At 72.4% G+C, this 55,701-nt stretch carries 50 protein-coding genes and 3 pseudogenes (1 of these 53 only partly in view); 19 read left to right on the plus strand and 34 right to left on the minus strand.

What is annotated here, in order from left to right; all coding sequences use genetic code 11:
* Positions 1–8 precede the first annotated feature (8 nt).
* The gene (locus tag ACH41F_RS18555) at positions 9–1,517 is read left to right on the plus strand and encodes an AMP-binding protein (RefSeq protein ID WP_391234204.1); all 1,509 of its coding nucleotides are present in this window, start codon (positions 9–11) and stop codon (positions 1,515–1,517) included.
* On the opposite strand, the gene ACH41F_RS18560 is transcribed toward ACH41F_RS18555, so the two are convergent.
* Together ACH41F_RS18560 and ACH41F_RS18565 are read right to left on the minus strand one after the other, a co-directional pair.
* Positions 1,496–2,008 carry an EF-hand domain-containing protein gene (locus ACH41F_RS18560; protein ID WP_391234203.1) on the minus strand — a complete coding sequence of 171 codons (513 nt, stop codon included), beginning with the start codon at positions 2,006–2,008 and terminating at the stop codon, positions 1,496–1,498. The two genes, ACH41F_RS18555 and ACH41F_RS18560, sit on opposite strands and share 22 nt — an antisense overlap.
* Before the next feature lie 154 nt (positions 2,009–2,162).
* Positions 2,163–2,579 carry an STAS domain-containing protein gene (locus ACH41F_RS18565; protein ID WP_391234202.1) on the minus strand — a complete coding sequence of 139 codons (417 nt, stop codon included), beginning with the start codon at positions 2,577–2,579 and terminating at the stop codon, positions 2,163–2,165.
* A 330-nt stretch (positions 2,580–2,909) separates the two neighbouring features.
* Here ACH41F_RS18565 and ACH41F_RS18570 point away from each other — a divergent pair, with 330 nt between their 5' ends.
* Positions 2,910–3,491: a sigma-70 family RNA polymerase sigma factor gene (locus ACH41F_RS18570; RefSeq protein ID WP_398836598.1), complete on the plus strand. Its 582-nt coding sequence runs from the start codon at positions 2,910–2,912 to the stop codon at positions 3,489–3,491.
* On the plus strand, positions 3,488–4,888 hold the full coding sequence (locus tag ACH41F_RS18575; RefSeq protein ID WP_398836600.1) for a zf-HC2 domain-containing protein: 1,401 nt from the start codon (positions 3,488–3,490) through the stop codon (positions 4,886–4,888). The genes ACH41F_RS18570 and ACH41F_RS18575 overlap by 4 nt, the downstream gene beginning before the upstream one ends.
* Before the next feature lie 170 nt (positions 4,889–5,058).
* Here ACH41F_RS18575 and purU read toward each other — a convergent pair whose 3' ends face one another.
* On the minus strand, positions 5,059–5,928 hold the full coding sequence (purU, locus tag ACH41F_RS18580; protein ID WP_391234199.1) for a formyltetrahydrofolate deformylase: 870 nt from the start codon (positions 5,926–5,928) through the stop codon (positions 5,059–5,061).
* A gap of 46 nt (positions 5,929–5,974) precedes the next feature.
* Positions 5,975–6,475, minus strand: coding sequence for a hypothetical protein (locus ACH41F_RS18585; protein ID WP_391234198.1), 501 nt, complete (start codon positions 6,473–6,475; stop codon positions 5,975–5,977).
* 117 nt (positions 6,476–6,592) lie between these two features.
* On the opposite strand from ACH41F_RS18585, the gene ACH41F_RS18590 reads away from it, so the two are divergent.
* On the plus strand, positions 6,593–7,900 hold the full coding sequence (locus ACH41F_RS18590) for an ABC transporter substrate-binding protein (RefSeq protein ID WP_391234197.1): 1,308 nt from the start codon (positions 6,593–6,595) through the stop codon (positions 7,898–7,900).
* A 26-nt stretch (positions 7,901–7,926) separates the two neighbouring features.
* On the opposite strand, the gene ACH41F_RS18595 is transcribed toward ACH41F_RS18590, so the two are convergent.
* A complete protein-coding gene (locus ACH41F_RS18595) occupies positions 7,927–9,627 on the minus strand; it encodes a hypothetical protein (RefSeq protein WP_398836603.1) in 1,701 nt (566 codons plus the stop codon).
* Positions 9,628–9,829: 202 nt separating this feature from the next.
* Complete coding sequence (locus tag ACH41F_RS18600) at positions 9,830–11,215, minus strand: transcriptional regulator (RefSeq protein ID WP_398836605.1); 1,386 nt, start codon at positions 11,213–11,215, stop codon at positions 9,830–9,832.
* A 268-nt stretch (positions 11,216–11,483) separates the two neighbouring features.
* On the opposite strand from ACH41F_RS18600, the gene ACH41F_RS18605 reads away from it, so the two are divergent.
* From ACH41F_RS18605 to ACH41F_RS18615, 3 genes are read left to right on the plus strand one after another with little or no spacing between them, the layout of a single operon-like run.
* The gene (locus ACH41F_RS18605) at positions 11,484–12,146 is read left to right on the plus strand and encodes a bifunctional DNA primase/polymerase (RefSeq protein WP_391234194.1); all 663 of its coding nucleotides are present in this window, start codon (positions 11,484–11,486) and stop codon (positions 12,144–12,146) included.
* 27 nt (positions 12,147–12,173) lie between these two features.
* Positions 12,174–12,947, plus strand: coding sequence for an ATP-binding cassette domain-containing protein (locus ACH41F_RS18610; protein ID WP_391234193.1), 774 nt, complete (start codon positions 12,174–12,176; stop codon positions 12,945–12,947).
* Complete coding sequence (locus ACH41F_RS18615; protein WP_398836606.1) at positions 12,944–14,536, plus strand: transporter; 1,593 nt, start codon at positions 12,944–12,946, stop codon at positions 14,534–14,536. The genes ACH41F_RS18610 and ACH41F_RS18615 overlap by 4 nt, the downstream gene beginning before the upstream one ends.
* 124 nt (positions 14,537–14,660) lie before the next feature.
* Here the strand turns inward: ACH41F_RS18615 and ACH41F_RS18620 are convergent, their stop codons facing one another.
* Positions 14,661–15,602 (minus strand): alpha/beta fold hydrolase, encoded by a 942-nt coding sequence (locus tag ACH41F_RS18620; protein WP_391234191.1) that lies wholly within the window; start codon positions 15,600–15,602, stop codon positions 14,661–14,663.
* A 537-nt stretch (positions 15,603–16,139) separates the two neighbouring features.
* Entirely contained in the window at positions 16,140–16,832 is a 693-nt protein-coding gene (locus ACH41F_RS18625; protein ID WP_391234190.1) for an iron dependent repressor, metal binding and dimerization domain protein, read from the minus strand.
* A 249-nt stretch (positions 16,833–17,081) separates the two neighbouring features.
* Between ACH41F_RS18625 and ACH41F_RS18630 the strand changes: the two genes are divergently transcribed.
* A complete protein-coding gene (locus ACH41F_RS18630) occupies positions 17,082–17,837 on the plus strand; it encodes a sugar isomerase domain-containing protein (protein WP_391234189.1) in 756 nt (251 codons plus the stop codon).
* A 49-nt stretch (positions 17,838–17,886) separates the two neighbouring features.
* Here ACH41F_RS18630 and ACH41F_RS18635 read toward each other — a convergent pair whose 3' ends face one another.
* From ACH41F_RS18635 to ACH41F_RS18650, 4 genes and pseudogenes are all read right to left on the minus strand, one after another.
* Positions 17,887–19,269, minus strand: a complete 1,383-nt coding sequence (locus ACH41F_RS18635; protein WP_391234188.1) for a PAS domain-containing protein — start codon at positions 19,267–19,269, stop codon at positions 17,887–17,889.
* A gap of 132 nt (positions 19,270–19,401) precedes the next feature.
* A complete protein-coding gene (locus ACH41F_RS18640) occupies positions 19,402–19,806 on the minus strand; it encodes a GNAT family N-acetyltransferase (protein WP_391234421.1) in 405 nt (134 codons plus the stop codon).
* Positions 19,807–19,867: 61 nt separating this feature from the next.
* Positions 19,868–19,963 (minus strand): annotated as a pseudogene (locus ACH41F_RS18645) (RidA family protein); the annotation flags it as partial.
* 318 nt (positions 19,964–20,281) lie between these two features.
* The gene (locus tag ACH41F_RS18650) at positions 20,282–21,394 is read right to left on the minus strand and encodes a citrate synthase (RefSeq protein ID WP_391234187.1); all 1,113 of its coding nucleotides are present in this window, start codon (positions 21,392–21,394) and stop codon (positions 20,282–20,284) included.
* A 327-nt stretch (positions 21,395–21,721) separates the two neighbouring features.
* Here ACH41F_RS18650 and pdxH point away from each other — a divergent pair, with 327 nt between their 5' ends.
* Positions 21,722–22,351, plus strand: coding sequence for a pyridoxamine 5'-phosphate oxidase (gene pdxH, locus ACH41F_RS18655; protein WP_391234419.1), 630 nt, complete (start codon positions 21,722–21,724; stop codon positions 22,349–22,351).
* Between the two features lie 67 nt (positions 22,352–22,418).
* On the opposite strand, the gene ACH41F_RS18660 is transcribed toward pdxH, so the two are convergent.
* From ACH41F_RS18660 to ACH41F_RS18710, 11 genes are all read right to left on the minus strand, one after another.
* Complete coding sequence (locus ACH41F_RS18660; RefSeq protein WP_391234186.1) at positions 22,419–23,033, minus strand: TetR family transcriptional regulator; 615 nt, start codon at positions 23,031–23,033, stop codon at positions 22,419–22,421.
* Positions 23,021–23,755, minus strand: a complete 735-nt coding sequence (locus ACH41F_RS18665; protein ID WP_391234185.1) for an enoyl-CoA hydratase family protein — start codon at positions 23,753–23,755, stop codon at positions 23,021–23,023. The genes ACH41F_RS18660 and ACH41F_RS18665 overlap by 13 nt, the downstream gene beginning before the upstream one ends.
* Positions 23,752–25,320 (minus strand): AMP-binding protein, encoded by a 1,569-nt coding sequence (locus ACH41F_RS18670; protein WP_391234184.1) that lies wholly within the window; start codon positions 25,318–25,320, stop codon positions 23,752–23,754. The genes ACH41F_RS18665 and ACH41F_RS18670 overlap by 4 nt, the downstream gene beginning before the upstream one ends.
* A 24-nt stretch (positions 25,321–25,344) precedes the next feature.
* Positions 25,345–26,484, minus strand: a complete 1,140-nt coding sequence (locus ACH41F_RS18675) for an acyl-CoA dehydrogenase family protein (RefSeq protein ID WP_391234183.1) — start codon at positions 26,482–26,484, stop codon at positions 25,345–25,347.
* Between the two features lie 55 nt (positions 26,485–26,539).
* Positions 26,540–28,381, minus strand: coding sequence for a biotin carboxylase N-terminal domain-containing protein (locus ACH41F_RS18680; protein ID WP_398836609.1), 1,842 nt, complete (start codon positions 28,379–28,381; stop codon positions 26,540–26,542).
* A 14-nt stretch (positions 28,382–28,395) separates the two neighbouring features.
* On the minus strand, positions 28,396–29,994 hold the full coding sequence (locus tag ACH41F_RS18685; RefSeq protein ID WP_398836611.1) for an acyl-CoA carboxylase subunit beta: 1,599 nt from the start codon (positions 29,992–29,994) through the stop codon (positions 28,396–28,398).
* Positions 29,991–31,661, minus strand: a complete 1,671-nt coding sequence (locus ACH41F_RS18690) for an acyclic terpene utilization AtuA family protein (protein WP_398836613.1) — start codon at positions 31,659–31,661, stop codon at positions 29,991–29,993. Before ACH41F_RS18690 ends, ACH41F_RS18685 begins: the two co-directional genes overlap by 4 nt.
* Complete coding sequence (locus ACH41F_RS18695) at positions 31,658–32,452, minus strand: TIGR03084 family metal-binding protein (RefSeq protein WP_398836614.1); 795 nt, start codon at positions 32,450–32,452, stop codon at positions 31,658–31,660. Before ACH41F_RS18695 ends, ACH41F_RS18690 begins: the two co-directional genes overlap by 4 nt.
* Positions 32,453–32,533: 81 nt before the next feature.
* Positions 32,534–34,966: a hypothetical protein gene (locus ACH41F_RS18700; protein ID WP_391234178.1), complete on the minus strand. Its 2,433-nt coding sequence runs from the start codon at positions 34,964–34,966 to the stop codon at positions 32,534–32,536.
* Between the two features lie 85 nt (positions 34,967–35,051).
* Positions 35,052–35,996 carry an EamA family transporter gene (locus tag ACH41F_RS18705; protein WP_398836616.1) on the minus strand — a complete coding sequence of 315 codons (945 nt, stop codon included), beginning with the start codon at positions 35,994–35,996 and terminating at the stop codon, positions 35,052–35,054.
* Between the two features lie 93 nt (positions 35,997–36,089).
* A complete protein-coding gene (locus tag ACH41F_RS18710) occupies positions 36,090–39,005 on the minus strand; it encodes an FAD-binding and (Fe-S)-binding domain-containing protein (protein WP_398836618.1) in 2,916 nt (971 codons plus the stop codon).
* Between the two features lie 80 nt (positions 39,006–39,085).
* Here ACH41F_RS18710 and serC point away from each other — a divergent pair, with 80 nt between their 5' ends.
* Entirely contained in the window at positions 39,086–40,204 is a 1,119-nt protein-coding gene (gene serC / locus ACH41F_RS18715) for a phosphoserine transaminase (protein ID WP_391234175.1), read from the plus strand.
* A gap of 63 nt (positions 40,205–40,267) precedes the next feature.
* Here serC and ACH41F_RS18720 read toward each other — a convergent pair whose 3' ends face one another.
* Positions 40,268–41,203 (minus strand): NADP-dependent oxidoreductase, encoded by a 936-nt coding sequence (locus tag ACH41F_RS18720; RefSeq protein ID WP_398836619.1) that lies wholly within the window; start codon positions 41,201–41,203, stop codon positions 40,268–40,270.
* A 66-nt stretch (positions 41,204–41,269) separates the two neighbouring features.
* Here ACH41F_RS18720 and ACH41F_RS18725 point away from each other — a divergent pair, with 66 nt between their 5' ends.
* Positions 41,270–41,686, plus strand: coding sequence for a winged helix-turn-helix transcriptional regulator (locus ACH41F_RS18725; RefSeq protein WP_391234173.1), 417 nt, complete (start codon positions 41,270–41,272; stop codon positions 41,684–41,686).
* Positions 41,687–41,767: 81 nt separating this feature from the next.
* On the opposite strand, the gene ACH41F_RS18730 is transcribed toward ACH41F_RS18725, so the two are convergent.
* Entirely contained in the window at positions 41,768–42,577 is an 810-nt protein-coding gene (locus ACH41F_RS18730; RefSeq protein ID WP_398836621.1) for an ABC transporter permease, read from the minus strand.
* Entirely contained in the window at positions 42,574–43,536 is a 963-nt protein-coding gene (locus ACH41F_RS18735; protein ID WP_391234171.1) for an ATP-binding cassette domain-containing protein, read from the minus strand. The genes ACH41F_RS18730 and ACH41F_RS18735 overlap by 4 nt, the downstream gene beginning before the upstream one ends.
* 90 nt (positions 43,537–43,626) lie before the next feature.
* On the opposite strand from ACH41F_RS18735, the gene ACH41F_RS18740 reads away from it, so the two are divergent.
* Complete coding sequence (locus ACH41F_RS18740; RefSeq protein WP_391234170.1) at positions 43,627–44,388, plus strand: TetR/AcrR family transcriptional regulator C-terminal domain-containing protein; 762 nt, start codon at positions 43,627–43,629, stop codon at positions 44,386–44,388.
* Between the two features lie 16 nt (positions 44,389–44,404).
* Here ACH41F_RS18740 and ACH41F_RS18745 read toward each other — a convergent pair whose 3' ends face one another.
* A complete protein-coding gene (locus ACH41F_RS18745; RefSeq protein WP_391234169.1) occupies positions 44,405–45,385 on the minus strand; it encodes a WD40 repeat domain-containing protein in 981 nt (326 codons plus the stop codon).
* A gap of 84 nt (positions 45,386–45,469) precedes the next feature.
* Here ACH41F_RS18745 and ACH41F_RS18750 point away from each other — a divergent pair, with 84 nt between their 5' ends.
* Positions 45,470–46,186 carry a GDSL-type esterase/lipase family protein gene (locus tag ACH41F_RS18750; protein WP_391234168.1) on the plus strand — a complete coding sequence of 239 codons (717 nt, stop codon included), beginning with the start codon at positions 45,470–45,472 and terminating at the stop codon, positions 46,184–46,186.
* Between the two features lie 29 nt (positions 46,187–46,215).
* Here the strand turns inward: ACH41F_RS18750 and ACH41F_RS18755 are convergent, their stop codons facing one another.
* Positions 46,216–46,635, minus strand: coding sequence for a hypothetical protein (locus ACH41F_RS18755; protein WP_391234167.1), 420 nt, complete (start codon positions 46,633–46,635; stop codon positions 46,216–46,218).
* Positions 46,636–46,718: 83 nt separating this feature from the next.
* Here ACH41F_RS18755 and ACH41F_RS18760 point away from each other — a divergent pair, with 83 nt between their 5' ends.
* Together ACH41F_RS18760 and ACH41F_RS18765 are read left to right on the plus strand one after the other, a co-directional pair.
* Positions 46,719–47,531, plus strand: coding sequence for a helix-turn-helix domain-containing protein (locus tag ACH41F_RS18760; protein WP_398836623.1), 813 nt, complete (start codon positions 46,719–46,721; stop codon positions 47,529–47,531).
* The gene (locus ACH41F_RS18765; protein WP_398836624.1) at positions 47,528–47,710 is read left to right on the plus strand and encodes a DUF397 domain-containing protein; all 183 of its coding nucleotides are present in this window, start codon (positions 47,528–47,530) and stop codon (positions 47,708–47,710) included. Before ACH41F_RS18760 ends, ACH41F_RS18765 begins: the two co-directional genes overlap by 4 nt.
* Before the next feature lie 203 nt (positions 47,711–47,913).
* On the opposite strand, the gene ACH41F_RS18770 is transcribed toward ACH41F_RS18765, so the two are convergent.
* Positions 47,914–48,903, minus strand: coding sequence for an aldo/keto reductase (locus ACH41F_RS18770; RefSeq protein WP_391234164.1), 990 nt, complete (start codon positions 48,901–48,903; stop codon positions 47,914–47,916).
* Positions 48,904–49,017: 114 nt separating this feature from the next.
* A pseudogene (locus ACH41F_RS18775) lies at positions 49,018–50,061 on the minus strand (recombinase family protein); the annotation flags it as partial.
* Positions 50,062–50,090: 29 nt separating this feature from the next.
* Between ACH41F_RS18775 and ACH41F_RS18780 the strand changes: the two are divergent.
* Positions 50,091–50,312: pseudogene (locus ACH41F_RS18780) on the plus strand (aldo/keto reductase); the annotation flags it as partial.
* 136 nt (positions 50,313–50,448) lie between these two features.
* Here ACH41F_RS18780 and thpR read toward each other — a convergent pair.
* Genes thpR through ACH41F_RS18795 form a run of 3 tightly spaced genes read right to left on the minus strand, consistent with a single transcriptional unit; the run spans position 50,449 to position 52,864 of the window.
* A complete protein-coding gene (thpR, locus tag ACH41F_RS18785; RefSeq protein ID WP_398836626.1) occupies positions 50,449–51,021 on the minus strand; it encodes an RNA 2',3'-cyclic phosphodiesterase in 573 nt (190 codons plus the stop codon).
* Positions 51,022–51,052: 31 nt separating this feature from the next.
* Positions 51,053–52,399, minus strand: a complete 1,347-nt coding sequence (locus ACH41F_RS18790) for an MFS transporter (RefSeq protein WP_398836628.1) — start codon at positions 52,397–52,399, stop codon at positions 51,053–51,055.
* Positions 52,400–52,426: 27 nt separating this feature from the next.
* Positions 52,427–52,864, minus strand: coding sequence for a MarR family transcriptional regulator (locus ACH41F_RS18795; protein ID WP_391234161.1), 438 nt, complete (start codon positions 52,862–52,864; stop codon positions 52,427–52,429).
* A 145-nt stretch (positions 52,865–53,009) separates the two neighbouring features.
* Here ACH41F_RS18795 and ACH41F_RS18800 point away from each other — a divergent pair, with 145 nt between their 5' ends.
* Positions 53,010–53,198, plus strand: coding sequence for a ribbon-helix-helix protein, CopG family (locus tag ACH41F_RS18800; RefSeq protein ID WP_391234160.1), 189 nt, complete (start codon positions 53,010–53,012; stop codon positions 53,196–53,198).
* A 10-nt stretch (positions 53,199–53,208) separates the two neighbouring features.
* Here the strand turns inward: ACH41F_RS18800 and ACH41F_RS18805 are convergent, their stop codons facing one another.
* Entirely contained in the window at positions 53,209–54,660 is a 1,452-nt protein-coding gene (locus ACH41F_RS18805; protein ID WP_391234159.1) for a solute carrier family 23 protein, read from the minus strand.
* 113 nt (positions 54,661–54,773) lie between these two features.
* Here ACH41F_RS18805 and ACH41F_RS18810 point away from each other — a divergent pair, with 113 nt between their 5' ends.
* Both ACH41F_RS18810 and ACH41F_RS18815 read left to right on the plus strand, forming a co-directional pair.
* Positions 54,774–55,034: a DUF2530 domain-containing protein gene (locus tag ACH41F_RS18810; RefSeq protein ID WP_391234158.1), complete on the plus strand. Its 261-nt coding sequence runs from the start codon at positions 54,774–54,776 to the stop codon at positions 55,032–55,034.
* A gap of 96 nt (positions 55,035–55,130) precedes the next feature.
* Positions 55,131–55,701, plus strand: partial view of an HAD-IC family P-type ATPase gene (locus ACH41F_RS18815; protein ID WP_391234157.1) — the beginning only. Its footprint extends 1,826 nt past the window's final position; only the first 571 of its 2,397 coding nucleotides appear in the window; its start codon is at positions 55,131–55,133; the stop codon falls past the right edge of the window.

Raw genomic sequence — 55,701 nt, forward strand, 5'->3', positions numbered from 1 at the left:
GGCCACCCGTGAACGAGACCCCGCACTCCCTGAGTTCCGCCCGCACCCTGTGGGACCTGCTCGCCCGCCGCGCCGACCTCACCCCCGACCGCCCGGTCCTGCTCCAGGACGACCGCCGCGTGAGCTTCGGTGAACTGCGCGCGCGTGCCGAGCGGGTGGCGGCGGGCCTGTACGACAAGGGCGTACGCCCCGGCACGGTGGTGGCCTGGCAGCTGCCGACGCGCATCGAGACCGCGGTGCTGACCTTCGCTCTGGCCCGGCTGGGCGCCGTGCAGTCACCGGTCATCCCCTTCTACCGGGACCGCGAAGTCGGCTTCGCGCTACGGGAGTCGAAGGCCGAGTACTTCGCCGTACCCGGCCGCTGGCGGGGTTTCGACCACACGGCGATGGCGCGGCGCCTGGGCGCCAAGGGCGTCTTCGAGGCGTACGACCGCCTGCCCGACGGCGATCCGTCCGCGCTCCCCGCCCCACCCGCCTCCGGCACCTCGGTCCGCTGGATCTACTGGACCTCGGGCACCACCTCGGACCCCAAGGGCGTCCTGCACACGGACCGCTCCCTCATCGCGGGCGGCTCCTGCCTCGCCCACGCCCTGCGCCTGTCTCCGGACGACGTGGGCTCGATGGCCTTCCCCTACGCGCACATCGCGGGCCCCGACTACACGGTCATGTTGCTGCTCTACGGCTTCCCCGCGGTGATGTTCGAGCACTTCGCGCTGCCCGACGCGCTGGAGCAGTACCGCCGGCACGGGGTGACGGTGGCGGGCGGGTCCACGGCGTTCTACTCGATGTTCCTCGCGGAGCAGCGCAAGCGGCCGCGGGAGAAGGTGATACCCACCCTGCGCCTGCTGGCCGGTGGCGGCGCGCCCAAGCCGCCGGAGCTGTACCACGCCGTCGTACGGGAGATGGGGGTGCAGCTCACCCACGGCTACGGCATGACCGAGGTGCCGATGATCACCATGGGCTCACCGGACGACACCGTGGAGAACCTCGCGACGACCGAGGGACGGCCGCCGGAGGGGATGGAGATACGGATCGTGGACGGGGAGGTGCGGCTGCGCGGGGAGGCCGTGTGCCAGGGCTACCTGGACGCGGGACAGACCGCGGAGGCCTTCGACGAGCAGGGGTTCCTGCGCACGGGGGACCTCGGACACCTGACGGACTCCGGGCACCTCGTCCTCACCGGGCGCCGCAAGGACGTCATCATCCGCAAGGGCGAGAACATCTCGGCGAAGGAGATCGAGGACCTGCTGGCCGCGCACCCGGCGATCGGGGACGTGGCGGTGATAGGCCTGCCGGACGCGGAACGCGGCGAGCGGGTGTGCGCGGTGGTGGAACAGCCGCGCGGCGCCCCGGAGCTGACCCTGGAGGCGCTGGTGGCGTACCTGCGCGCGGAAGGGCTGTCCGTGCACAAACTGCCGGAGCAGCTGGAGGTCGTGGACGCCCTTCCGCGCAACGAGACCTTGCGGAAGGTGCTCAAGTACCAGCTGCGCGAGCGCTATTCGGGGACGGTGAAGTAGCGGGCGAAGGCGGCGACGACCTCCTCCTCGCCGATCCGGCCGTCCCCGTCGGTGTCGAGCGCGCCCGCGGCGGAGCCCGCGACGTCCGGTGCCACGCCGAGGATCCGCAGCACACGCGCGGTGTCCTCGACGGTGGCCGTCCCGTCCCCGTCCGGGTCGGCGACGGCGAGGGCCGCGTGCAGGAAGGGCCGGGCGATCTCCGCGAACCGCTCGGGGTTGTCGCGCAGCCGCTTCAGGGCGCCGTTGACGAACTCGGCCCGGGTGATCCGCTGGTCCCCGTCCCGGTCCGCCATCCCCGCCATGCCCTGCCAGAACGCCTCCGCGCCGATGTACAGGGCCTGCCCCTTGTCGGACCGCGCCGCCGTACCGAACTCCGCGAGCAGCGCCTTGGCCGCCACGTTGAAGTCCTCCCGGTCGATATAGCCGTTGCCGTCCTGGTCGAAGGTGGCGAACCGGCCGGCGATCCTGCGCTCGTACTCGCTGCTGACCATGTCTTCTCGGGCCGCCTTACATCACGTGGGGTGCATCTGGATCGGAGCGTACGACGCCGGGCCCGGGCGGGGAGCGGGAAAGCGACGGTTGTGCCGGGACCGGGGGAATTTCGGGACAACGGTGTGGCGAGGCGGTGATGTGGGCCACACTCCCTCACGCCGAGAGCGGGTCCGCGTCCTGCGAGACCGCCGCGTCCAGGTCCGCGTGGACGTCGAAGAGACGCCGTACGCCCAGCGCGCCCAGCACCCGGTTGACGTGGGCGCCTCCCCCCAGCTCGGATCCGCCGGACCGGGAGGTGCCCCCGTCGGCGCCCTGGGCCGGGAGGATCAGGCGCAGCCGGCCCTGGCAGGAGCGGATGAGACGGCGGACGGCTATGAGGACGCCGACCCCGCTGGAGTCGCAGAAGAAGACCTCGGACAGGTCCAGCACGAGGCCGTGGCGCCCGTCGGCGACCACGTCGTGCACCCGCTGACGCAGCACCGGCGAGGTCACCAGGTCCAGTTCTCCGGACACCCGCAGCACGGTCCAGCCGCCGCGCTCGCATTCGGTCACGTTGAACGCCACCACCACGCCTTTCGCTCGCCGGGACTTGCCGGAACGACCAACGAACGGAAGGCGTTCCTACGTTTCCTTGCAGCGTGGCTGCCCAGCGGCCGTGCCCCGAAACGCGCCACGGGAAACGGGAAGCGATCAGAAGAGGCTTGTTCTAGTCGCCTTCGATCCTGTTCGATCGAGGAGGGGAGCACAGTGGAGGGGAGGCGATGTCCACTATCACCGCCGGCTCCCCCGGGGGCGCACAATGCGACAAAGGGGCGTGCGCTGTCGGACGTGCCGACTACATTCGAGGAGACGGTGGGCTCAGGCTTGACGGGCACACAAGAACAGGGCTGAGGGGGCCGCATGGCGAAGAAGGACGCACCGCCCCGCTGGGACCGCAAGATGCAGCAGCGGCTCGCACGCGGTGAGGCGGCGGCCCTCGGCGAGCTCTACGACCGCTTCGCCTCACTCGTGCACGGCCTCGCCCACCGCGTCCTCGGCGACGAACGCGCCGCCGACGGCATCACCCGCGAGGTCTTCGCCCACGTCTGGCAGCACCCCGACACCTACGACCCCCGGCAGGGCCCCCTGCGCTCCTGGGTCGCCGGTCTGACCCACCGTCTCGCCGTGCAGCGCCTGCGCGCCACCGAGACCGCCGCCCTGGAGCAGGCGGGCCGCGGCTGCGCCGAGGACCTGGAGCGCAAGGTCCGCCGCGCCTCCGTCGCCGCCCGCGCCGACTACATCGTGCAGTCCATGCCGTCCCCGCTGCGCGCCGCCCTGGAGCTGGCCTACTTCCAGCGCCGCGACTACCGCCAGACCGCCGCCGACCTCGGCGTCACCGAGGACGAGGCCCGCCGCCGCCTCCGCCTCGGACTCCAGCTCCTCGCCACGGCCCACGACGCCGGCGCCCCCGGAGCACCACCCGGCTACGGAGGTGCCGCGTGAACGAGGCGAACCGCTTCGAGGCGTACGACGAACACGAGAGCAAGAAGGGCAGCGAGGGCAGCGAGGGCGACGACCAAGAGGGCCGAGGCCAGGAGGACGGGTCCTCCGGCGCCGCGCCCGAGCAGGGCGACCCGCTGCACACCGGCGGCGACGGCGGCGGCGGCGCCCCCACCCCCGACCACCGCGACCACCCCGACGAGCCGCCCCGCATACCGCTCCCCCGGGCCTCCGTCGAGGACACCGGCCACCCCCTGCCGCCGCTGGAGACCCCGCCGCCCGCCCCTCTCGTCCTGGAGCACGCCGTCCTGAAGTCGCTGCTCGGTGCCTGGGCCCTCGCCGCCTGCTCCCCGGAGGAGACCGCGGCCGTCGAGGAGCACCTCGGTGACTGCGGCTCCTGCGCGGACGAGGCGCTGCGGCTGCGCGGCGCGGTCGGCCTCCTGCACCCGCCGGAGAGCCTGGACCTGGACCCGGGGCTGCGCACCCGCGTGCTGGAGAGCTGCCTGGACCGCCGCCCGCCGCGCATCCCCGTGCCGGAGTGGGCGAGGCCGTACGACGCCGAGACCGCCCGCCTGGACGCGCTGCTGCGGGACATGGGCGACGCCGAGTGGCACGCGCCCGTGCGGCTGCGCTGGTTCGAGGCCGACGAGCCGACGAGCCGTCGTACGACGGTCGCCGGTGTCATCGCGCACCTGCTCTCCGTCGACGGTCTGATCGCCCTCGCCCTGGGCCTGGACGACCCCCTCGGACAGGCCCCCGCGAACGCGCCGACCCCGGCGGGGCGCACCGAGGCGTTCTGGCGCGGCTCGCACTTCCCGCCGACCCGCTCGGTCCGGGGTCCCTGGCGCGAGCAGAGCCACGACCTGGTCCGCACGGTCTCCTTCACCGGCGGCGGCGCCGGCAAGCTCCCGGTGTCGTACGGCGACTTCGAACTCCCCCTGCGCGACGCCATGCTGGACCGCGCCTTCGAGTGCTGGGTCCACGCGGACGACATCGCCGAGGCGGTCGACTACCCGTACGCCCCGCCGTCCCCCCGCCACCTCAACCGCATGATCGACCTCGCCGCCCGCATGCTCCCCGCGGCCCTGGCCGCACGCCGGCAGAACGGGCTGGCCGCCCCCGGCCACGGACGTCATCTCAGCGTCGCCGGCGAGCCGGGGCGCAGTCTGCGGCTGGAGATCGAGGGCCTGGGCGGCGGCGAGTGGCTGATCCCCCTGGACTCCCCGGCGGCGGTGGGCTCCGCGGAGCACGAGGTCGCGCATGTGGCCCTGGACGGCGTGGAGTTCTGTCAGCTGGCCGCCGGCCATGTGCCTCCGGCGGACGCGGCGGCGGGCCAGGTCGGTGACCGCGAGGCGATCAAGGACGTACTGTTCGCGGTCGCGTCGTTGAGCCGGATCTAGGGGCGGGTTGCGCCATCGTCGGCGGCTGCGGGCGAGTGGGGGTTGTTCGCGCAGTTCCCCGCGCCCCTGAAAGAAGGCCGGTTCACTGGACGCACCTTCAGGGGCGCGGGGAACTGCGCGACCAGGCACAACCAGCCCGCAGCCGCCCGACGACACCAGGCCCCGAGCTCCTAGGCGAACACCACCGTCCGGCGCCCGTTCAGCAGGATCCGCCGCTCCGCGTGCCACTTCACGGCCCGCGCCAGCGCCTGGCACTCCACGTCCCGCCCGATCGCGACCAGCTGGTCCGGCGTCACGTCGTGCCCGACCCGCTCGACCTCCTGCTCGATGATCGGCCCCTCGTCGAGGTCGGCGGTGACGTAGTGCGCCGTCGCCCCGATCAGCTTCACGCCCCGCGCGTGCGCCTGGTGATACGGCTTGGCGCCCTTGAAGCTCGGCAGGAAGGAGTGGTGGATGTTGATGATCCGCCCGCTGAGCTGCTTGCACAGGTCGTCGGAGAGGACCTGCATGTACCGGGCGAGGACGACGAGTTCGACGCCCTCCTCGCGCACCAGCTCCAGCAGCCGCGCCTCGGCGTCCGCCTTGGTCTCCTTCGTCACCGGGATGTGGTGGAAGGGGATGTCGTAGGAGCCCACGAGCTCGGCGAAGTCGGTGTGGTTGGACACCACGGCTGCGATCTCCACCGGCAGCGCGCCGATCCGGGCCCGGAAGAGCAGGTCGTTGAGGCAGTGCCCGAACTTGCTGACCATCAGCACGACCCGCATGCGGTCCTCGGCCCGGTTGATCTGCCAGTCCATGTGGAAGGCGTCACCGATCGCCGCGAAGGAGGCCCGCAGCTTGTCCACGGTCACCGGCTCCTCGGCCGAGAAGTGGACGCGCATGAAGAACAGACCCGTGTCGTGATCGCCGAACTGCTGACTGTCCTCGATGTTGCAGCCGGTCATGAAGAGGTAGCTCGACACGGCGTGCACGATGCCCTGCTTGTCGGGGCAGGACAGGGTGAGGACGTACTGCTCGGCGGGGGTGGACTGCGCGTTCATGCAGGACAGGGTCCCATATCCGCCGGTGCGGCAGGGACGCCGTCCGTCACGCGGACCGGGTCATGATCTGGAGCACCTGGAGCGAGCGCGGCGCCGCCTCGGGGTCGTCGCCGTCGGCCGTCGCCATCCGCACATGCGCGTCCCGCGCCGCCCGCACCGCGTCCGGCCACCCCGGGTTCTCCATGTACACGGAGACGGGAGCGTCGGGACCGACCTGGTGCATGATCCGCAACACCCTGAGGACGGCGGTGTCGACGAGGGCCGCCTCCTGGGAGTCCCGGAAGATCGTGCCGACGTACTTCTCGGCGGACCAGTTGTCCAGCCAGGTGTCCTCGACGAGGCGGTACACGGCGTCGGTGACGTCCCCGTACCCCTCGACACCGGCCAGCCAGACGTCCCGCTGGAACCCTGGGTCGGAGAGCATGTGCAGCGCGGAGCGCACATTGCTGCGCCAGCGCCACCACGGCATGTCGTTCAGTGGCATGCCGCCCATGGTGGAGGAGCGACGGCCGCGACGGGAAGAGTTCTCCGAACCTTGCACGGTCATCGATCGTACGTTCCCTCGCACACCGGTCTCACCGACCCCCGCAATTCACCTGCGTGTCACCGTTCGTCGACCCTGAGTCACTCGTGGGTTGGTCATGTGGCGGAAGCGTGTGTGCCCATGACCGGCAGGCGACGCATCCGCAGCACCTTCCTCCCCACGCTCCACCGGCCCGTCAGAGCCACCGCCCTCGCGGCGGGGGCACTGGCCGTGTGTGCGTCGCTCACCACCGGTTGCGGGGTCATCCCCGGTGCCACGGGGGGCTCCGGGGACGACCCGATCAAGGTCATGACCTGGGCCTCGATGAACACCGACGCCACCAACAAGCCCGGCATGCCCGCCATGGCGCAGGCCTACGCCCGCTGGGTCAACGCGCACGGCGGCATCAACGGCCGCAAGCTCACCGTCCTCGTCTGCAACGACCGCAACGACACCATCACCGCCGCCGGGTGCGCCCAGCGCGCCGCCGACGAGGAGGTCGTCGCGGTGGTCGGCTCCTACAGCCAGTTCGGCGACACGTTCTTCTCCACGCTGGAGAGCGCCGACATCCCCTACATCGGCGGCTACGGCATCACCAACGCCGAGTTCGACAGCCCCCTGTCCTACCCCGTCAACGGCGGCCAGCCCAGCCTGCTCGCCGGCCTCGGCAAGGAGCTCGGCGCCGACTGCGGACCGGTGGCGCTGGTCCGCCCCGACAGCATCGCCGGGGACGAGCTGCACGTCATGCTCGACTCCGGGCTCAAGGCCGCCGGGCACCCCGCGGCCGCCGACCAGCTGGCCGCCGAGGACGCCACCGAGTACGGCGCCCAGTCCGAGCGCGCCCTCGACCGCACCACCGGCGACCCGGGGAAGAAGGGCTGTGTGGTGCCCGCCCTCGGGGACCGCACCAGCACCTTCATGGACTCCTTCCGGCGCGCCCGCGAGGACTATCCCGACGTGCGCACCGCCACCGTCCTCGGCAGCGTCGACCAGACGGTCGTCAACGCCACCGGCGGCGCGTCGGGCCCGTACGAGGGCTCCTACGTCGCCGGCTGGTACCCGGTCGCGACGGACCCGCGCTGGGACGCGATGAAGAAGGTCATCAAGGAGCAGGCCTTCGACGACAACCGCATCGACCCCGCGGACGCCGGGGTGCAGACCACCTGGCTCGCGTACACGGTCTTCAGGGCCGCCGTGGAGTCCCTCGGCGACGGCGAGGTGACGTCGACCGCGGTGCGCAAGGCCCTCGACGGCGGCCTGAAGGTCAACACCGGCGGTCTGACGCCGACACTCGACTGGGACTACGACAACGGGCTCGCCGCCGTCGGCCTGCCCCGCCTGTTCAACACCGAGGTGACCCTCCAGGCCGTCCGCGAGGGCCGCCTGGTGACGGCCCGCGAGGGCTTCACGGACGTGCGCGCGACCCTGGAGAACGCCGACGTCGGCTGAGGCCCGCCCCGGCCGGGGCGGGGCGCTCAGAGCTGAGTGCGGGTGCGCTCGGTCAGGCCGTACGTCTTGGCGATCGCGTTCCACAGCCTGGCCGCCGCGGTCTTCTGCGCGCTGGCCTCACCGCTCGCCTGGTTGCCGGCCTGGGTCTCGGCGGTGCTGCGCGCCTGGCCCTTCTTGCAGCCCCTCTTGCCGGCGGTCTGGTCGGCCCAGGCCGCGTAGTGGTTGTCGGCCGCCGCGGACGCCTCCCACGCCTTGGTCAGGGCGGTGGTCAGCCGGACGTGGTCGGGCAGCTTGTCGACGGACAGGCCGGACAGCCGGGTCACCAAATCATTGCGCTGGGTCGCCGCGTCCCGCAGGTCCTTGGCCGCCTGGCCCAGGTTCCGGCAGGCCTTGACGTCCTCGACCGCGCTGATCACCGAGGCCCGGCTGTCGCCGCTGTCGGCCAGCAGCTTGTCCAGCTCGACGGCCTGCGCCTCGGCGGGGTCGGCGGACGGCGAGGCGGACTCGGAGGTCTGCTCGCTCGCCGCGACCGGCTTGTTCCCGTCGCCGTCGTCGCCCCCGCCCCCGGCGAGCAGGGCGCCCGCACCAATCCCGAGGGCGGCGATACCGATCCCGACGGCGGCGATGACGGGCACCCGCGAGCGCCCACGCCCCCCACGGCCACCGCCGTCGTCGTCATGGTCGTACGACGGCTGCGGGCGCCCCGCGCGCGGCGGCGGCCCCGCCTCGAAGCGCGGCAGCTGCTGGGTGGCCCCGGCGGGGCTGTCCCCGCCCGGACCGCTGCGGAAGAGGTTGTCGAACTCGGCCGGCGGCTGCCGCTCCCCGTCGTGCTGCCCGGGCACCGGGGGGATGAACTGCGTCGCCTCGGCGTCCGGCCCGGAGGCCGACCCCTGGGGGCGTCCCAGAAACTGCGTCTGCTCCGCGCCCCCTCCCCTGGGCGCCTCGGGCGGCAGTGGCCCGGGCGGCACCGGCGGGAGGTACTGCGTCGCGCCCTCGTCCGGGGCGGCGGCGACGGGCGGCAGGTACTGCGTGGCGCCCTCGTCGGCGGGCGGCAGGGGCGCTCCGGGCGCGGGGTAGCCGTACGCGTCCGGGTGCGCCGCGGGCATGGGTCCGCTCGGTCCGGCGGGCGGCTGGGGGGCGGCCTGCGCGTTCTGGCCGACCGGCGGGAGGTAGTACGAGGTGGGCTGGTCGGTGTCCTGACCGGCGGGCGAGCCGTAGGTGCCGTGACCGGCGCCCGGGGTGCCGTACGCGTCGGGGCCCGCGGGCGGGTTCTGGTTGACCGGAGGCAGGTAGTACGAGGTCGGCTGGTCGCTGTCGTAGCCGCCGGCCGGGGCGCCCTCCTGCGGCAGGGGCCGCGACGGCTCCTGCGCGGCGCCACCCCACTGCGCCTGTGCCTGGGCTTGTGCCTGCGCGTGAGCCTGTGCCTGGTCCTGTGCCTGGTACGGGTCCGGTGTGCCCCACTGCCCGCCCTGGGAGGCGTCCCAGCCCTGGCCCTGCTGCGGGCCGGCCGACTGCGCCTCGGGTCCCCAGGGGGTGCCCCAGGCCTGGCCGCCCGGCGGGGCCGACGAGGGCGGCGCGGCGGGGGTGGGGGTGTGCGGGGCGGACGGATGGCCGCCGGGTCCGCCCGTCTGGCCCGGCAGCAGCGGTTCGCCGCCGTCGGAGGGCAGCACGATGCCTTCGCGCGCCACGCGCGGCGAGGGCTCCTCGCCCTGTCCACTCTGCGTCACCGGGACTCCTACTAATGGGGGACCTTGTGAATCGTCGGCTCACGCTACCGGGTCCCCCGAGCCCGGTGCCACGCCGCACAGGACCCGACCGGCGTCCCTGTGACCGCGGTAACAAAACCGGGCCCGCATCCGCTACATACGCCCTCCTTTCCCTTACGGGCCTTGCGTTTTTCGCCCGTTCACGCCCTCGCCGCCCGGGGTTTCACGCCGCCGCCTGAAGGTCCATCCGTGCCCCGAACTCCCTTACCACCGGCTCGTCCCGGAACGGCTCCAGCCGCTGCTGGAAGTCCTCGAGGTACTCGGCACCCCGGTTGGAGCGGACGGTCTCCAGCAACTCCACGGCCTTCAGCCCCGTGTGGCAGGCCTGTTCGATCTCCCGCTGCTGCACCTGCGCGGTGGCGAGCAGCACATAACCGATGGCCCGGCGCCGCGCCTTGGTCTCCGGCAGCCCGTCCAGCGACTCCTGGGCCCGCCGCGCCGCCGCGTCGGCCTGCCCCAGGTCCCGGTGGCAGTGCGCCAACTCGTCGGCGAGATAGGCCTCGTCGAAGTGCGCGATCCACGCCGGGTCGTCCCCGCGGGAGGCGTCGGCGGCCTCCAGCGCGCTCACCGCCCGCCCGGACGCCGACTGCGCCGCGCGCACATCCCCCATCAGGGCGTGCCCGCGGGCCTCCGCCGCGAGGAACATCGCCTCCGCGCGCGGGGTCACACGCCCCCGCGCCCCTTCCTGCGCCGCACGCGCCAACTGCGCGATCTCCCGCGGGTTTCCGAGCTGCGCGGCGAGATGGCTCATGGACGCGGCGAGCACGTACCCGCCGTAGCCGCGGTCCCCGGCGGCCTGCGCCAGCCGCAGCGCCTGGATGTAGTACCGCTGCGCGAGGCCCGGTTGGCCGGTGTCGATGGCCATGTACCCGGCGAGCTCCGTCAACCGCGCGACGGCGGCGAACAGTTCCCGTCCGACGGCCTCCCGGTACGACCCGGCCAGCAGCCCGGAGACGACGCTGTTGAGGTAGTGCACCACCACCGGGCGCACATGCCCGCTGCCGTACTGGTGGTCGAGGTCGACGAGCGCCTGGGTCATCGCCTTCACGGCCGCCACGTCGGACTGCCCCACGCGCGGGCCCGCCTGACGTGCCACCTGCGGGTCGGGTGAGGAGATCAGCCAGTCCCGGCTCGGCTCGACGAGCGCGGAGGCGGCGACCGAGGAGCCGGACAGGAAGTCCCGGCGCCCCACGTCGCTGCGCCACAGTTCGCAGACCTGCTCGATGGCGCCCAGCACGGTCGGCGAGAACTGCAGGCCCACACCCGAGGCGAGGTTCTTGCCGTTGGCCATGCCGATCTCGTCGATGGTGACCGTACGGCCGAGTTTGCGGCCCAGCGCCTCCGCGATGATCGCCGGGGCGCGCCCCCGCGGCTGCTGTCCGCGCAGCCAGCGCGCCACGGACGTCTTGTCGTAGCGCAGGTCGAGGCCGTGCTCGGCACCGCACATGTTGACCCGGCGGGCGAGCCCGGCGTTCGAGCAGCCCGCTTCCTGGATGAGCGCCTGCAGCCGTTCGTTGGGCTGCCGTGCGACGAGAGGCCTTGCGGCCATGGTGTACCCCCTGGGAACAACCCCTGAAGCGAAAAGATCCGGCCGTGGAGATCAATGCCCCGCGGACATACCGGTAATGCGAGGCATGCGAGGATTGCCGGGGTAAAAGACGGAAGCCACCCCGCTTGTGGCTACCCATCTCCCCCCACAGATCCTCCCGCGCGCCCCCGCACGTGCATCCATGCGCCCCAGCTGCGGAATCGATGCGCTTCCCCCGCGCGCGCAGGCACTGGTGCCTGGGCCGTAACCCGAGGTGGGTGCGGGAGTTGTGTTGAGCGTGGAAGAGACGATCGCGGGCACCGAAGCCGCTCAGATTCCGAAGCAGCGCGGGGAATCGCTGCTGGAGACCGCCGTGCGCTATGCCGAGGAGCGCCACTGGGACGTGTTCCCCGGCACCTGGCTGGAAGCCGTCGACGGGGTGCAGCACTGCTCCTGCGGCGACGCGGCGTGCGCCGCACCCGGCGCGCACCCCGCGCGTGAGGACTGGGCGACGCAGGCCACGGGCAGTGCGACCGTCGCGCGCCGGTTGTGGTCGAAGCAGCCGCTCGCCTCGATCCTGCTGCCGACGGGGCGGACCTTCGACGCGATCTCCGTCCCGGAGACGGCCGGCTTCCTGGCGCTCGCGCGGATGGAGCGGATGGAGCTGACGCTGGGGCCGGTGACCCTGTCGCCGGATCGCCGGATGCACTTCTTCGTGCTGCCGGGCGCCTCGGTGAAGGTGCCGGAGCTGGTGCGCAAGCTCGGCTGGGCGCCGTCCTCGCTGGACCTGGTGGCGCTCGGCGAGGGGGCGTTCGTGGCGGCGCCGCCCACCCGGTACGGGTCGCGGGGGGCCGTGCAGTGGGCCTGCCGGCCCACGCCCGCCAACAGGTGGCTGCCGGACGCGGAAGAGTTGATCTCACCGCTCGCCTACGCCTGCGGACGGGACCGCTGAGCGTTCCCGCCCCTTAGGTTGGCTTCCATGACGTCGGCCGTAAGTGTTCGCGGGCTCTGGAAGCGGTTCGGGCAGCAAGTCGCCGTGGCCGGGATCGATCTGGAGTTGCCCGCCGGGAAGTTCATCGGGCTCGTCGGTCCCAACGGGGCCGGGAAAACCACCACCCTCTCCATGATCACCGGGTTGTTGCGGCCCGACCAGGGGGTCGTCGAGGTCGTCGGGCACGACGTCTGGCGGGACCCCGTCGAGGTGAAGGCCCGGATCGGCGTCCTGCCGGAGGGGCTGCGCCTGTTCGAGCGGCTGTCCGGGCGGGAACTGCTCGTCTACTCCGGGCGGTTGCGGGGGCTGCCCGCGGCGGAGGTCGACAAACGGGCCGGCCAGCTGCTCGACGTCCTCGACCTGGCGGGCGCGCAGCACAAGCTGGTCGTCGACTACTCGACCGGGATGCGGAAGAAGATCGGGCTCGCGGCGGCTCTCCTGCACAATCCCGAAGTGCTCTTCCTCGACGAGCCGTTCGAGGGCGTCGACCCCGTCTCCGCGCAGACCATCCGGGGGGTGCTGGAGCGGTACACCGCCTCCGGCGCCACCGTGGTCTTCTCCTCCCACGTCATGGAGCTCGTCGAGTCGCTGTGCGACTGGGTGGCCGTGATGGCCGCCGGACGCATCCGCGCGCACGGCCCCCTCGCCGAGGTCCGCGGCGCGGCTCCCTCGCTCCAGCAGGCCTTCCTGGAACTCGTCGGGGCCGGCGGGCGCGACGCCGGGTCGGACCTGGACTGGCTGGGCGGCGGGGCGGGGCGATGAGCGCCGAGGTCACCGCCGTCGTCGTACGGCTGAAGCTGTCGCTGCTCAGGAACGGCCTGCGGCAGTCCGGTGGGCGGCGGGCCGCGTATGTCGCGTCGGCCGTGGTCACGCTGCTGTTCGCCGCGCTCCAGCTGCTCGGGCTGATCGTGCTGCGCGGTGACGAGCACGCCGGGTCCGTCGTCGTGCCGCTGGTGGCGGTGCTGGCGCTGGGGTGGGCGGTGATGCCGCTGTTCTTCCCCGGCGGGGACGAGACGCTCGACCCGACGCGGCTGGTGATGCTGCCGCTGCGGCCCCGGCCGCTGGTGCGGGCGCTGCTGGTGGCCTCGCTGGTCGGGATCGGGCCGCTGTTCACGCTGTGCCTGCTCGTCGGCTCCGTGATCGCGGTGGCGCACGGCGGGGCGGCGTTCGCCGTCGGCGGTGTCGCCGTCGTCCTCGCGCTGCTGGTGTGCGTGGCGCTCGCGCGGGCCGTGGCCGCCGCCAACATCCGGCTGCTGACCAGCCGCAAGGGCCGCGATCTGGCGGTGCTGAGCGGGCTGGTGATCGCGATCGGGGCGCAGCTGGTCAACTTCGGTGCGCAGCGGCTGGGTTCGAGCGGCCTGGGGGAGCTCGACCCGGCGGCGGACGTGCTGAGGTGGGTGCCGCCGGCGTCCGCGATCGGGGCGGTGCGGTCGGTGAGCGAGGGCTCCTACGGGGTCGCGGTCGCCCAACTCGCGCTGAGCGCGGGGGCGCTGGTGGCGCTGATCGCCGTATGGGCCCGGCATCTGACCCGGCTGATGACCGCGCCCGACGGCTCCACCCTCCAGGCCGCCGGTGACTCCCGCCCCCGTGAGCGGACCTCGACCAAGCTCGGACGGCTGCTGCCCGCCGGGCGTACCGGGGCGGTGGTGGAGCGGAGTCTGCGCTACGTCTGGCGCGATCCCAAGACCAAGGCCGCGTGGGTGACCTCGCTGGCGATCGGGCTGATCGTGCCCGTGTTCAACGCGCTCCAGGGCACCGGCTCGATCTACTTCGCCTGCTTCGCCGCGGGCATGCTCGGCATCCAGATGTACAACCAGTTCGGGCAGGACACCTCCGCGTTCTGGATGGTCGCGCTGACCATCTCCTCACCCCAAGACGCCTACGTCGAGCTGCGCGGCCGGGCCCTGGCGCTGCTGGCGATCACCCTGCCGTACGCGGTCTGCGTGACCGTCCTGACCACGGCGTTGCTCGGCGACTGGGCGCGGCTGCCCGAGGCGCTCGGGCTGTCCCTCGCGCTGCTCGGCGCGATGCTGGCGACGGGCGCGTGGACCTCCGCCCGCTTCCCGTACTCCATCCCGCAGGAGGGCTACAAGAACGTGGCCCCCGGACAGAGCGGCCTCGCCTGGATCTCGATCCTCGGCGGCATGGTCGGCGCGGCCCTGCTGTGCGCACCCGTCATCGCACCGACGATCTGGGTGAACATCAGCGCGGACGGGGAGACGTGGACCTGGCTGCTGCTTCCACTGGGAGCGGCCTACGGCACGGCGATCACGCTGGCGGGCCTACGCCTGGCAGCACCCCGCACGGCAGCGCGGTTGCCGGAGATTCTGGCGGCGGTTAGCAGGGGCTGAGGGGGCCCGCTGGGCGGGGGCGCCGTGAGGGCGGAGGGCACCGCCGGGCTGAGGGCGCCGCGGGGCGCAGGGCAACGCCAGGGCGCAGGGCACCGCCAGGCGCAGGGCGCCGCGGCGGCCGACGTCAGGGCGTCAGGGCGTCGATGAACGGTTCGATCGCCGACCGCCAGGCCTCCGGCTGGTCGTAGTGCACCAGATGGCCCGCGTCGGCGACCTCGGCGTACTCCCCGCGGGGCAGGACCCGGACCATCTCCTGGGCCTCCGCGCGACCGAGCTCGCCGTCGAGTCCGCGGACCACCAGGGCGGGGCAGCGGACCTGGGCCAGCTCCTCCCAGTGCGCGTCGAAGACCCAGGTCTCCCGGGACTTCAGCATCTGCTCCAGCTCGAAGACCGGCCGCCAGCCGTCCGGTGACTCGGCCATCACCTCGGCGTAGAACTCGCCGCGCGCGGGGTTGGGGCGCTCCACCCAGGGGTCGTCCTCGCCGAACCACTTGCGGACGTCGGCGAGTGTGGCGAAGGGGACGGGCCAGGACTGGAACCAGTCCGCCCACTCCCGCTGCGAGGCGGCCCCGAGGGCGGACGCCCGCATGTCGCAGATGATCACACCGGACACCAGGTCCGGGCGCTTGGCGGCGAGCTGCCAGGCGGTCAGCGCGCCCATGGCGTGGCCGACGAGGACCGCCGGGCCGAGGCCGAGCTGTTCGAGGGCCGCCTCGGCGTCCTCGACGTAGGCCTCGCGGGTGAAGGAGGCCTGCGGGGGCTTGTCGCTGCGGCCGTGGCCGCGCTGGTCGAGGGCCACGGCCCGGTGGCGTTCGGACAGCCAGCGGGCGGTGGAGGCCCAGTGGGAGGCGCGGCCCATGAGGCCGTGCAGTAAGAGCACCCCGGGCGTGCGGTCGAGGGCGCCCTGGACGGTCCGCCGGCCGCCGGGACGCCCGACCGTCTCGCCGCTCCCGCGGACGCCCTGTTCCGTCGCGTCCCTCGCCGGGTCGGTCTTGGGAGCGTCGCCGAACTCCCAGGCCGCGAGACGGACGCCGCCCGCCCCGGTCACGTCGATACGCCGCGCCATTGGTCCTGGCACCCCCCTCAACGGGTCCGTCGAAGTCCGCGAACCGTCTGCTGCCTGCCCTGCCCGCCCTGCCTGACGTGCCTGCTGGTGTGCTCCCCCTCCCTGAAGCGCACAGTCCGCCCGGCGTGTCACCCGAAGGCTATCGAATGCCTATTCGAAAATACGGCTTCCGCCGACAACACCCCTCGTTTGAGTGACCTTGCTCAGGAATGATCGCCGCCGCCGAGGGGAGACCTTCAGCGGGAGGCGGACCGCTCGGGGACATCGGTCCGAGGGGATTGACCCTGGGAGCTCGGGGCTCCGGGTCAGCACAGGGGAGGACAGGCCCCGGCGCCACACGGCGCCGGGGCTTCCCCTGTGTCTGCGGCACATCCTCCCGCCCCCTCAGGTCATATGCCTCACGCGACAGCCTCGCACGCGGGGCCTCGGAGCGCTGCGATTCGGCGCATTGAATCGTGGATTCGACGAGATCGACAACGGGCCACAACTGCCCCTGACTCCACGGAAGTTGAAGACCCGACAGGAGAGGCGTGACGGTCAGCGCTTGGCGACGAACACGTGGGAGGCGACGTCCGACGCCAGCTCGGCCGCCTCACCCCCGCTGCCCACCAGCACCCCGCCGGCCGACTCCGTCACGCTCACCACCGAACCGGGCTGCACACCCGCCCGGCGCAGCGTGTACATCAGCTGCGCGTCGGTCTGGATCGGCTCCCCGATCCGCCGGACGACGACCGTCTTGCCCTCCAGACCCGGGTCCAGGTCGGCCAGCGACACCATGCCCTCGTCGAGGAACGGATCGGCGCCGTCCTTCTCGCCGAGCTCCTCTAGGCCGGGAATGGGGTTGCCGTACGGCGACTCGGTGGGGTGCCGGAGCAGTTCGAGCACCCGCCGCTCCACGGCCTCGCTCATCACGTGCTCCCAGCGGCACGCCTCCGCGTGCACCTGCTCCCACTCCAGGCCGATCACGTCGACGAGCAGGCACTCGGCGAGCCGGTGCTTGCGCATCACACGCGTCGCCAGCCGGCGCCCCTCGTCGGTGAGCTCCAGGTGCCGGTCGCTCGCCACGGACACCAGCCCGTCGCGCTCCATCCGCGCCACCGTCTGGCTGACGGTCGGCCCGCTCTGGTCGAGCCGCTCGGCGATCCGGGCGCGCATGGGGACCACACCTTCCTCCTCCAGCTCGAGGATGGTGCGGAGATACATCTCCGTGGTGTCGATCAGTCCGGACATACGTGCCCCTCGATGAGATCTGCCGGAAGCGCGGCGACTTCGCGGCGCGTGCGCTGGCCCTGGCCTCAATTCTGACGCATAGCACTGACAACCGTGCCGCGCCGGTGAAACGAGCCGGTTTCGGCCCTCTCCCCGCCCCGCCGCGGGCCTCCACCACGGCTCCGGAGCGGCTTCCGTACGGCCGTATTGACACCGGACTGGTCCAGACCGCACGGTGATCCGCGACACAGCCGACCCGAAGGGGCCCGTATGAGCGACGGCACTCCCGCCGACCGGTTCTTCGACGCCGCGATCGGCCTGCTGCGGCGGGTCCGCGACGAGGAGGCCGAGCGGATCGACGCGGCCGCGAGCCTCCTCGCCGACACCGTCGCCGCCGGGGGCCGGCTCTTCGCCTTCGGCGCCGGGCACTCCTCGCTCGCCGCGCAGGACGTCGTCTACCGGGCCGGCGGCCTCGCGCTGATGAACCTGCTCACCGTCCCCGGTGTCGTCGGCGTCGACGTCATGCCCGCCACGCTCGGCTCCGCCCTGGAACGCGTCGACGGCCTCGCGAGCGCCGTCCTCGACTCCTCCCCGCTGCGCGCCGGCGACACCCTGGTGATCATCTCCCTGTCCGGCCGCAACGCGCTGCCCGTGGAGATGGCGATGACCGCACGCGCGCGTGGCGTACGGGTCATCGGCGTGACCTCGGTCGCCTACGCCACCGAGACCACCCCCCGGCACTCCTCCGGCACCTACCTCAAGGACCACTGCGACGTCGTCCTCGACTCCAAGATCGCCATCGGGGACGCGGAACTCACCCTCGACACGGTCCCGGCCCCCTTCGCCCCCGCCTCCACGGTCGTCACCTCGGCCCTCCTCCAGGCCGTCGTGGCGACGGCGGCGGCCGACCTCGCCGGGCGCGGCATCGAGCCGCCCATGCTGCGATCGGGGAACGTGGACGGCGGCCTGGAGTGGAACGCGCGCGTGTTCGAGGAGTACGGGGACCGGATCTACTACCGGCGTTGAGGCCCGGGGCGGGTCCGGGTGGCGCCCGGACCGCGCGTCCCCGCCCGCCTCACTGCCGTAGCGCCCCCGCCAGGTCCAGCGCCGCGGCGATCCGTACCGCCACGTCCTCCGCGTACACCGCGTCCGAACGCTCGAACGGGCTGCGCCCGGCGCCACGCAGGAACGTCACGACGCCCAGCGTGCGCCCCCGGCTGCGCAGGACCGCGCACAGGGCGTGCACCGCGTCCGCCGGCCACTGCCGGTCCAGGGCCCACTGCCGGGCCTTCTCCGCCGGCACCGCCCCCACGCTCGCCCGCACCGAGCCCGCCCGCTCCACGCACTGGAACGCCGGATGCCCTTCGGCGTAGCGCACCGGCAGCCCCGCCTGTCCGGTCGCCAGGCTCGGACCCGGCGCCCCGGAAGGCGTCGTGGCGACCCGGACCAGCCGTACGGGACCGTCCTGCTCGGCCGCCGGGTCACCCGCGACCCGGTCGATCACGGCGTGGTCCGCGAAACCGGCGAGCGCGAAGTCCAGGTGGATCGTCGCCGCCTCGGCCGGGCTCTCGCACTCGGCGGCCGCGCGGGCGGCGCGATGCAGCTGGTTGGTACGGAAGCGCAGCAGGGCCGCCTCCTGCTCGGCCTGCTTGGCCTGGGTCACGTCGTTGAAGAGCCAGCCGACCCCGAGCGGCACCGGCTCCTCCGCGAGCGGCGAGGCCAGCCGTACGAAGCCGCAACGCCAGCAGCGCCGCTGCTCGCCCTCCGGTGTGCGCACGCTCACCCAGATCTCGGCGGGCGCGGGCGGCGCACCCTCGGCCAGCACATGGGTGAGCGCGCTCTCCAGCTCCTCCACGCCCTGCGCGAGCAGCTCCCCGAGCGGCCGGCCCAGGGCGGCCGTACGGCCGATGCCGAGGGCACGCGCGGCGTGCGTGTTGACGACGGCGGGCCGGAGGTCCGCGTCCACGAGGACGACGCCCCAGCTGGCGTCCTCGAACAGCGCCTCGCTCAGCGCGATGGACCGCTCCAGGTCGATCTGCGTGTGCACCTCGCTGAAGGCGCAGTACACCCCGGCCGGCTTGCCGTCGGGTCCGCGCACGGCGGCCGACTGCGTGCGCACCAGGACCCGGCCGCCGTCCTTGGTCACCAGGGCGAACTCGTGCACCTGCCGCCCGGGGGCCCGCATGGCGGACATCAGCCGCCCCTCGACGTCCTGGGCGTCCGCGCTGCGCACCGCCCAGCCCGCGAAACCCTGCCGCCCCACCGCCTCGGCGGCGGTCCAGCCGAGGATCCGCTCCGCCTCACGGTTCCAGTGGGTGACCACGCCGTCCGCGTCGAACGCGCACAGCGCCGCGTCCATCCCGTCGAGCAGGGCGGCGAGCAGATCCGCGCCGTCGGGCTGTTCGGGCTCGTCCGGCCCCAGCTCGTCGGTGGTCCCACTACGCCGGGATGCACTCACCTGGACCCCCTGCGGCTGCGTCCGTCCTTACGGCACGTCGGTTCGCTCACTTGCAATCATCTAACTGGAACGTGACGCAGCACACACCGGGTTCCCGCAAGTTGGGGGAATCGTTGTACGCCGCGTCGGCTTCTAGGGCACCGGGTCCAGCCGGAGGTCCACCCACAGGTCGCTCTCGCCGGGCAGCACATAACGCTCGACCTCGGTGAACCCCCGCCGTCCCGCGAAGCGCAGACCGTCCTCGTTGACGGCCAGCACACAGGTCTCGATCGCCGTGGCCCCGAGCACGCGCGCGTGGGCGAGCCCTTTCTCGTACAGGGCCGTCCCGAAGCCCTGCCCCCGGTGCTCGGGCAGCACACGCGCGATGACCGTCACCGCGCCGTCCCGCGGGGGCCGCACGGTCGAGCAGCCGACGAGCACCTCACCGACGTACGCGTTCTCCAACCGGTACCGCGTGCTGCGCTCCCTCACCGAGCCGAGGTCCAGCTCCTCGGCCGGGATGACCACGTTGTGGACATACCGCCACTGCTCCAGCATGGCGTCACCCACGGCGGGCTCGATCCGGAGCTCAGGAGTTCGAGAGCCAGACGTTCGAAAATCAGACACGAGATCCACTTCCCCGCCGGGCGGACACCTCAATCTCGATCTTCGCGCGAGGATCCGCGAGCCCGCACGTCACCATCGCCGCCGCCGGGGCCGCCGTGAGGGGTCGCGGCTCCCTCTGCTCCTCTTTCCGAAAAAGCGGTTGAACGAGCGCCGACGGGTTCTTAGGCTGCTGCTACTTCAGAAGGGAGGTGGTTCGGCAGATGTATTCCTACCGGACGGAAGAGGTGGCTGCGGGCTAGCGGCCCGTCACCACATTTCAGTGCGGTGCCGGACCCGCGCGCGAAAGAAGCGTGCAGCCGGCCCAATCCCAAGCAGTCACCCGACCCGCGAGCTCGCCGGTGCGTCCGGCCGGCTTCTCCGCTGTGAGGCGGAGGACCCGAGCTCGCGGGTCGTCTGCGTGTGACGGCTAGCGGGCGATGTTCTCGTAGCCCTCGATCTCCTGCGGGCCGCGGGAGCCCGGGCCGACGTAGCGGGCCGAGGGGCGGACCAGGCGGCCGGTGCGCTTCTGTTCCAGGATGTGCGCCGACCAGCCCGCGGTGCGGGCGCAGGTGAACATCGAGGTGAACATGTGGGCCGGGACCTCGGCGAAGTCGAGGACGATCGCGGCCCAGAACTCGACGTTGGTGGCCAGGACGCGGTCCGGGCGGCGGGCGTGGAGTTCCGCGAGGGCCGCCTTTTCCAGGGCCTCGGCGACCTCGAAGCGGGGGGCGCCCAGTTCGCGGGCGGTGCGGCGCAGGACGCGCGCCCGGGGGTCCTCGGCGCGGTAGACGCGGTGGCCGAAGCCCATGAGGCGTTCGCCCTTGTCGAGGGCCTGCTTGACGTACGCCTCGGCGTCGCCGGTGCGTTCGATCTCCTCGATCATGTGCAGGACGCGGGAGGGGGCGCCGCCGTGGAGGGGGCCGGACATGGCTCCCACGGCGCCGGAGAGGGCCGCCGCGACGTCCGCGCCGGTGGAGGCGATGACCCGCGCCGTGAAGGTGGAGGCGTTCATGCCGTGCTCGGCGGCCGAGGTCCAGTACGCGTCGACCGCGGCGACGTGCTTGGGGTCGGGCTCGCCGCGCCAGCGGATCATGAAGCGCTCGACGACGGACTGGGCCTTGTCGATCTCGCTCTGCGGGACCATGGGCCGGCCCTGGCCGCGGGCTGACTGGGCGACGTAGGACAGGGCCATGACGGCGGCGCGGGCGAGGTCGTCGCGGGCCTGGGCCTCGTCGATGTCCAGCAGCGGCTTGAGGCCCCAGACCGGGGCCAGCATGGCGAGCGCGGACTGGACGTCGACGCGGATGTCGCCGGAGTGGACCGGGATCGGGAAGGGCTCGGCGGGCGGCAGGCCGGGGCGGAAGGCGCCGTCGACGAGCAGGCCCCAGACGTTGCCGAAGGAGACGTGACCGACGAGGTCCTCGATGTCGACGCCCCGGTACCTCAGGGCGCCGCCCTCCTTGTCCGGTTCGGCGATCTCCGTCTCGAACGCGACGACTCCTTCGAGGCCGGGTACGAAGCCAGGGTCGAGGTCGGACATCAGGCGGCTCCTCGTGATGTGTGCGACAGGTCTTGTCGGGGTGGCTGGGGGCGACCGGCCAAGGGCTCGGCTCCGGCTGGTCGGTCGGCCCGGTGATGCCCCGTACGCGGCCCGGTGATGCCCCGTACGGCGGGTGGTCACCCCACCGCTGCGACATCTGAACCATATCCCCGAGTGCCACCTTTGGGGAGTGCTTGCGGCACTGAGTGCCATCCCGGTGGTGTGGGCCCGAGCGGCCCTCCAGCGGATCCCGTACGGCAAGATGACGGCGTGACCGACGCAGACACCGTCTCGGGCGAGCCCGCGTCCTTCCCGGACCCGGCCGCCATGCGCAAGCAGTACCGGGCCGACGGCCTGGCCGAGAGCGAGCTGGCCGCGACGCCGGTGGCGCAGTTCGCGCGCTGGTTCCGGCAGGCGGCGACGGAGGCCCGCCTCTTCGAGCCGAACGCCATGGTCGTCTCGACCGCGGACGCGGAGGGGCGGCCCGCCTCGCGCACGGTGCTGCTCAAGCACTTCGACGAGCAGGGGTTCGTCTTCTACACCAACTACGACTCCCGCAAGGCGCAGGACCTCGCCGAGAACCCGTACGTCGCGCTGCTCTTCCCGTGGCACCCGATGGCCCGGCAGGTCATCGTGACGGGGGTCGCGCGCCGGACCGGGCGGGACGAGACCGCGGCGTACTTCCGTACCCGGCCGCACGGTTCGCAGCTCGGGGCGTGGGCCAGCGCGCAGTCCTCGGTGATCGCCACGCGGGCCGAGCTGGAGGCCTCGTACGCCGAGCTGGAGGCCCGCTATCCGGAGGGTGAGCAGGTGCCGGTGCCGCCGCACTGGGGTGGCTTCCGGGTGGCTCCACGGTCGGTGGAGTTCTGGCAGGGCCGGGAGAACCGGCTGCACGACCGGTTGCGGTACGTGGCGGAGCCGGACGGCGGCTGGCGGGTGGAGCGGCTGAGCCCCTGAGCGCCGGGGCGCCTGAATGCAGGAGCGCCTGAGTGCAGGAGCGCCGGGGCGCGTCGGACGGGCGGGCTCAGCCCAGGGCGTCGTCGAGGAGCGCGGCCCACTGGGCGACGACGCGTTCCCGGCGTCCGGCGTCGTCGGTGAGGAGGTTGGCGAGGCCGAGGCCGCGGGCCATGTCGAGCAGGCCCTGGACGGTCTCCCGTACGCCCGGCGTGGACTCGTCGGCGCCGAGGAGGTCCACGGCGATGCGGTGGGTCTCGCGGCCGACGCGGGCCTCCAGCTCGGTGACCCGCGGGCGCAGTTGTTCCTCGTTGGAGGCGGCGACCCACAGGTGCAGGGCGGCGCGGAAGAGGGGGCCGGTGTAGAGGTCGACCAGGGCCGCCACCACGGTGCGCCGGTCGGCCGTGGTGTCCTCGGGGAAGAGGGCGCGCAGGGCGGTGGAGCGTTCCTCCGCGACGTACTCCACGGCGGCCGTGAACAGGTCCTCGCGGGTGGGGAAGTGGTGCTGGGCGGCGCCCCGGGAGACGCCGGCGCGTTCGGCGACGACCGAGACGGTGGAGCCCGCCCAGCCGTGTTCGGCGAGGCAGGCCACGGCGGCTTCGAGGAGGCGCTGCCGGGTGGCGCGGCTGCGGTCCTGTTTGGGGGTACGTTCCACTCGGTCGCCGACCGTGCTCACAGCGCCCATGGGGGGTCCCGTCGTTCTAGGAGGGCCGTCATGCCCTCGCGTGCCTGCGCGGAGGCGAACAGGCGGGCCGAGAGCGCGGTGAGGTCGGCCGCGTCCCGGTCGAAGGCTTCCAGCACCCTAGCGGTGAGCAGCCGCTTGGTCTCCGCGAGGGCGTCGGGGGCGGCCTTGCGCAGTCCTTCCAGGATGGGGGCGAGGACGTCGTCGACGTCGTCGCCGGTGGCGGTGAGCAGGCCGGTGCGGGCGGCCTCGGCGGCGTCGAAGCGTTCGCCGGTGAGGTAGTGGCGGGCGAGGGCGCGGGGGTCGGCGCGGGGCAGCAGGGTCAGGGAGATGAGCGCGGGGGCGACCCCGATGCGGACCTCGGTGAAGGCGAAGGTCGCCCCGGTGGACGCCACCGGGACGTCGCAGGCGGCGAGCAGGCCGAGGCCGCCCGCGCGGACGTGGCCGGTGACGCGGGCCACGACCGGCTTGGGCAGTTCGACGATCTGCCGCAGGAGCCGCACCAGGGCGTCCGGGTCCGGCGGGTCCTTCAGGTCGGCGCCGGCGCTGAAGGTGTTGCCGGTGTGGGTGAGGACGACGGCGCGTACGTCGCCGTCCTTGCCGCTGTCGGTCAGCGCGGCGGCGAGTTCGCCGACCAGGGCGGCCGACAGGGCGTTGCGGCGGTGCGGGGAGTCGAGGGTGAGGGTCTCGATCCCGCGCGCGCGGGTGCGGGCGATCAGGGTCATGCGGGCTCCCTGAGCTGTCGGCGCAGGATCTTCCCGGAGGCGGCGCGTGGTACGCCGTCGACGAAGGTGACGCGGCGGACGCGTTTGTAGGGGGCGACGCGTTCGGCGACGTAGGTCATGACGTCGTCCTCGCAGAGGTCGGTGGCGGTGGGCTGTCGGACCACGTGCGCGTGCGGGATCTCGTTGCCGTCGGCGTCGTGGGCGCCGACGACGGCGGCGTCGGCGATGCCCGGGTGGGTGAGCAGGAGTGCCTCCAGTTCGGCCGGGGCGACCTGGAAGCCCTTGTACTTGATGAGTTCCTTGACGCGGTCGACGACGAACAGCCAGCCGTCCTCGTCGACGTGGCCGACGTCCCCGGTGTGCAGCCAGCCGTCGGTGTCGATCATCGCGGCGGTGGCGTCGGGGCGGCCGAGGTAGCCCTTCATGACCTGGGGGCCGCGGATGAGGATCTCGCCGTCCTCGCCGATGCCGACGTCGGCGCCGGGGTCGTCGAGGGAGACGATGCGCATCTCGGTGCCGGCGACGAGGCGGCCGACGGTGCCGGGGGGTGCCTCGCGCATGGCGGTCAGGGGGACGACGTGGGTGCCGGGCGAGAGTTCCGTCATGCCGTACGCCTGGCCGACGGGCGGCAGGTTCAGGCGCCGGGAGCAGGCGTCGGCGAGCGCCGCGTCCAGGGGGGCGGCGGCGCTGATGACGTACTGGAGTGTCGTGAGGTCGTAGTCGGCGACGAGGGGGTGCTTGGCGAGGGCCAGGACGATGGGCGGGGCGACGTACAGGCCGGTGATGCGGTGGTTCTGGATGGCGGCGAGGAAGGTCTGAAGGTCGAAGCGGGGCAGGACGACGACCGTGGCGCCCCGGCGCAGGGGGGCGTTCATGAGGGCGGTCAGGCCGTAGATGTGGAAGAACGGCAGGACGGCGAGGATGCGGTCGCCGGGACCGGCGGAGACGGCCGGTTCCAGCTGGGCGAGGTTGGTGGCCATCTGGCGGTGGGTGAGCATGACGCCCTTGGGGACGCCGGTCGTGCCGGAGGAGTAGGGCAGGGCCGCCACGTCCTCGGCCGGGTCGATGTCGACGACCGGTTCGGGGGCGGTGGAGCCGAGCATGTCGAGGAGCGAGCGGTGGCCGGGGGCGGTGTCGCAGACGAGGATCTCCTGGACGCGGCCCGCGAGTTCGGCCGCCCGGTGGGCCGTGTCCAGCAGGGGGGAGACGGTGACGATCCAGCGGGCCGCCGAGTCCTTCAGCTGTTTGGCGAACTCCTCGGCCGTGGCCAGGGGGTGCACGGTGGTGACGGAGGCGCCCGCGCGGGTCGCGGCGTAGAACGCCGTGGGGAAGGCGAGGGTGTTGGGGCTGTGCAGCGCGAGCACGTCCCCTTTGGTCACGCCCGCCTCGGCGAGTCCGGCGGCCACCCGCCGGTGGAACGCGTCCAGTTGGCCGTAGGTGAGGGTGGTGCCGTCGGTGCCGTCGATCAGTGCGGGGATCTCGCCGAACTCGGCCGCCCGGCCCAGTACGGCCTCGTGGATGGGGAGTTCGACGGGTGGGACGTCTGCGTACGCGCTGCGGAACACGGTTCCTCCAAGGCGGTCGACGGCCTAGTACGACTTGGGCAGACCCAGGGTCTGGTGGGAGACGTAGTTGAGGATCATCTCCCTGCTCACCGGGGCGATACGGGCCACGCGCGCGGCGGTGATCAGCGAGGCGAGTCCGAACTCGCGGGTGAGGCCGTTGCCGCCGAGGGTGTGCACGGCCTGGTCGACGGCCTTCACGCACGCCTCCCCCGCCGCGTACTTCGCCATGTTTGCGGCCTCGCCCGCGCCCACGTCGTCGCCCGCGTCGTACAGGTGGGCCGCCTTCTGCATCATCAACCGGGCCAGTTCGAGGTCGATGTGGGCCTGCGCCAGGGGGTGGGCGATGGCCTGGTGGGCGCCGATGGGGGTGTTCCAGACGGTGCGGTCGCGCGCGTACTCGATGGCCTTCGCCAGGGCGTACCGGCCCATGCCGATCGCGAAGGCGGCGGTCATGATCCGTTCGGGGTTGAGGCCGGCGAAGAGTTGGAGGAGGCCCGCGTCCTCGTCGCCGACGAGCGCGTCGGCGGGGAGGCGTACGTCGTCGAGGGTGAGCTCGAACTGCTTTTCCTGGGCGTTGAGTTCCATCTCGATGTGGCGCCTGCCGAAGCCCGGGGCGTCGCGCGGGACGATGAAGAGGCAGGGCTTGAGGCGGCCGGTGCGGGAGTCCTGGGTGCGGCCGACGACGAGGGTGGCGTCGGCTATGTCCACGCCGCTGACGAAGACCTTGCGGCCGGTGAGGAGCCAGTCCCCGGTGTCGGGGTCGCGGCGGGCGGTGGTGGTGATGCGGTGGGAGTTGGAGCCGGCGTCGGGTTCGGTGATGCCGAAGGCCATGGTGCGGGTGCCGTCGGCGAGGGCGGGGAGCCAGTTGCGCTTCTGGGACTCCGTGCCGAAGCGGGCGATGACGGTGCCGCAGATGGCGGGGGACACGATCATCATCAGCAGGGGGGCGCCGGCGGCGCCGAGTTCCTCCAGGACGAGGGAGAGTTCGGCGATGCCGCCGCCTCCGCCTCCGTACTCCTCGGGGAGGTTGACGCCGAGGTAGCCGAGCTTGGCCGCCTCGGACCACAGGGCTTCCCGGTCGTAGGTACGGCCGTGGCGTTTGCCCAGGGCGGCTACGGCTGTGCGGAGGGCTTTGTGTTCTTCGGATTCGATCGTGGACGGCATGGGACTCCTCCTGGGTGCGAGTTGTCTGTGGCTGGTCGCGCAGTTCCCCGCGCCCCTAGGTGGGTTCCACCACCGCCAGTAGGGAGCCGACCGTTACCTGTTGGCCGGGTACTACCTGCAGCGCCGTGAGCGTGCCTTTCACCGGCGCCGTGATCCGGTGTTCCATCTTCATCGCCTCCAGCCACAGGAGGGGTTGGCCCGCTTCCACGGCGACCCCCTCCGCCAGCCCGTCGGCGACCCGTACGACCGTTCCCGGCATGGGGGCCAGGAGGGAACCCGGGGCGAGCTGGGCCGTCGGGTCCGGGAAGCGGGGCAGGGCCCGCAGCGCCGTGGCGCCCACGTACAGCTGGTCGCCGTATCTCGCCACCTCGAACGTCCGGCGCACTCCCTCCACTTCGAGGACGACCAGGCTCGCGTCCGCGTGCAGAACCCGCACCCCGTCCGCCTCCAGGCCGTTCCTGGTGTGCCGGTAGCGGACCTCGTGCTCCTCGCCCGCCATGGCGTACCGCTTCGTCTGCGGGGCCGAGGGCAGGTTGCGCCAGCCGCCGAAGCGGGAGCGGCCGACCGCGTCCGCGAGGGCCGCCGCCAGGGGGGCGTGCGGGTCCCCGGTGCCGCCGACGAGTTGGGTGAGGTGGCGGTCGTAGAAGCCGGTGTCCATGCGGGCCGTGGTGAACTCCTTGTGGCGCAGGGAGTTGACGAGCAGGTCCCGGTTGGTGGTGGGGCCGTGGATCGTGGCCCTTTCCAGGGCGCCCGCCAGTCTGCGGACGGCCTCCTTGCGGGTGGGGGCGTGGGCGACGACCTTGGCGAGCATCGGGTCGTAGTGGACGCCGATCGCGTCGCCGTCCGCGTAGCCCGTGTCCAGGCGGACGGTGTCCGGGACGCTCAGGCGGTGCAGGGTGCCCGTCTGGGGGGTCCAGTCGGTCGCCGGGTCCTCGGCGTAGAGGCGGGCCTCGATCGCGTGGCCGCGCGCGGGGGGCGGTTCGGGCGGGAGGGCGTGGCCCTCGGCGACACGGATCTGCTCGGCCACCAGGTCGAGGCCGAACACAGCCTCCGTGACCGGGTGTTCGACCTGGAGGCGGGTGTTCATCTCCAGGAAGTGCGCGGTGTTCCCGGCGACGAGGAACTCGACGGTGCCCGCGCCGACGTAGGCGACAGCGCGCGCCGCGCGTACGGCGAGCGCGTGCAGTTCCGTCACGAGCCCCTCGGGGAGCCCGGGTGCCGGCGCCTCCTCGATGACCTTCTGGTGGCGGCGCTGGAGGGAGCAGTCGCGGGTGCCCAGCGCCCACACCGTGCCGTGCGTGTCGGCGAGCACCTGCACCTCGACATGGCGCCCGTCCTCCACGTACGGCTCGACGAACACCTCGCCGTCCCCGAAGGCGCTCGCGGCCTCGGCGCGGGCGCTGTCCAGGGCTGCCGTCAGGTCCTCCATGCGGCGCACGATCCGCATGCCGCGCCCGCCGCCGCCCGCGGCGGCCTTCACCAGCACCGGCAGGTCGGACTCGCTCACGTCACCCAGCGGCGCGAGTCCCATGAGCTGCTTCGCGCGTGTCTTGGACGCCATCGCCTCGATCGCGGACGGCGGCGGGCCGATCCAGACCAGGCCCGCGTCCAGGACGGCCCGGGCGAAGTCGGCGTTCTCGGAGAGGAAGCCGTACCCGGGGTGCACGGCGTCGGCGCCGGAGGCGAGGGCCGCCTTCACGATCAGGTCGGCGCGCAGATAGGTGTCGGCGGGGGCCGCGCCCGGGAGCCGTACGGCCGCGTCCGCCACGCGGGTGTGCAGGGCGTTCGCGTCCGGGTCCGAGTGCACGGCGACGGTCCGGATGCCCAGCTCGTGGCAGGTGCGGAAGATCCGGCAGGCGATCTCGCCCCGGTTGGCGACGAGCACAGAAGTGATCACTGAAGGGTTCCCTCTCACATCCGGAAGACGCCGAAGCCGCCGCGTGCGCCCTCGTAGGGGGCGGTGTGGATCGCGGACAGGCACAGTCCCAGTACCGTCCGGGTGTCGCGGGGGTCGATGACGCCGTCGTCGTAGAGCCGCCCGGACAGGAACATCGGCAGCGACTCGGACTCGATCTGCTGCTCGACCAGGGCGCGCAGGGCGGCGTCGCCCTCGTCGTCGTAGGGCTGTCCCTTGGCCGCCGCCGACTGGCGGGCCACGATGGAGAGCACGCCCGCGAGCTGCTGGGGGCCCATCACGGCCGACTTGGCGCTGGGCCAGGCGAACAGGAAGCGGGGGTCGTAAGCCCGTCCGCACATGCCGTAGTGGCCGGCGCCGTAGGAGGCGCCCATGAGTACGGACAGGTGCGGGACGCGGGAGTTGGAGACCGCGTTGATCATCATCGCGCCGTGTTTGATGATGCCGCCCTGCTCGTACTCCTTGCCGACCATGTAGCCGGTGGTGTTGTGCAGGAAGAGCAGAGGGATGTCGCGCTGGTTGGCGAGCTGGATGAACTGGGCCGCCTTCTGGGACTCCTCGGAGAACAGCACGCCCTGGGCGTTGGCCAGCACCCCGATCGGGTAGCCGTGCAGCGCCGCCCACCCCGTCACCAAGCTCGTCCCGTACAGCGGCTTGAACTCGTCGAAGTCGGAGGCGTCGACGATCCGGGCGATGACCTCGCGGGGGTCGAAGGGTGTCTTCAGATCGCCGGGGACGATTCCCAGCAGTTCCTCCGCGTCGTATGTGGGCGGTTCGGCCGGGCCCGGATCGCCGTACGCCTTGCGGTGGTTGAGGCGGGCGACCACCCGCCGGGCCTGGCGCAGCGCGTCCCGCTCGTCCACGGCGAAGTAGTCGGCGAGCCCGGACACGCGCGCGTGCATCTCGGCGCCGCCGAGGGACTCGTCGTCGCTCTCCTCGCCGGTGGCCATCTTCACCAGCGGCGGCCCGCCGAGGAAGACCTTCGCGCGCTCTTTGACCATGATCACGTGGTCGGACAGGCCGGGGACGTACGCGCCGCCGGCGGTGGAGTTGCCGAAGACGACGGCGACCGTGGGGATCCCGGCGGCGGAGAGCCGGGTGAGGTCGCGGAAGATGGCGCCGCCGGGGATGAAGATCTCCTTCTGGGAGGGCAGGTCGGCGCCTCCCGACTCCACCAGGCTGATGCAGGGCAGCCGGTTGGCGAGCGCGATGTCGTTGGCGCGCAGGGCCTTCTTCAGCGACCAGGGATTGCTGGCGCCGCCGCGCACGGTGGGGTCGTTGGCGGTGATCAGGCACTCCACGCCCTCGACGACCCCGATGCCGGTGACGAGCGAGGCGCCGACCGTGTAGTCGCTGCCCCAGGCGGCGAGCGGGGACAGTTCCAGGAAGGGGGTGTCGGGGTCGAGGAGCAGCTCGATGCGCTCACGGGCGAGTAGCTTGCCGCGCCCCCGGTGCCGCCCGAGGTACTTCTCGCCGCCCCCCGCGAGGGCCTTGGCGTGCTCGGCGTCCAGCTCGGCGAGCTTGGCGAGCATGGCCTCGCGGTGGGCGCGGTAGTCGGGGCCGGTGGTGTCCAGCGTCGATGGCAGGACGGTCACAGCAGGGCCTCCGGTATGTCGAGGTGGCGGGAGCGCAGCCATTCGCCGAGCGCCTTGGCCTGCGGGTCGAAACGGTGCTGGGCGGCGACACCGGCGCCGAGGATGCCCTCGACGACGAAGTTGAGGGCCCGCAGGTGCGGCAGGAGGTGTCGGGTGACCGTCAACTCGGCTGTCTCCGGGAGCAGTTCGCGGAAGAGGTCGACGGTGAGGGTGTGCGCGAGCCACCGCCAGGCCTCGTCGGTGCGGGCCCACACGCCGACGTTGGCGTTCCCGCCCTTGTCGCCGCTGCGGGCGCCGACGACGAGCCCGAGCGGGGCCCGGCGGGTGGGGCCCGGTGGGAGCGGCGCGGGCAGGGGCGGCTCGGGTACGGCGTCGAGGACGAGGGTGTCCTGGGCCGGTGGCACGGTCAGCCGCCGTCCGTCGTGGAGGACGGCCACCTGGGTCACGGCGTCCTGGGGGACGTACGCCTCCTCGAAGACCCCGTAGGGCGCGCCCTTCCCGGGGGGTGCGAGGACGTGGAAGCCGGGGTAGCTGGCGAGGGCCAGCTCGATGGCCGCCCCGCTCAGCGCCCGCCCCACGGCCTCCTGGTCGGGGTCCCGTACGACGAGCCGCAGCAGCGCGCTCGCGGTCTCCTCGGTGTCGGCGTCGGGCCGGTCGGTGCGGACGAGGTCCCAGCGGACGTCGGCGACCTTGCCGAGGTGGGGGGCCATCTGTGCCCGCGCCAGGTCCGCCTTGGCCTCGATGTCGAGCCCGGTCAGGACGAAGACGACCTCGTTGCGGAACCCGCCGAGCCGGTTGCGGCCGACCTTGAGGGTCGGTGGCGGGGCCTCGCCCCGGACGCCCTCGATCCGGACGCGGTCGGGGCCGTCCTGGGTGAGGCGGACGGTGTCGAGGCGGGCGGTGACATCGGGCCCGGCGTACCGGGCGCCGCCGGTCTCGTACAGCAGCTGCGCGGTCACCGTGCCGACGTCGACGAAGCCGCCGGTGCCGGGGTGCTTGGTGATGACCGCCGTACCGTCCTCGTGGAGCTCGGCGAGGGGGAAGCCGGGTCTGCGGACGTCCCCTTCCCGGAAGAAGGCGTAGTTCCCGCCGGTCGCCTGTGTGCCGCACTCCAGCACGTGCCCGGCGACGACGGCCCCCGCCAGCCGGTCGTGCGCCCCGGGACCCCAGCCGAAGTGGGCGGCGGCGGGCCCGGTGACCAGGGCCGCGTCGGTCACGCGTCCGGTGACCACGATGTCGGCGCCCTCGCGCAGACAGGCGGCGATGCCGAAGCCGCCGAGGTAGGCGTGGGCGGCGAGGGCGCCGGGGTGGTGCGCGGTCAGGTCGTCGCCCTCGACGTGGGCGACACGGACGGGGATGCCGAGCCGCTCGGCCGCCTCCCGTACCCGGCCCGCGAGTCCGGCGGGGTTGAGTCCCCCGGCGTTGGTGACGATCCGTACGCCCCGCTCGTGCGCGAGGCCCAGGCACTCCTCCAGCTGCCGCAGGAAGGTGCGGGCGTATCCGGCGCCGGGGTCCTTCATCCGGTCGCGGCCGAGGATGAGCATGGTCAGTTCGGCGAGGTAGTCGCCGGTGAGGACGTCGAGCTCGCCGCCGGTGAGCATCTCGTGCAGGGCGTCGAACCGGTCGCCGTAGAAGCCGGAGGCGTTGCCGACCCGCAGAACCGTCACGCCGGGCCCTCCTTCGGCTTGCGCCCGTCCCCCGGCGGTCCCGCGAAGGCCTGGGCGATGTCCAGCCAGCGGTCGGCGTCCGGGCCGTCGGCGCGCAGGGCGAGGTCGGCGCGGTGGGCGCGCTGGGTGACCAGGAGGCAGAAGTCGAGGGCGGTGCCGGTGACCCGCTCTCCGGCGTTCTCGGGGCCGTAGGCCCACAACTCGCCGGTCGGGGCGCGCAGTTCGATCCGGAACTCGCCGGGCGGCGGGGTCAGTCCGTGCACCCCGAAGGCGAAGTCGCGGGTGCGGACACCGAGGCGGACGATGTGCCGGAGCCGGTCGGTGGGGGCGCGGGACACGTCCAGCGCCTCGGCGACGTCCTGGCCGTGGGCCCAGGTCTCCATGAGCCGGGCCGTGGCCATGGAGGCGGTGGCCATGGGCGGGCCGTACCAGGGGAAGCGGGCACCGGGCGGCGCCTCGCGCAGCGCCCGGTCGAGCGCGGCACGACCCTCCCGCCACCGCGCCAGCAGCTCGCCGGGCGCCAGCCCGGCCCCCTCCTCCGCGCCGTCGTCGACGAAGGACCCCGGGTGGGCGAGGGCCTTGTCGACCAGCGCCCGGAACGCGTCCTCGTCGGTCACGGCCAGCAGCGCCGAGTGGTCCGTCCAGGCGAGGTGGGCGATCTGGTGGGCGATGGTCCACCGGGGTGCGGGGGTCGCGAGGCGCCAGCGCTCGGGGCTCAGCCCGGCGACCAGCCGGTCGAGCTCCTCGCTCTCGGCGCGCAGATCGTCGAGCACGGGTGTCGGGTCTGCCATGGGGCGAGAATGGCAGCCGGCCCAAAAACAAGCAAGCATGCTTGCATTGATTTATTGCCGAGGCGGTCTCGGTCAGCGCACTCAGTCGGCGTCGCTCAGCACACCCGGACCAGGACCGCCGTCCGGCGCGCGGGCGGGTGGGACGGCCGGGGCCGGAGCGGCAGGGGGTTCCGCGAGGCGGTCGAGGAGACGCCTGCGAAGCGGGCGGAGCCAGGGCGCGCGGCGGTAGTTGTTGTGCCGCTCCAACGGCCAGAAGACGGGCTGGGCCGGCGTCCGGCGGGGGCTCGCGACCGCCGGGTCGCCTGTCGGGTTCACCCCGTCCTTCCACTCCACGTCCTCGAACCGGCCGCTCGCGGCCATGTCCCCCATGACCGGTCCCGCCAGCACGTCCGTGGTGCGGTGGACGTTGGTCCAGGCGCGCAGGGTCGCCAGTGAACGGATCGAGTCGTCGGGCGCGTATCCCGGGTAGTGCCGCTGGAACACCACCCCGACCGGGCTGCCCGTGGTGAGCAGGGCGATGCGCGGGCGCAGGTCGGGCCGGACCTGCCACAGCGCCGCGACCGCGATGACGGACCCCATCGAGTGCGCCTGGATCAGCATGCGCCGCTCGTTGCCGTCCAGCAGGTGCTCGATGCGGTGCACCAGTTCGGGGACGGTCCGCACCGCCCAGGCCGCCGGGGTGAACGGATGCGCCGCCCGCGGCCAGAACGCGCCGAACGCCCAGGCCAGCCCGGCGTTCCGGCGCATCTCGGGCCGCAGCACGATAGCCCGTACGGCGAAGGCGGCCACCGCGACGAGGCCGACCAGGATGACGGCCCCGAGGGTCGTCAGCTGCTTCAGCCCGGCGGCCGTCACCTCCCGTACCCCCGCCAACCAGGAGCCGTCGCCGACCCAGTACGCCCCGTACATGGCACAGGTGAGCAGGACGACCAGCACCGCGAGGGTGGCCAGACCGCGGTCGTACCAGATCAGGGCGCGGGTCTTGGTGTACTCCGCGAAGCGCAGCACCGCCTCCTGGCTCTGGTTGTCCGCGGTGTCGTCGGCGTCCGCGCCGGGTTCGGGCGCGGGCGGAGGGTCCTGCGGCCGCCACGGCCCGCGTACGGCGACGAAGGCGGCGGCGACCGCGCCCACCCCCGCGGCGATCAGCACCACCAGCGGGAAGGCCGCCGCGACCACCTGGACGGCCCTCGGGATGCGGGCCGCGTAAGCGTCGCCGTCGGGGGTGAGCCAGCCCTGGGCCCACAGGGAGAACGCGGCCGTGTACAGCCAGCCGGTGAAGCAGGCCAGCACGCCCACCACCGGCCCCAGCAGCCCGAACAGGGTGGTCCTCGCCGCCGTGCCGGACTCCCCCGCGAGCATGGCGAGACAGGCGGCGACCATCAGCGCGAGCCCCACGCCCTGGGCGATGACCACGTAGTTCGCCTCGGCACCCATGCCGGGCAGCATGACGGAACGCTCGCGGGCGGCGGCCCAGTCCCGGCTCGGCACCGCGCAGCACACCATGGCGGCGACCGTCACCAGCAGGCAGGCGATGACGGCGGCCCGCGCGTGCCGCAGGGGCCACAGGCGCCGGCGCCGGGGCCGGCCCACGGTTTCCTCGCGCCGGACGTAGCCCGCCCGGAAGTACGGGCCGTCGATCACCACGAGGGCGGCCATGACCAGGGTCAGCACGAACACGGTCAGGGCGAGGGCTGCGTCGCCCGCGCGCAGGTCGTACTGGAGCGGCGGGACGATCAGGAGCATGGCCACGGTGAGCAGCCCCGCACACAGGTGCCGGGTGGCCAGGCCCCGGGCGCGGGTGTTGTGCTCCCAGAAGCCGCGGACCTCCAGGGGCCGGCGGGTGTGTCCGTCGCAGCGGTGCCGGTCCCGCTCCTCGTCCTGCTCGTAGTCCTCGCGGGAGGCGGTCCTGAGGACCGGGCGGTACTCGCGTTTGGCGTCCCGGGCGCTGAACGCCATCAGGGTGCCGACGATCAGGGGCGCGAGGGCCGCCAGCGCCAGACCCGTGCCGGTGTCCGGCCGGCGGGCCGCGGTCACCGCGAAGTTGTCCGGGACGCAGTCGGCGACGGCGGCTCCGCACTGCCAGACGACCTGGTCCATGGCGGTCTGTCCGAAGACGCCGACGAGCATCACGGTCAGGGAGAGTCCGAGCAGCCGCGCCCCGAAGCTGTACAGCGAGCCCTGCCAGGAGCGGTCGGGCAGCCGCGGCTGCATCCAGGTCACCAGGTTGATCACGAGGAACGGCAGCAGGAAGAGCCAGACCGCCCGGCCGGCACCGCCGATCAGCAGCCGGGGCCAGTCGTACACCTCCCGCAGCACCGGCGGCCCGTCCGGATCCGGCTCGGCGGCCCGGTACCAGCCCGCGCTGTCGTCGCCGCTCACCTGCCGGACTTCGGACGGCCGCAGCGCCTCCTCGCGGTCCACCACGCCGGTCCCGGGGATGACCAGTTCCACCAGTTCGGTCGTCGACGGCCGGGGAGGCGCGCCGGTCTGCCCGTCCGGTACTCCGTTGTCCATGAGAGCTCAGGGTGAGGCCGGTCAGGACCGCTGACAATGCGCATAACGTACGAGAAGCCGGTTGCCCGGGGGGAGCGGCGGCGGGTCAACTCCCCTGCGGTTCCCCGAGGTTCGCCTTCCTGCGGCCCACCTGGGTGCGCACCGCCCCCATGCTCGCGGCGATGACCAGGGCGATGGCGGCGGACTCGGTGGTGGTGAGGGCCTGGTCCAGGACGAGGAAGCCGGCGGTGGCGGCGACGGCGGGTTCGAGGCTCATCAGGATGGCGAAGGTGGAGGCGGGCAGGCGGCGCAGGGCGAGGAGTTCGAGGGTGTAGGGCAGGACGGAGGAGAGGAGCGCCACCGCCGAGCCGAGGAGGATCGTCGTGGGGTCGAGGAGCTTCGTGCCCGACTCGGCGATCCCCAGCGGCAGGAACATCAGCGCCGCGGCCCCCATCGCCAGGGCCAGTCCGTCGGCCTGCGGGAAGCGGCGTCCGGTGCGCGCGCTGAAGACGATGTACGCCGCCCACATCGCCCCCGCGGCCAGGGCGAACGCCACACCCGCCCGGTCCAGGCTCCCGAAGCCCCCGCCGCCGAGCAGGAACACGCCCGCCAGGGCCAGTCCGGCCCACACGAGGTTGATCGCCCGGCGGGAGGCCAGGACGGAGAGCGCGAGGGGGCCGAGGACCTCCAGGGTGACCGCCGGGCCCAGCGGGATGCGCGCGACCGACTGGTAGAACAGGCCGTTCATCGCGGCCATGGTGAGGCCGAAGACCACCACCGTGCCCCAGTCCGCCCGCGAGTGGCCGCGCAGCCTGGGACGGCAGATCACCAGCAGCACCAACGCCGCCGCGACCAGCCGCAGGGTCACCACACCCATCGCCCCGGCCCGCGGCATCAGGCTGACCGCCAGCGCCCCGCCGAACTGCACCGAGATCCCGCCGGCCAGCACCAGCCCGACGGGGCCGAGCGAACCGCGGCGGCGCGGGGCACCGGCCGGGGCCGGGACGACCGGCGTGGCGGTGGACGGGACGGCGGCGCTGGGGGTGGTCACGGGGCCTTCCAGGGGGCTCGGCACACGGCTATGTTCATCGGGGTGTACTACCGAGTCCAGGGTAATGGACTACGCCAGGTGCGTGAACCCCTTTTACGACTGTCCCCGACCGGCCGGCCCCGCTCCAGGGTCTTTCGTCCCTTGGTCCTCCCCCAGCCCCTCCTCCCCCAGCCCCTCCTCCCCCAGCCCCTCAGCCAGCACCTCCGCCAGATGCCGCCCTCGCGTCCCCGCCAGCTGCTCCAGCTGCGTCCGGCACGAGAACCCGTCGGCGAGGATCACCGCGTCGGGGTCCGCCGCCCGTACCGCGGGCAGGAGCTGGTCCTCGGCGCAGGCGCGGGACACCTCGAAGTGGCCCTTCTCGAAGCCGAAGTTGCCCGCGAGCCCGCAGCAGCCGGAGGCCAGCTCGCCGGTGAGGCCCGCCGCCTCGCGCAGCCGGCGCTCGGCGGCCTCGCCGAGGACCGCGTGCTGGTGGCAGTGGGTCTGGCCGGTGACCGGGCGGTTCAGCCGAGGCGGGGTCCACTCCGGCGCCAGGCGCTCCAGGGCCTCCGCGAAGGTCACCACCCGGGCGGCCAGGCGTCCCGCCCGCTCGTCGTCGTGGAGCAGCTCGGGCAGGTCCGTGCGCAGGGCCGCCGCGCAGCTCGGTTCCAGGACGAGCACGAGGAGGTCCGTCTGAAGGACCGGTGCCATCAGGTCGAGGGTGCGGCGCATGACCGTACGGGCGCGGTCCAGCTGGCCCGTGGAGACGTAGGTCAGGCCGCAGCAGACCCGGCCCCGGCGGGCGGCCAGGGGCCGGAAGCCTCCCCGGGACGGGATCAGCGTCGGGGGCAGGACCGTCGAGATGCCCGCCGCCCTGAGGACCCGTACCGCCGCCCGGCCCACCGACGGCGACAGATGCTCGGTGAAGGTGTCCGGCCACAGGACCACCCTCCCGCGCGGCCCGTCACCGCGCCCGGCCTCGCGGCGGGCCCACCACCGGGTGAACGTCCGCGTCGCCACCCGGGGAAGCGCGCGCTCGGGCGCGATCCCGCCGAGCCGCTTGCCCAGCGTCGCGACCGGCCCGACCGCGGCGAGGGCGTTGAACAGGCGCGCCGTGCGGGTACGGGCCACCGCCCGCAGCCACACCGGCAGCCGGCCCATCGAGTGGTGCGCGGCGGGGCGGCGCCGCCCCGCGTAGTGGTGGTGCAGGAACTCCGCCTTGTAGGTGGCCATGTCGACGCCGACCGGGCAGTCGGAACGGCAGCCCTTGCAGGACAGGCACAGATCCAGCGCGTCCCGTACCTCTGTCGACCGCCAGCCCCCGGTGACCAGTTCGCCCGCGAGCATCTCGTGCAGCAGCCGGGCGCGCCCGCGCGTGGAGTGCTCCTCCTCGCCGGTCGCGCGGAAGGAGGGGCACATGACGGAGGATCCGGGCGCGGACGTCGTACGGCACTTCGCGACGCCCACGCACCGGCGGACCGCCGCGGAGAAGTCACCGCCGTCGGCGGGGTAGCCGAAGGCCACGTCGACCGGCTCGCGGGGCAGGACGGAGAAGCGGAGGTTCGCGTCCAGCGGCGCCGGGCGGACCAGCATCCCGGGGTTCAGCAGGTCGTCCGGGTCCCACACCGCCTTCGCCCGCTCGAACAGGCCCACCAGCTCCGGTCCGTACATCCGCGGCAGCAGCTCCGCCCGCGCCTGCCCGTCCCCGTGCTCCCCGGACAGCGAACCGCCGTGCGCCACCACCAGATCGGCCAGCTCCTCGGAGAAGCGCCGGAAGCGGGCCACCCCCGCCTCGGTCAGCAGGTCGAAGTCGATACGGACGTGGATGCAGCCGTCCCCGAAGTGCCCGTACGGCGTCCCGCGCAGTCGGTGCTCGGCGAGCAGCCCCCGGAAGTCGCGCAGATAGGCGCCCAGCCGGGCCGGCGGCACCGCGCAGTCCTCCCAGCCGGGCCACGCCTCGCTGCCGTCCGGCATCCGGGTGGCCGTCCCGGCGGCGTCCTCGCGGATCCGCCACAGGGCGCGCTGTCCCGCCGGGTCGGTCACCACCACCGCGTCCAGGACGTCGGCGGCCCGCACGATCGTCCGCGCACGCGCGCGTGCCTCGGCCTGCGTGGCGCCGCCCGTCTCCACGAACAGCCACGCCCCGCCCCGGGGCAGCGCGACCGCCGAGGGCACCAGGTCGGCCGCCATGCCCTCCACCGTCAGCGGGCGGTGCGGCAGCAGCCCGGCGGCGGCCTCGGCGGCCGCGCCCTCGTCCGGGTATCCGAGGACCGCGAGGGCCCGCGCGCGGGGCGGCTCGACGAGCGTCACGACGGCTTCGGTGAGGATCCCCCAGGTGCCCTCGCTCCCGCAGAACGACCGGGCGACGTCCGCGCCCTGCTCCGGCAGCAGCGCGTCCAGCGCGTACCCCGAGATCCGGCGCGGCAGCTCCGGGAACCCGGTCCGCAGCCGCGCCAGGTCTCCCGCCACCAGCTCCCGCAGCCCCTCGGGCGCCCCCGCCCAGTCCTGCGCGGGCCGCAGCCGCCGGCCGCGCGCGGTCACGACCTCCAGCTCCCGCACGTTGTCCGCGGTCGTCCCCCACGCCACCGAGTGCGCGCCGCACGAGTTGTTCCCGATCATCCCGCCGAGCGTGCACCGGCTGTGCGTGGAGGGGTCCGGCCCGAACCGCAGCCCGTGCGGGGCGGCGGCCTCCTGGAGCCGGTCGAGGACGAGACCGGGCTGGACGACGGCGGTGCGCGACACAGGGTCGAGGGAGAGCAGCCGGTTCATGTGCCGGGTGAGGTCCAGCACGACTCCGGTGCCGGTGGATTGTCCTGCGATGGAGGTGCCGCCGCCGCGCGCGACCACGGGCACCCCGTGCGTGCGGCAGACCTCCAGCGCGGCGGCCACGTCGTCGGCGTCCCGGGGCGCGACGACGCCGAGCGGGACCCGCCGGTAGTTGGAGGCGTCCATGGTGTGCAGCGCGCGGGAGGTGACGTCGAACGCCACCTCGCCCCGGACCGCCCGGCGCAGACCGGCCTCGAGATCCGTCATGGGTCCAGCATTCCAAACCCCACGTCTCAGCCGACGGACTACGTTTCGCCCCTGTTTCCCCCACCGGCTAACCTCACCCCGTGGCTGAGATCCAGATTCCCGCTGACATCAAGCCCGCCGACGGACGTTTCGGCGCTGGCCCCTCCAAGGTGCGGACGGAAGCGCTGGACGCGCTGGCCGCGACCGGTACCTCTCTCCTCGGCACCTCCCACCGCCAGGCCCCCGTGAAGAACCTGGTCGGGCAGGTGCGCGAGGGCATCGGTGAGCTGTTCTCCCTGCCCGAGGGGTACGAGGTCGTCCTCGGCAACGGCGGCTCCACCGCGTTCTGGGACGTGGCGACGCACGGCCTGATCGAGAACAGGTCGCAGCACCTGACCTTCGGCGAGTTCAGCTCGAAGTTCGCCAAGGCCGCCAAGCTCGCCCCGTGGCTGGGTGACCCGACCGTCATCGCCTCCGACCCCGGCACGCACCCGGACGCCGAGGCCGAGGAGGGCGTCGACGTCTACGCCCTCACGCACAACGAGACCTCCACCGGTGTCGCCATGCCGATCAAGCGTGTGGCCGGTGCCGACGAGGGCTCCCTCGTCGTGGTCGACGCGACCTCCGGCGCCGGCGGCCTGCCGGTCGACATCACCGAGACGGACGTCTACTACTTCGCCCCGCAGAAGTCCTTCGCCGCCGACGGCGGCCTGTGGATCGCGATCTTCTCCCCGGCGGCGATCGAGCGCGCCGAGCGGATCCACGCCTCCGGTCGGCACGTGCCGGAGTTCTTCAGCCTGCCGACGGCGATCGACAACTCCCGCAAGAACCAGACGTACAACACCCCGGCCCTGGCCACCCTCTTCCTGCTCAACCAGCAGCTGGAGTGGCTCAACGGTCAGGGCGGCCTGGACTTCGCCGTGCGCCGCACCGCGACCTCCGCGCGGACGCTGTACGGCTGGGCCGAGGACGTCAAGTTCGCGAGCCCGTTCGTCACCGACCCGGCCAAGCGCTCCCAGGTCATCGGCACCATCGACTTCTCCGACGAGATCGACGCCGCCGCGATCGCCAAGGTCCTGCGCGCCAACGGCATCGTCGACACCGAGCCCTACCGCAAGCTCGGCCGCAACCAGCTGCGCGTCGCCATGTTCCCGGCGATCGACCCGGCCGACGTCGAGGCACTGACGAAGTGCGTCGACTACGTCATCGAGAAGCTCTGAGCACTCCCGTACGACCGTGAAGGGCGCCCAGCGACACGCCGGGCGCCCTTCGACGTACCGGCGTCACGGCACCAGTACGAGCTTGCCGGTCGTCCGCTTCTCCTCGATCGCCCGGTGCGCCGCCGCGGCCTCGGACAAGAGGTACGTCCGCTCGACCGCGACCGTCAGCCGCCCGTCCTCGATGCGCCGGGTGATCGGCTCCAGCGCCCGCCCGGACGGCTCGGCGGCGACCCACACGTACCGCAGCCCGCGCGCACCGGCCCGCTCCTCGTCGACGCCGGGGTCGATCGAGGCCCCGATGAGCAGACCGCCCGGCTTGAGCACGTCCAGCGATCGCGGCCCGTACGCGCCGCCCACCAGGTCCAGGACCACGTCCACCGGCTCCACTGCCGCCCGGAAGTCCCCGGCGGTGTAGTCGACCAGTTCGTCGGCGCCCAGTCCGCGCAGCCAGGCGTGCTTGCCCGGCCGCGCGGTGCCGATGACATGTGCCCCCAGTTCCCTGGCCAGTTGCACCGCGACATGGCCCACGCCGCCGGCCGCCGCGTGGATCAGGACCCGGTCACCCGGAGCCACCCGCGCCAGCACGGACAGCGCCTGCCACGCGGTGATCGCGACCAGCGGCACGGCCGCGGCCCGCGCGAGGTCGAGGTTCCTCGGCTTCGGGGCCAGCGCGGCCGCCGGTGCGACGACGTACTCGGCGTACGCGCCGCGTGCCGAGACCGGCAACATGCCGTACACCTCGTCCCCCGCCCCGAACCGGGTCACGCCCTCCCCCACCCGCTCCACGACCCCGGCGACGTCGTTCCCCGGCGTCCACGGCAGGGTCACCAGCTCCAGCACCCGTCCGGACCGCAACACCGTGTCCCCGGGGTTCACTCCGGCCCCCGCGACCCGCAACAGCACTTCCCCCGGCCCGGGTTCGGGCACGTGGGTCTCGGCGTACGTCAGTACCTCGGGGCCGCCGAACGCGGACTGGACGATGGCTCGCATACGGTTCATGCGCTCATCCTCGGGCGCGTCGATCCCCGCGCGGAAGAAGGCACTTGTCTGGTATCGAGGTTCCTCATGGATACCGGCTTCGACCTCAGAGAACACGGCGGCGTGAACGTCTTCCTGCGCGACTGCCCCACCCGTGCCGTGCTGGAGGTGATCGCGAGCAAGTGGACGATGCTGGTGCTGGTGGCCCTGGAGGACGGCCGGCCGATGCGGTTCACCGAACTGCGGCGCCGTCTGGACGGCGTGACCCAGAAGGTGCTGACCTCGACCCTGCGCTCCCTGGAACGCGAGGGCCTGCTGGACCGTACCGTCTACCCGACCGTCCCCCCGCGCGTGGAGTACCGACTGACGGCCCTGGGGCGGGAGATGGGCGGCCTGATCCAGAACATCACCGACTGGTCCCAGGCGAACATCGCCACCATCCGGGCGGCCCGTGAGGAGTTCGACGCCCGAGCGGCGACCGATCCGGAGCCGGTACGACGGTGAGGGGCGCCCGGTGCCGTGACCGGGCGCCCCTCCCGGACCAGATGGTCCGGTGGAAGGAGTCCGAGCCGTACGCCGACGACGTTACCGACTCAGCCTCCGGAACCTCCGTACCGCCAGCGGCAGGAAGATCGCGGTGAGGATCATCGGCCACACGCACGCCATGAGCAGGGCGTGCTGCTCGACCCAGGAGTCACCGGCGCCGACCGGGGTGCCGAACAGGTCGCGGGTGGCGGCGGAGGTGGAGGAGATCGGGTTCCAGGCGGCCACCGCGCCGAGCCAGTCGGGCATCAGCTGGGGCGCGACGAAGATGCTGGAGATCATCGTCAGCGGGAAGGCGACCGCGAACAGCCCGCCCGCCGCCTCCGGGTTGGGCACGATGAGCCCCAGCCACACCCCGACCCAGATCAGCGCGAACCGCAGCCACAGCAGCAGCCCGAAGGCCGCGACGAAACCGAGGCCGCCGTCCGGACGCCAGCCCATGGCGACCGCGGTCAGCATCATGATGGCCAACTCGGCGCAGGCGCCGAGCAGATCGGTGACCCCGCGTCCGGCCACGACCGCGGAGGAGGCCATCGGCATGGAGCGGAACCGGTCGATCACGCCCTTGGTGGCGTCGTACACCACGAGGGTCGCGGTGTTGATGAAGCCGAAGGCCATGGTCATCACGAACATCCCGGGCATCAGGAAGTCCTTGTAGTCCCCGCCGCCGGGCACCTGCATGGCGCTGCCGAAGACATAGCCGTAGAGCAGGACGGAGAGAATCGGGAAGCCCAGCTGCCAGGCGATGTTGACCGGTTGGCGCTGGTAGTGGGTCAGGCCGCGGCGGACGATGTTCCAGACGTCGGCGAGGACCCAGTAGGTACGGCCGCGGGTGGTCTCCAGGGCGCTCACGCGGCGGCCTCCTTCTCCGTGCGGTGTCCGGTCAGGCGCAGGAAGACGTCGTCGAGGCTGGGCCTGCGCAGCCCGATGTCCTCGACGCGGACCCCCTCGTCCTGGAGGGTGCGGGCGACCTCGGTGAGCGCGGAGACCCGGTCGACGACGGGGGCGTGGACGCGCAATTCGCCCTCCTCCGCCTCGGGTTCGCCGTCCGAGACCCGGGCGACGACCTTCACCACCTGCGGGATGTCGGCTCGTTCGGCGACCACGACCTCGATCCGGTCGCCGCCGACCGCGCTCTTCAGCCCGTCCGGGGTGTCGTCGGCGATGGCCCGCCCCTGGTCGATGACGGTGATGCGGGAGGCCAGCTTGTCGGCCTCCTCCAGGTACTGCGTGGTCAGCAGGACGGTGGTGCCGCTCGCCACCAGCGCCCGCACCGAGTCCCAGACCTCGCCGCGGCTGCGCGGGTCGAGTCCGGTCGTCGGCTCGTCCAGGAACAGCACGGCCGGGGCGAGGATCATGGAGGCGGCGAGGTCGAGGCGGCGCCGCATGCCGCCGCTGTACTTGCCGACCCCCTTGTCGGCGGCGTCGGTGAGCTCGAACTGCTCCAGCAGCTCGGTGGCCCGCGCCTTGGCCCGCCTGCCGCCGAGGTGGAAGAGACGGCCGAACATCTCCAGGTTCTGCCGTCCGGTGAGTACCTCGTCCACGGCCGCGTACTGCCCCGTCAGCCCGATGCGGGCGCGCACCTCGCGGGGCTGTCGGGCCACGTCCAGACCGGCCACCGTCGCCCGTCCGCCGTCCAGTCGGACGAGGGTGGACAGGATGCGGACGGCGGTGGTCTTGCCGGCGCCGTTCGGCCCGAGCAGGCCGTGCACGGTGCCCTCGCGGACGGCCAGGTCGAAGCCGTCGAGGGCGCGTTTGTCGCCGTACCGCTTCTCCAGCGCCTCGGCCAGGACGGCGTGTCCGTCGGTCATGGTTCCCCCTTCTCTCCTTAACTGAGTACACCGTACCCGATTACGCGTACGCCGTACCCAGTTTTTTTCGGGGGCAACTAAACTGCCCGCATGACGAACGGTTCGGAGACCAGCGGCAGCGGCGACATCGTCCGCACCCTGGAGCTGCTGTGGGACACCGGCCGGCGGCCCAGCCGCGGGCCCAAGCCGGCCCTCACCCTCGACCGGATCGTGGAAGCGGCCGTCCAGGTGGCGGACGCGGACGGCCTCCCGGCGGTGTCGATGCGCCGTGTCGCCACCGAGCTGGGCACCGGCGCGATGTCGCTGTACCGGTACGTCCCCGGCAAGGGCGAGCTGCTCGACCTGATGCTGGACCGCGTGCAGCGCCCCTCGGAGAACCCGGCGGACCTCGGCGACGGCACCTGGCGCTCGGCCCTGGAGGCGATGGGCCGCGCCACCCTCGCCCTGTACCGCCGCCACCCCTGGCTGCTCCAGGTCAACCAGTCCCGCCCGATCCTCGGCCCGAGCGCCCTGGACGGCATGGAGAAGATCCTCAGCCGCATCAAGCCGATGGGCCTGACCGACCCCGAGCTGGTCTCGGTGATCATCATGATCGACGGTTACGTCGTCGGCGCCGCCCGCACCCAGCTGTACGCGCAGGAGGTCGAGCGCCGGACCGGCCTGACGGACGCCGAGTTCTGGCAGGCCCAGGTGCCGACGCTGGAGAAGGTCATGGCCAGCGGCCGCTACCCGGTGCTGGCCGCCCTCTCCGAGGACGCCTTCGGCACCGACTTCGACCACTTCGAGTTCGGACTGCAACGCGTCCTCGACGGCCTCGAGGTGCTCGTGTCACAGCGTCGCACCCAACCCTGATCCGGGCCCCGGCGCCTCACCCCCGGCGCCGCAACCGCCGGAAGCCGAACACGACCGCGACGACCGCGGCCACGGCGAGGGCCCCGACCTTGACGTTCCCGTCGTCGGAGCCGCTGCCACCGCTCGCCTGACCCGAACCCCCGCCACCTGACGGCGAGTTGGACGATCCGTCGCCCCCGGGCGCGTCCTCGGCCACCACCTCGCTGCCCGCGCCCTCGCTGCCGAGCATCAGTTTCGTGCCGTCGGGCGAGTAACTGACGGACTCCCCCTGCCCGATGGGCACGCTGATCCGGCCGCCGCGCTTGAGGTCGCCGCCGTTCCAGTCGTACCAGACACCGCCGAAGTAACCGCGTACGGCGAGCTGTCGGCCGTTCGGCGAGAAGGCGGCGTCGGTGGCCCAGAGGTCGACGGCCTTGGTGGGCCGGAAGACGTTGGCGCCGGAGGCGGACAGCTCGGCGGGACCCTCGTACAGGTGCCCGCCGTCCTCCTGCTTGTCGATGATGTAGACGCGCCCGCTCTTCGGGTGGACGATCATCGACTCGGCGTCCCGGGAGCCGTCGGAGTACTTCACGACGTACTGCTGGGCGCGCACGGTCTGGTCGACGAGCTTCTTCGGCTCGGGCAGCCGGTAGATCCACACATAGGGCCAGGTCACGCCGTCGTTGTCGCCGATGTCCCCGACATAGATCTGGTTGTCGGGCCCGATGGCGACGGCCTCGACGTCCCGCTGGGTGCCGACCCCTTGCAGGGTGATCCGCGCGACGGTCCTCCCGGTGGAGCTGTCGACGGCGTAGAGGTAGGTGCCGGTGTCCTGGTCGTTGTGGGTCCAGTAGATGCCCGGGTGCTGACGGGACGCGGCGAGCCCGCTGGACTCCGTGATGCGCGGATCCTCGATGGTGAACCCGTGGTCGCCCTCCCCGTCGGCGGCGGCCGCGGGGCTCGCGCCCGTGAGGACGAGCAGGGCAGTGACTCCGACGACACCGAGTAGCGCACGCATGCGCCCAGCTTGCCATCCCGGGGCGGGCCCCCACGTGGCACGCCTCACACCCCACCGCCCGCGGTGATCGTTCATCATGAGCGGATGCTCAGGCTCATGCCCGTCGGCGACTCCATGACGATCGGAAGCGCGGGCGAACACACATGGCGTTACCGGATGTGGCAGCACCTGCGCGACACCCACGACGGCCCCTTCGCCCTCGTCGGCCCGCGCGAGACCCTCCACGACAAGGCGACCGACGCCCCCACGTCCCACGCGTACGCCGACCCGGACTTCCCCCGCGCCCACCTCGCCGGCTGGGGCGAGGGCTGGCTGCACATGGCACCGCTGATAGGCGACGCGGTCCGCGTCTGCCAGGCCGACGTCCTGCTGGTCTCCCTCGGCCTGATCGACCTCGGCTTCTACACCAACGCCGAGCAGACGGCGGACAACGTCCGCGCCTTCGTCACGCGGGCACGCTCCGCCGAGCCCCGCGTCCGCATGGTGCTGCTCCCGGTCATCCCGAACGTCCGGGCCGCCGACGACGCCGCGTTCGGCGCGCAGGTCACCCGCTTCAACGAACTCCTCGCCAAGACGGTGGCCGACCTCGACGAGCCCCGCTCCCCCCTGCTGCTGGCCTCGCCGCCCACGGCGTACGACATCGCCCACGACACCTACGACGGCACCCACCCCAACGCGAGCGGCGAACACAAGATCGCGGCGGCCTTCGCGGCGGCCCTGCACCAGGGGTGGGGCATCGGAAAGCCCTACCGAGCACACCGCGACGGTGGGACCGGGAGCACCGTGTCGCCCCGCGGCTGAGCCCGGGACGGCCTCACGGACCACGGAGCTCACCTCGTGATGCCGGTCATGCTGCCCACCAGCTCGCACAGCAACTCCCCCGCCACGAACGGCGCCTCCTCCGACGGCGCCGAACGCCACCCCAGCGGCCAGGTGATCCCCGTCAGCGCCGGGACACCGACGTACGCCAGACCCCGGTCACTGCGCGTCAGCGCGCGCACGCCGGGTGGCCAGGTGAAGGACGTCGCGGTTTGCGGGGGCAACAGGAAGTACATGTTCCGGTCGCCCGTCGCCTCGGCCACGATCGGACCGGCCTCGAAGTCCGTGCACCGCATCAGCTCCGAGGCGACCCGCTCGGCCAGCGGTTCCTTCATCCGTACGGCGTCGAAGTGGATGCCCGCGTGCCGCAGGGCGTGGCCGGAGCCGGGGATCCAGCTCGGGATCCAGGGCGCGGCGATTCTCTCGTTCATGCCGCAAAGCGTTGCGCGCGCTCACATACTGTGACCAGAGCGGCGCAACGTCCGTGCGGGGCTGTGTACTTGGGGAGGCGGTTGTGCACTCCGGTGAACGGGGCGCGGAGAACTTGGAGATCTTCGGCTCGCTGCTGCGGTTCTACCGCGAGCGGGCGGGGGTCACCCAGGAGGCGCTGGGCAAGGAGGTCGGCTACTCCAAGTCCCAGGTGGCGATGGTGGAGCGGGGAGAGCGGGCGCCCAAGGGACAGTTCGTGGAGGTGGCGGACGAACGGCTCGGTGCACAAGGTGCACTGGTCGCTGTGGGGCAGAAACTGAAGGGCAGCCGGTTTCCGTCGTGGTTCGAGGACTACGCGGAGATGGAGGCGAGGGCCACCGCGATCTACATGTACACAACTCACGTGATCCCGGGCCTGCTTCAGACGGAGGCGTACGCGCGAGCGACCTTCGAGGTCCACCGCCCCTCGCTGGAGGACGGCGAGATCGACACCAGGCTCGCCGCTCGCATGGACCGGCAGCGGGTGCTGGAGCGGAAACCGGCGCCGGTCGTCGGCTTCGTGCTGGAGGAGCACCTCCTCAGTCGCCCGCTGGGCGGCGACCAGGCGCTGAAGGAGCAGTTGGGCCACCTTCTCGACATCGGCCGCAGCCGCAGCGTCGAGATCCAGGTGATGCCGACCGGCCGCCGGGACCACGCCGGTCTCGACGGCCCGATGATCCTGCTGGAGACCGAGGATTCCGACCGGATCGGCTATGTCGAGGGCCCGCACAACGGCTACTTCGTCACCCAGCAACCCGAGTTGGGCCAGATGTTCGCCCGGTATGGCATTCTGCGAGCGCAGGCCCTCAACCCCGAGGAGTCGGCGCAGTTGATCAGCGAGGTGGCAGGCAGGCTATGAGCACGGACCTGGACTGGTTCAAGAGCAGCTACAGCAGCGGCCAGGGCGGCGAGTGCCTGGAGGTCGCCCTCACCCCCACCACCGTCCACATCCGCGACTCCAAGACGACCGGCACCGCCTCCCCCGCCCTCCACGTGGCCCCCTCCACCTGGGCCGCCTTCCTGGCCGCCCTTGCCTAGAGCGCACTCCACGCCGTTGGCTAGGGAGGCATGAAGTACACGCAGCTCGGCGCCAACCGGCAGTTTTGACGCCCGGTTCCACAGCAGTGCATTGCTGACGCTCACCGCTCCCGCGGCCCCCGAGTGGGAACGACGAAGCCGCCGCCTCCAACTCCGCTTCGAACGCAAGCAGAAGGCGACGGCCCCTTCACAGACCCGCTACCTCACCATGCGAAGGCTTCGGGAGACGGTCCGGGACCGGGGAAGATCTCGTCCAGAGACGTCAGCAGTTCCTCGCTCAGCTCCAACTGCAGGGCGCGCAGCGCCGAGTCCAGCTGCTCCTGCGTGCGAGGGCCGACGATCGGGCCGGTGACACCGGGGCGGGTCAGCAGCCAGGCGAGCGCGGCTTCACCGGGCTCCAGGCCGTGCTTGCCGAGGAGGTTCTCGTACGCCTGGATCTGCTCGCGTGTCTTGGTGTCCTTGAGTGCGTCGGCAGCGCGACCACTTGCCCGGCGCCCCTGTGTGGCCTCCTTCTTGAGGACGCCGCCGAGTAGTCCTCCGTGCAGCGGAGACCACGGGATGACCCCGAGGCCGTAGTCCTGCGCGGCCGGGATGACCTCCATCTCGGCGCGGCGCTCAGCGAGGTTGTAGAGGCACTGCTCGCTGACCAGGCCCATGCGGCCGTGCCGGGCGGCGGTCTCGTTGGCCTGGGCGATCTTGTAGCCGGGGAAGTTGGACGACCCCGCGTAGAGGATCTTGCCCTGCTGGACCAGGACGTCGATCGCCTGCCAGATCTCCTCGAACGGCGTCGACCGGTCGATGTGATGGAACTGGTAGATGTCGATGTAGTCCGTCTGGAGCCGCTTGAGGGAGGCGTCGACGGCCCGTCGGATGTTCACCGCGGAGAGCTTGTCGTGGTTGGGCCATACGTCCCCGTCGCCCGCCATGTTCCCGTACACCTTGGTGGCGAGGACGACCTTGTCGCGCCGCCCGCCACCCTGGGCGAACCAGGTACCGATGATCTCCTCGGTGCGGCCCTTGTTCTCTCCCCACCCATAGACGTTGGCCGTATCCAGAAAGTTCAGACCCGCGTCGAGAGCGGCGTCCATGATGCCGTGGCTGGTTGATTCGTCTGTCTGCGGACCGAAGTTCATCGTGCCGAGAACGAGTCGGCTGACCTTGAGTCCGGTGCGTCCGAGCTGGGTGTACTTCATGGGCCACCAGCCAACTCCTTCGAGTCCGCTCCAAGCAAGGAGCATCAGGTGCCGCCGTCAGGAGTCGTCTCCGAGATGCCGGTGCAGGGCCCCCTCCCTCTCGCTAGCCACTCGTCAGGCTTCGCTGCGGACCGCCGCCATGTTGCGTACACGCTGCTTGAAGTCCATCGGGATCAGAACCTGAACCCGTCCGACGGGGTGCTGCCACATCCCGTCGTGCCCTTCGGCGGACCTGAGTTGCGCGACGGTCGTCCCCTGGAGGGGTTCGGCGTGGATGACGGCCTTGACCCCTGCGGCGCGAAGCTCCTGGCCCCTTTCGTGCTGGGTCGACAACGTGCTCCACCGTTCCCAGTAGGTCTCTCCTGTCGGGATCTCCTCCCAGGTGTCCGGGCGCGTGGGCTGCGCGACGAGCTGTTCACGTCGCGCGTCCAACCGCTTGTACGCCTCCCGGTACTCCTGCTTGCCCAGCTCACTGGAGTAGATGCCCGCCTCGCGGTCCTCCCTCAGGTCCGACAGAGCGCGGTTCACTTCCTCGATGTCGCGCGTGTAGTCCACGCCCGGCCGGAAGACCTTCCGGACGATCTCGACGTCCCCGGCAGCGAGGAGGAACGCTCTCCCCACGGCGTCCTCCAGCGTGTGCGCCGCGATGCCCTTGCTTCCGGTCGGACACGGCTTGTGCGTGGTTCGGGAGGCGCAGCGGTAGTAGGGCCAGTTACGGCCAGGGGCGAGATACGCCGGCTCCCCACATGTGCAGAACGCGACCTGGAGCAAGGGCGACCCACCCTTGCGGTTGCCGTTGCGCTTGCTGGTGTTCTCGTCCAGCTTCTTGTTGGCCAGCTCCCACTCCTCGTGCGTGATCAGCGGCTCAGCGCGCTGAAGGGGCTGACCGTCCGCGCCCCGGACGACCCGGCGTCGTGTCGTCTTCTTCCCCTCGACCATCACCTCCTCGGACACCTCCATCTGCCCCAGGCTGCAGCGGGAACGTACGACCTTGGCCGTGTTCGCGCCGGTCCAGCGGCTGCCCTTCGGGGTCTTGCCGCTACGGATCATCTGGGCGTCGAGTGACGTCGGGGTCTTCGACACGTCCTCGTTGAGCCACTGCGCGATGCTGTTCGCCGACTCGCCCGTGAGGAGACGGCGGACGATCTCACGAAGCGTCCCGGCCGTGTCGGTCCCGTAGTCGTCCGGAGGATCTGCTCGACAAGCACGGGATCGCGCCCGGCGAGGCCGCGCTGGCCTGGCTGCTCACCCGCCCGGGCGTCACCGGCCCGATCGTCGGCCCGCGCACGGCGGAGCAGCTGGAGTCGGCGCTCAGGGCGGTGGAGCTGGAGCTCGGCGAGGAGGTGCTGACGTCCCTGGACGAGATCTTCCCGGGTCCGGGCCCGTCGCCGGAGGCGTTCGCCTGGTAGCGGCGCGGGGAACCGCGCGACCGGCCGCGCGGTTCCCCTACCTGCCGAGCAGCGACGCCGTCGCCACGACGACGAACATCAGCACCAGCACGACGGCCATGATTCGGTTCCGGGTCTTCGGGTCCACGCCCCGAGCCTAACCGGCCCCCGCGAGCGCCCACCGGGCGACCACCTCGTACCGCGGCTGCTCGCCCGGCACCCCGGAGCGCGGCAGGTAGCTGCGCACCAGCGCCAGCTCGCCGACGGTCCAGGTCCGGCTCTCGAATCCCGCGAGCGCCTCCAGGTAGGGCCGTACGTCCACCGCGTCCCGGCTGCGCGCCACCGTCAGGTGGGCCTTGTACCGCCGGTGCTCGCCCGTCTCCAGCCCCGCCTTGCGCGCCGCCGCCTCCGCGCGGTCCGCGAGCAGCCGCAGCGCGGGCACGTCCCCGGCGGCCCCGGCCCACAGGGCGCGCCCGTGCCCGAACTGCCCGCCGCCGCGCACGGCCAGTTCGAAGGGGGCGGTGCGGGCGGCGGCCCGCTCCAGGCGGGCCGACAGTGCGGGGACGGCGTCGGCGTCGACCTCGCCGTAGAACGCCAGTGTGAAGTGCCATCCCGGGCGGCCGGTCCAGCGCAGGGTGTCCGCGCCGGGGAGTCTCTTGAGTTCGTCGACCTCGGTGGCGAGGTCGTGGGTGACGTCCTCGGGTGGCAGGACGGCGGCGAAGAGTCTCATGCGGCCCAGCCTGCCAGTGCGTCGGCCGGTGTCACGCGGCCGTGGTCAGGCGCTCCCGCTCCCGGGGGACCAGGCCCACGCGCGGGTGGCCGTGGTGCCAGCCGACCGTCAGCCGGAGGTTGCCGACGCGGGCCAGGACCAGGCCGATCGTCGCGGCCGCGGCGGCGGCGATCACTCCGCCGGCCGCGAGGCCCGCGCGGACGCCGTAGGCGTCGGTGATCCAGCCGGCGATCGGGGCGCCGAGGGGGGCGCCGCCCATGAAGACCATCATGTAGAGGGACATCACCCGGCCGCGCATGGCCGGGTCGGTGCTCATCTGGACGCTGCTGTTGGCGGTGACGTTGACCGTCATGCCGAACATGCCGATCGGGATCATGAGCAGGGCGAACAGCCACAGGGACGGGGCGAGGGCGGCCACGATCTCCAGCGTGCCGAAGGCCACGGCGCCCGCGACCAGCACCCGCATCCGGGCGGTGCCGCGGCGGGCGGCGAGCAGGGCGCCGGCGAGGGAGCCGACGGCCATCAGGGTGTTGAAGAGGCTGTAGGAGCCGGCGCCGGCGTGGAAGACGTCGTCGGCGAAGGCGGAGAGGTAGACGGGGAAGTTGAAGCCGAAGGTGCTGACGAACCCGACGAGGACGATGGTCCAGACGAGGTCCGGGCGCCCGGCGACGTAGTGCAGTCCTTCGCGCAGCTGGCCCTTGCCGCGCGGGGCGCGGTGGACGTCGTGCAGGTCGCGGGCGCGCATCAGCAGCAGGCCCGTGATGGGCGCGACGAAGGACAGTCCGTTGAAGAGGAACGCCCAGCCGGTGCCCACGCCGGTGATCATCAGTCCGGCGACGGCGGGGCCGACGAGGCGGGCGGACTGGAAGTTCGCGGAGTTCAGGCTGACGGCGTTCTGGAGCTGGTCGGGGCCGACCATCTCGGAGACGAAGGTCTGGCGGGCCGGGTTGTCGACGACGGTCGCCAGTCCCACGGCGAAGGCGGCCAGGTAGACGTGCCAGACCTGCACGTGCCCGGTCAGGGTGAGGGCGGCGAGGGCGAGGCCGGTGACGGCCATCGCGGACTGCGTGACCAGCAGGGTGGGGCGCTTGGGGAGGCGGTCGACGAGGACGCCGCCGTAGAGGCCGAAGAGCAGCATGGGCAGGAACTGGAGGGCGGTGGTGACGCCGACGGCGGTCGAGGAGCCGGTGAGGCTGAGGACCAGCCAGTCCTGGGCGATGCGCTGCATCCAGGTGCCGGTGTTGGAGACGACCTGGCCGGCGAAGAAGAGCCGGTAGTTGCGGACCTTCAGGGAGCTGAACATCGAGGACCGGCCTGGGTCCTCGGGGGTAGGGGTGGACGGTGCGGGGGCGGAGTCTGCTCCGGGTCCCGTACTCAAAGTGCGTTCGCCTCCTCGGGTGACGGCTTACAGGTGCGCGAGCTTCTCCAGCACGGGGGCGGCGGCGCGCAGTGTCGCCCACTCGTCCTCGTCCAGTCCGTCGACCAGGGTGGCCAGGAAGGCGTTGCGCTTGACGCGGCTCTCGGCGAGCATCGCCTCGGCCTGTTCCGTCTTCGTGACGACCTTCTGGCGCCGGTCCTCGGGGTGCGGCTCCAGTCGGACCAGTCCCTTGGCCTCCAGCAGTGCCACGATGCGGGTCATCGAGGGCGGCTGGACGTGCTCCTTGCGGGCGAGTTCGCCCGGGGTGGCCTTGCCGCAGAGGGAGAGGGTGCCCAGGACCGACATCTCGGTGGGGCTGAGCGACTCGTCGACCCGCTGGTGCTTGAGTCGGCGGGACAGTCGCATCACGGCGGAGCGCAGGGAGTTCACGGCGGCTACGTCGTCGCCATGGGTAAGGTCCGGCATCTCTTTAGCGTAACTCATTACTCTCGCTAAACAAGCGGTCGCGCGCGAGGATTCCCGTGAGTCCGGCCACGGAAACCGGAAAGTCACCCGTACGAGTGAGGTGGCGGCGGAAAGTGAACACCGCTCCCGGTCGGCGGCGACCCTCGTGTCCATGGGGACCAGCGTGCTCAGCCTGCGGATAGACGGGGAGCTGCTCGACCGGCTCCGGGACCATGCGGCCAAAAGGGGAATGAGCGTCCAGGACTACGTGGTCCGGACGCTCATTCGGGACGACTTCGACGAGCGGTTCCAGACCGCCGTCGAGGAGACGGAGAAGTTCTACGGGGTCACGTGACCCCCGCGGCTCAGGTCAGGCCCAGCGCCGGCATCAGGTAGTAGAAGCCGAAGACGGCGGCGACCACGTACATCGCGACGGGGACGCCCTTGCCGCGCCCGGCCGCCAGCCGCAGCACCACGAAGGTGATGAAGCCCATGCCGATGCCGTTGGTGATGGAGTAGGTGAACGGCATCATCACCATCGTGACGAAGGCCGGGATCGCGATGGTGTGGTCGGCCCAGTCGATCTCCTTGACCGAGCCCGCCAGGATCAGGAAACCGACGGCGAGCAGCGCCGGGGTGGCCGCCTGGGACGGGACCATCGTGGCGACCGGCGTGAGGAACAGCGCCACGGCGAACAGACCGCCGGTGACGAGGTTGGCGAAGCCGGTGCGCGCCCCCTCGCCCACGCCCGCGGTGGACTCCACGAAGGCGGTCGTGGCCGACGAGGAGCTGGCACCGCCCGCCGCGACGGCGAGGCCGTCCACGAGGAGCACCCTGTTGATGCCCGGCATCTGGCCCTGGGCGTCGGTCAGCTTGGCCTCGTCGCTGACGCCCATGATCGTGCCCATCGCGTCGAAGAAGCACGACAGCAGGACCGTGAAGACGAAGAGGACGCCGGTCAGCGTCCCGACCTTGTCGAACCCGCCGAACAGGCTGACCTTGCCGAGCAGGCCGAAGTCGGGGGTGGCGACCGGGTTGCCGGGCCACTTCGGTGTCGTCAGGCCCCAGGAGGGGACCGTGGCGACAGCCTCGATGATCATCGCCACGACCGTCATGGCGACGATCGAGATGAGGATGGCGCCGGAGACCTTGCGGACGATCAGCGCGAGGGTGAGCAGGGCGCCGAGCACGAAGACCAGGACCGGCCAGCCGTTGAGGTGGCCGTCGCCGCCGAGCTGGAGCGGGACGGTGGTCTGGGCGACGTCCGGGATGCGGGAGACGAAGCCGGCGTCGACCAGCCCGATCAGCATGATGAACAGGCCGATACCGATCGAGATGGCCTTGCGCAGACCGAAGGGGACCGCGTTCATCACGCGCTCGCGCAGGCCCGTGGCGACCAGCAGCATCACGATGAAGCCCGCCAGGACCACCATGCCCATCGCGTCCGGCCAGGACATCCGGGGCGCGAGCTGGAGGGCGACGACCGAGTTCACGCCGAGGCCCGCGGCCAGCGCGATCGGCACGTTGCCGATGACGCCCATCAGCAGCGTGGTGAACGCCGCCGTCACGCAGGTGGCCGTCACCAGCTGCCCGTTGTCGAGCTGGTGGCCGTACATGTCCTTCGCGCTGCCGAGGATGATCGGGTTCAGCACGATGATGTAGGCCATCGCGAAGAAGGTGGCGAATCCGCCGCGGACCTCACGGGACAGCGTGCTGCCGCGCTCCGAGATCCTGAAGTAGCGGTCGAGGGCGCCGGGAGCGGGGGCGCCGCCCGACGGCTGAGGAGCGGGGGCCTTGGCGGGTGCCGAGGTCGACATTGGCGTTTCCTACGAACAGAAGTGGTCAGGCACAGATGGTTTCAGTATGAACATATGAACTCAGAGATGGCCATCTCCGCGCGTAGAAGTGACCACCTCGTAAGCTGTGCCCCATGGCGAAGTGGACCCCCCAGCACGAGGCACCGGAGCCCCTGGAGGGCCCCATCGTGCCGACGATCATCGGCGGCACGATCCTGTGGTTCGTCCTCTTCCTCGTCCAGCTCCCCTTCTACGGCTGGTTCGACGACCACGGGCACGCGTGGTGGGTGTGGACCTGCCTGGCCGGCGCCGGGCTCGGACTGATCGGCATCTACTACGTCCGCCGCCGCGACGCCGCCCTCAAGCGGGCGGCCGCCGTACGAGAAGACCAGTAGGCCGTACAACCCGCGTACCACTCACCCTCCTCCCCAGGTCGGATCTTCCGGCCACTCGCCGGGTGAAGCCGTACGTCCGCACGTACCGTCGAATGCATGACGCACACCGACGCGGGCGCCGAACTCGATCCTGCGCACCCCGCGCCGCTCCCCGCGGCCGGGGCGAGCGGGCTGTCCGCCGCCGAGGTGGCCGAGCGGATCGCTGGCGGGCAGGTCAACGACGTCCCCGTGCGCAGCAGCCGGTCGATGGCGGACATCGTCCGCGCCAACGTCTTCACCCGGTTCAACGCGATCATCGGCGTGCTGTGGCTGGTCATGCTGTTCGTCGCGCCGTTCCAGGACAGCCTCTTCGGATACGTGATCCTCGCCAACACCGGGATAGGCATCATCCAGGAGTGGCGGGCGAAGAAGACCCTCGACTCCCTCGCGGTGATCGGCGAGGCCAGGCCGACGGTACGGCGGGACGGGACCGCCCGGCAGGTCAGCACCTCCGACATCGTGCTGGACGACCTCATCGAGATCGGGCCCGGCGACAAGGCCGTGGTCGACGGGGTGTGCGTCGAGGCCGACGGGCTGGAGATCGACGAGTCGCTGCTCACCGGCGAGGCCGACCCCGTGGTCAAGCGGCCCGGGGACGAGGTCATGTCCGGCAGCTTCGTCGTCGCGG

This window comes from Streptomyces sp. NPDC020489 (assembly GCF_044386545.1).
Taxonomy (GTDB): Bacteria; Actinomycetota; Actinomycetes; order Streptomycetales; family Streptomycetaceae; genus Streptomyces.

Bases quoted from the DNA above. Each gene is read 5' to 3' on its own strand.
- ACH41F_RS18660 (WP_391234186.1), bottom strand. From the start codon at position 23,033: ATGGGCGCTGTGAGCACGGTCGGCGACCGAGTGGAACGTACCCCCAAA.
- ACH41F_RS18570 (WP_398836598.1), top strand. From the start codon at position 2,910: ATGGCGAAGAAGGACGCACCGCCCCGCTGGGACCGCAAGATGCAGCAG.
- ACH41F_RS18620 (WP_391234191.1), bottom strand. From the start codon at position 15,602: ATGGCGCGGCGTATCGACGTGACCGGGGCGGGCGGCGTCCGTCTCGCG.
- ACH41F_RS18695 (WP_398836614.1), bottom strand. From the start codon at position 32,452: ATGGCAGACCCGACACCCGTGCTCGACGATCTGCGCGCCGAGAGCGAG.
- ACH41F_RS18805 (WP_391234159.1), bottom strand. From the start codon at position 54,660: ATGTCGACCTCGGCACCCGCCAAGGCCCCCGCTCCTCAGCCGTCGGGC.
- ACH41F_RS18610 (WP_391234193.1), top strand. From the start codon at position 12,174: ATGACGTCGGCCGTAAGTGTTCGCGGGCTCTGGAAGCGGTTCGGGCAG.
- ACH41F_RS18600 (WP_398836605.1), bottom strand. From the start codon at position 11,215: ATGGCCGCAAGGCCTCTCGTCGCACGGCAGCCCAACGAACGGCTGCAG.
- ACH41F_RS18750 (WP_391234168.1), top strand. From the start codon at position 45,470: ATGCTCAGGCTCATGCCCGTCGGCGACTCCATGACGATCGGAAGCGCG.
- ACH41F_RS18810 (WP_391234158.1), top strand. From the start codon at position 54,774: ATGGCGAAGTGGACCCCCCAGCACGAGGCACCGGAGCCCCTGGAGGGC.
- ACH41F_RS18585 (WP_391234198.1), bottom strand. From the start codon at position 6,475: ATGACCGTGCAAGGTTCGGAGAACTCTTCCCGTCGCGGCCGTCGCTCC.
- ACH41F_RS18640 (WP_391234421.1), bottom strand. From the start codon at position 19,806: ATGCTGGAGCAGTGGCGGTATGTCCACAACGTGGTCATCCCGGCCGAG.
- ACH41F_RS18795 (WP_391234161.1), bottom strand. From the start codon at position 52,864: ATGCCGGACCTTACCCATGGCGACGACGTAGCCGCCGTGAACTCCCTG.
- ACH41F_RS18710 (WP_398836618.1), bottom strand. From the start codon at position 39,005: ATGACGGATCTCGAGGCCGGTCTGCGCCGGGCGGTCCGGGGCGAGGTG.
- ACH41F_RS18720 (WP_398836619.1), bottom strand. From the start codon at position 41,203: ATGAACCGTATGCGAGCCATCGTCCAGTCCGCGTTCGGCGGCCCCGAG.
- ACH41F_RS18675 (WP_391234183.1), bottom strand. From the start codon at position 26,484: ATGCCGTCCACGATCGAATCCGAAGAACACAAAGCCCTCCGCACAGCC.
- thpR (WP_398836626.1), bottom strand. From the start codon at position 51,021: ATGAGACTCTTCGCCGCCGTCCTGCCACCCGAGGACGTCACCCACGAC.
- ACH41F_RS18745 (WP_391234169.1), bottom strand. From the start codon at position 45,385: ATGCGTGCGCTACTCGGTGTCGTCGGAGTCACTGCCCTGCTCGTCCTC.
- ACH41F_RS18665 (WP_391234185.1), bottom strand. From the start codon at position 23,755: ATGACCCTGATCGCCCGCACCCGCGCGCGCGGGATCGAGACCCTCACC.
- ACH41F_RS18725 (WP_391234173.1), top strand. From the start codon at position 41,270: ATGGATACCGGCTTCGACCTCAGAGAACACGGCGGCGTGAACGTCTTC.
- purU (WP_391234199.1), bottom strand. From the start codon at position 5,928: ATGAACGCGCAGTCCACCCCCGCCGAGCAGTACGTCCTCACCCTGTCC.
- ACH41F_RS18765 (WP_398836624.1), top strand. From the start codon at position 47,528: ATGAGCACGGACCTGGACTGGTTCAAGAGCAGCTACAGCAGCGGCCAG.
- ACH41F_RS18735 (WP_391234171.1), bottom strand. From the start codon at position 43,536: ATGACCGACGGACACGCCGTCCTGGCCGAGGCGCTGGAGAAGCGGTAC.
- ACH41F_RS18770 (WP_391234164.1), bottom strand. From the start codon at position 48,903: ATGAAGTACACCCAGCTCGGACGCACCGGACTCAAGGTCAGCCGACTC.
- ACH41F_RS18650 (WP_391234187.1), bottom strand. From the start codon at position 21,394: ATGTCCGACCTCGACCCTGGCTTCGTACCCGGCCTCGAAGGAGTCGTC.
- ACH41F_RS18590 (WP_391234197.1), top strand. From the start codon at position 6,593: ATGACCGGCAGGCGACGCATCCGCAGCACCTTCCTCCCCACGCTCCAC.
- ACH41F_RS18630 (WP_391234189.1), top strand. From the start codon at position 17,082: ATGAGCGACGGCACTCCCGCCGACCGGTTCTTCGACGCCGCGATCGGC.
- ACH41F_RS18615 (WP_398836606.1), top strand. From the start codon at position 12,944: ATGAGCGCCGAGGTCACCGCCGTCGTCGTACGGCTGAAGCTGTCGCTG.
- ACH41F_RS18625 (WP_391234190.1), bottom strand. From the start codon at position 16,832: ATGTCCGGACTGATCGACACCACGGAGATGTATCTCCGCACCATCCTC.
- ACH41F_RS18560 (WP_391234203.1), bottom strand. From the start codon at position 2,008: ATGGTCAGCAGCGAGTACGAGCGCAGGATCGCCGGCCGGTTCGCCACC.
- ACH41F_RS18740 (WP_391234170.1), top strand. From the start codon at position 43,627: ATGACGAACGGTTCGGAGACCAGCGGCAGCGGCGACATCGTCCGCACC.
- ACH41F_RS18700 (WP_391234178.1), bottom strand. From the start codon at position 34,966: ATGGACAACGGAGTACCGGACGGGCAGACCGGCGCGCCTCCCCGGCCG.
- pdxH (WP_391234419.1), top strand. From the start codon at position 21,722: ATGCGCAAGCAGTACCGGGCCGACGGCCTGGCCGAGAGCGAGCTGGCC.
- ACH41F_RS18755 (WP_391234167.1), bottom strand. From the start codon at position 46,635: ATGAACGAGAGAATCGCCGCGCCCTGGATCCCGAGCTGGATCCCCGGC.